Annotated in this window: 54 protein-coding genes and 1 tRNA gene (2 of these 55 running past the window's edge); 30 read left to right on the top strand and 25 right to left on the bottom strand. The window is 64.1% G+C overall.

The window, feature by feature from the left end:
• Positions 1 to 1220, top strand: the 3' portion of a protein-coding gene (gene tyrS / locus OSH05_RS16965; RefSeq protein WP_104219237.1) for a tyrosine--tRNA ligase. It extends 34 nt beyond the left edge of the window; 1220 of the gene's 1254 nt are visible here — the last part of the coding sequence; the start codon falls outside the window, past its left edge; the stop codon is at positions 1218 to 1220.
• Between the two features lie 8 nt (positions 1221 to 1228).
• Here the strand turns inward: tyrS and OSH05_RS16970 are convergent, their stop codons facing one another.
• Positions 1229 to 4675 carry a YhdP family protein gene (locus OSH05_RS16970; RefSeq protein ID WP_104219238.1) on the bottom strand — a complete coding sequence of 1149 codons (3447 nt, stop codon included), beginning with the start codon at positions 4673 to 4675 and terminating at the stop codon, positions 1229 to 1231.
• Positions 4676 to 4875: 200 nt separating this feature from the next.
• Here OSH05_RS16970 and OSH05_RS16975 point away from each other — a divergent pair, with 200 nt between their 5' ends.
• The 3 genes from OSH05_RS16975 (at position 4876) to OSH05_RS16985 (ending at position 7527) form a co-directional block, all read left to right on the top strand.
• Positions 4876 to 5343 carry a peroxiredoxin gene (locus OSH05_RS16975; RefSeq protein WP_104219239.1) on the top strand — a complete coding sequence of 156 codons (468 nt, stop codon included), beginning with the start codon at positions 4876 to 4878 and terminating at the stop codon, positions 5341 to 5343.
• Between the two features lie 4 nt (positions 5344 to 5347).
• Positions 5348 to 6190, top strand: a complete 843-nt coding sequence (locus OSH05_RS16980) for a ferritin-like domain-containing protein (protein WP_104219240.1) — start codon at positions 5348 to 5350, stop codon at positions 6188 to 6190.
• 110 nt (positions 6191 to 6300) lie between these two features.
• Positions 6301 to 7527 (top strand): peptidoglycan DD-metalloendopeptidase family protein, encoded by a 1227-nt coding sequence (locus OSH05_RS16985; RefSeq protein ID WP_165801589.1) that lies wholly within the window; start codon positions 6301 to 6303, stop codon positions 7525 to 7527.
• A 6-nt stretch (positions 7528 to 7533) separates the two neighbouring features.
• On the opposite strand, the gene prfB is transcribed toward OSH05_RS16985, so the two are convergent.
• Positions 7534 to 8665 (bottom strand): peptide chain release factor 2 gene (gene prfB, locus OSH05_RS16990; RefSeq protein ID WP_104219242.1). Its coding sequence is split into 2 segments (ribosomal slippage): positions 7534 to 8595 and positions 8597 to 8665, totalling 1131 coding nucleotides; the frame shifts between segments, so codons are not numbered across the junction.
• A 108-nt stretch (positions 8666 to 8773) separates the two neighbouring features.
• Here prfB and OSH05_RS16995 point away from each other — a divergent pair.
• Positions 8774 to 9370: a DUF4893 domain-containing protein gene (locus OSH05_RS16995; RefSeq protein WP_165801590.1), complete on the top strand. Its 597-nt coding sequence runs from the start codon at positions 8774 to 8776 to the stop codon at positions 9368 to 9370.
• 27 nt (positions 9371 to 9397) lie between these two features.
• Here OSH05_RS16995 and mgtE (OSH05_RS17000) read toward each other — a convergent pair whose 3' ends face one another.
• From mgtE (OSH05_RS17000) to OSH05_RS17015, 4 genes are all read right to left on the bottom strand, one after another.
• A complete protein-coding gene (gene mgtE / locus OSH05_RS17000; protein ID WP_104219244.1) occupies positions 9398 to 10762 on the bottom strand; it encodes a magnesium transporter in 1365 nt (454 codons plus the stop codon).
• Positions 10763 to 11034: 272 nt separating this feature from the next.
• Positions 11035 to 11478, bottom strand: a complete 444-nt coding sequence (locus OSH05_RS17005; protein WP_407660404.1) for an EamA family transporter — start codon at positions 11476 to 11478, stop codon at positions 11035 to 11037.
• Between the two features lie 28 nt (positions 11479 to 11506).
• Positions 11507 to 13942: a penicillin-binding protein 1A gene (locus tag OSH05_RS17010; RefSeq protein WP_104219245.1), complete on the bottom strand. Its 2436-nt coding sequence runs from the start codon at positions 13940 to 13942 to the stop codon at positions 11507 to 11509.
• Positions 13943 to 14262: 320 nt separating this feature from the next.
• Positions 14263 to 15507 carry an N-acetylmuramoyl-L-alanine amidase gene (locus OSH05_RS17015; protein WP_266352642.1) on the bottom strand — a complete coding sequence of 415 codons (1245 nt, stop codon included), beginning with the start codon at positions 15505 to 15507 and terminating at the stop codon, positions 14263 to 14265.
• Between the two features lie 726 nt (positions 15508 to 16233).
• Between OSH05_RS17015 and OSH05_RS17020 the strand changes: the two genes are divergently transcribed.
• The 8 genes from OSH05_RS17020 (at position 16234) to OSH05_RS17055 (ending at position 27189) form a co-directional block, all read left to right on the top strand.
• On the top strand, positions 16234 to 18984 hold the full coding sequence (locus OSH05_RS17020) for an Rne/Rng family ribonuclease (protein WP_104219247.1): 2751 nt from the start codon (positions 16234 to 16236) through the stop codon (positions 18982 to 18984).
• Between the two features lie 330 nt (positions 18985 to 19314).
• On the top strand, positions 19315 to 19719 hold the full coding sequence (locus OSH05_RS17025; RefSeq protein WP_104219248.1) for an NADH:ubiquinone oxidoreductase subunit NDUFA12: 405 nt from the start codon (positions 19315 to 19317) through the stop codon (positions 19717 to 19719).
• 59 nt (positions 19720 to 19778) lie between these two features.
• The gene (locus OSH05_RS17030; protein WP_104219249.1) at positions 19779 to 20183 is read left to right on the top strand and encodes an Imm50 family immunity protein; all 405 of its coding nucleotides are present in this window, start codon (positions 19779 to 19781) and stop codon (positions 20181 to 20183) included.
• Positions 20184 to 20371: 188 nt separating this feature from the next.
• A complete protein-coding gene (locus OSH05_RS17035; RefSeq protein ID WP_104219250.1) occupies positions 20372 to 20899 on the top strand; it encodes a hypothetical protein in 528 nt (175 codons plus the stop codon).
• Positions 20900 to 21483: 584 nt separating this feature from the next.
• Positions 21484 to 25191: a vitamin B12-dependent ribonucleotide reductase gene (locus OSH05_RS17040; RefSeq protein WP_104219251.1), complete on the top strand. Its 3708-nt coding sequence runs from the start codon at positions 21484 to 21486 to the stop codon at positions 25189 to 25191.
• Positions 25192 to 25243: 52 nt separating this feature from the next.
• On the top strand, positions 25244 to 26092 hold the full coding sequence (locus tag OSH05_RS17045) for a DUF7946 domain-containing protein (RefSeq protein ID WP_104219252.1): 849 nt from the start codon (positions 25244 to 25246) through the stop codon (positions 26090 to 26092).
• Between the two features lie 211 nt (positions 26093 to 26303).
• Positions 26304 to 26732, top strand: coding sequence for a type II RES/Xre toxin-antitoxin system antitoxin (gene parS, locus OSH05_RS17050; protein WP_104219253.1), 429 nt, complete (start codon positions 26304 to 26306; stop codon positions 26730 to 26732).
• Positions 26733 to 26742: 10 nt separating this feature from the next.
• A complete protein-coding gene (locus tag OSH05_RS17055; RefSeq protein ID WP_266352647.1) occupies positions 26743 to 27189 on the top strand; it encodes an RES family NAD+ phosphorylase in 447 nt (148 codons plus the stop codon).
• A gap of 788 nt (positions 27190 to 27977) precedes the next feature.
• On the opposite strand, the gene OSH05_RS17060 is transcribed toward OSH05_RS17055, so the two are convergent.
• A complete protein-coding gene (locus tag OSH05_RS17060) occupies positions 27978 to 28310 on the bottom strand; it encodes a phasin family protein (RefSeq protein WP_104219254.1) in 333 nt (110 codons plus the stop codon).
• A 457-nt stretch (positions 28311 to 28767) separates the two neighbouring features.
• Here OSH05_RS17060 and OSH05_RS17065 point away from each other — a divergent pair, with 457 nt between their 5' ends.
• The gene (locus OSH05_RS17065) at positions 28768 to 30306 is read left to right on the top strand and encodes a D-alanyl-D-alanine carboxypeptidase (protein WP_207778750.1); all 1539 of its coding nucleotides are present in this window, start codon (positions 28768 to 28770) and stop codon (positions 30304 to 30306) included.
• A 57-nt stretch (positions 30307 to 30363) separates the two neighbouring features.
• Here the strand turns inward: OSH05_RS17065 and OSH05_RS17070 are convergent, their stop codons facing one another.
• On the bottom strand, positions 30364 to 30993 hold the full coding sequence (locus OSH05_RS17070; protein WP_104219255.1) for a DnaJ domain-containing protein: 630 nt from the start codon (positions 30991 to 30993) through the stop codon (positions 30364 to 30366).
• A 112-nt stretch (positions 30994 to 31105) separates the two neighbouring features.
• On the opposite strand from OSH05_RS17070, the gene panC reads away from it, so the two are divergent.
• Positions 31106 to 31954 carry a pantoate--beta-alanine ligase gene (panC, locus tag OSH05_RS17075; protein WP_104219256.1) on the top strand — a complete coding sequence of 283 codons (849 nt, stop codon included), beginning with the start codon at positions 31106 to 31108 and terminating at the stop codon, positions 31952 to 31954.
• Between the two features lie 4 nt (positions 31955 to 31958).
• Here the strand turns inward: panC and OSH05_RS17080 are convergent, their stop codons facing one another.
• Complete coding sequence (locus OSH05_RS17080) at positions 31959 to 32399, bottom strand: DUF1489 family protein (RefSeq protein WP_104219257.1); 441 nt, start codon at positions 32397 to 32399, stop codon at positions 31959 to 31961.
• A 101-nt stretch (positions 32400 to 32500) separates the two neighbouring features.
• On the opposite strand from OSH05_RS17080, the gene OSH05_RS17085 reads away from it, so the two are divergent.
• From OSH05_RS17085 to OSH05_RS17095, 3 genes are read left to right on the top strand one after another with little or no spacing between them, the layout of a single operon-like run.
• A complete protein-coding gene (locus OSH05_RS17085; protein ID WP_104219258.1) occupies positions 32501 to 32695 on the top strand; it encodes a hypothetical protein in 195 nt (64 codons plus the stop codon).
• 46 nt (positions 32696 to 32741) lie between these two features.
• On the top strand, positions 32742 to 33443 hold the full coding sequence (locus OSH05_RS17090) for a DUF599 domain-containing protein (protein ID WP_104219259.1): 702 nt from the start codon (positions 32742 to 32744) through the stop codon (positions 33441 to 33443).
• Entirely contained in the window at positions 33440 to 33703 is a 264-nt protein-coding gene (locus OSH05_RS17095) for a DUF3253 domain-containing protein (protein WP_104219260.1), read from the top strand. Before OSH05_RS17090 ends, OSH05_RS17095 begins: the two co-directional genes overlap by 4 nt.
• Positions 33704 to 33747: 44 nt before the next feature.
• Here the strand turns inward: OSH05_RS17095 and OSH05_RS17100 are convergent, their stop codons facing one another.
• The 10 genes from OSH05_RS17100 to OSH05_RS17145 all read right to left on the bottom strand — a co-directional run bounded on the left by OSH05_RS17100 (position 33748) and on the right by OSH05_RS17145 (position 41668).
• Complete coding sequence (locus tag OSH05_RS17100; RefSeq protein ID WP_104219261.1) at positions 33748 to 34149, bottom strand: polyketide cyclase; 402 nt, start codon at positions 34147 to 34149, stop codon at positions 33748 to 33750.
• Positions 34150 to 34260: 111 nt separating this feature from the next.
• Complete coding sequence (locus OSH05_RS17105; RefSeq protein WP_104219262.1) at positions 34261 to 34581, bottom strand: HigA family addiction module antitoxin; 321 nt, start codon at positions 34579 to 34581, stop codon at positions 34261 to 34263.
• An 88-nt stretch (positions 34582 to 34669) separates the two neighbouring features.
• Positions 34670 to 34948: a type II toxin-antitoxin system RelE/ParE family toxin gene (locus OSH05_RS17110; RefSeq protein WP_104219263.1), complete on the bottom strand. Its 279-nt coding sequence runs from the start codon at positions 34946 to 34948 to the stop codon at positions 34670 to 34672.
• Positions 34949 to 35139: 191 nt separating this feature from the next.
• Positions 35140 to 35931, bottom strand: a complete 792-nt coding sequence (locus tag OSH05_RS17115) for a YdcF family protein (RefSeq protein WP_104219264.1) — start codon at positions 35929 to 35931, stop codon at positions 35140 to 35142.
• 23 nt (positions 35932 to 35954) lie between these two features.
• Entirely contained in the window at positions 35955 to 36782 is an 828-nt protein-coding gene (locus OSH05_RS17120; RefSeq protein ID WP_104219265.1) for an aldo/keto reductase, read from the bottom strand.
• Positions 36783 to 36880: 98 nt separating this feature from the next.
• Positions 36881 to 38038 (bottom strand): DegT/DnrJ/EryC1/StrS family aminotransferase, encoded by a 1158-nt coding sequence (locus OSH05_RS17125; protein WP_104219266.1) that lies wholly within the window; start codon positions 38036 to 38038, stop codon positions 36881 to 36883.
• The gene (locus tag OSH05_RS17130; protein WP_165801591.1) at positions 38038 to 39006 is read right to left on the bottom strand and encodes a Gfo/Idh/MocA family protein; all 969 of its coding nucleotides are present in this window, start codon (positions 39004 to 39006) and stop codon (positions 38038 to 38040) included. The genes OSH05_RS17125 and OSH05_RS17130 overlap by 1 nt, the downstream gene beginning before the upstream one ends.
• A gap of 148 nt (positions 39007 to 39154) precedes the next feature.
• Complete coding sequence (gene mgtE / locus OSH05_RS17135; protein WP_266352651.1) at positions 39155 to 40570, bottom strand: magnesium transporter; 1416 nt, start codon at positions 40568 to 40570, stop codon at positions 39155 to 39157.
• Between the two features lie 213 nt (positions 40571 to 40783).
• Positions 40784 to 40868, bottom strand: a tRNA-Leu gene (locus OSH05_RS17140).
• 86 nt (positions 40869 to 40954) lie between these two features.
• The gene (locus OSH05_RS17145) at positions 40955 to 41668 is read right to left on the bottom strand and encodes an LbetaH domain-containing protein (protein WP_133163165.1); all 714 of its coding nucleotides are present in this window, start codon (positions 41666 to 41668) and stop codon (positions 40955 to 40957) included.
• A 331-nt stretch (positions 41669 to 41999) separates the two neighbouring features.
• On the opposite strand from OSH05_RS17145, the gene lipB reads away from it, so the two are divergent.
• Positions 42000 to 42713 (top strand): lipoyl(octanoyl) transferase LipB, encoded by a 714-nt coding sequence (lipB, locus tag OSH05_RS17150; RefSeq protein WP_407660405.1) that lies wholly within the window; start codon positions 42000 to 42002, stop codon positions 42711 to 42713.
• Between the two features lie 7 nt (positions 42714 to 42720).
• Here the strand turns inward: lipB and OSH05_RS17155 are convergent, their stop codons facing one another.
• Entirely contained in the window at positions 42721 to 43005 is a 285-nt protein-coding gene (locus tag OSH05_RS17155) for an acylphosphatase (RefSeq protein WP_104221168.1), read from the bottom strand.
• Entirely contained in the window at positions 43002 to 43664 is a 663-nt protein-coding gene (locus OSH05_RS17160) for an HAD family hydrolase (RefSeq protein WP_266352654.1), read from the bottom strand. Before OSH05_RS17160 ends, OSH05_RS17155 begins: the two co-directional genes overlap by 4 nt.
• 228 nt (positions 43665 to 43892) lie before the next feature.
• On the opposite strand from OSH05_RS17160, the gene OSH05_RS17165 reads away from it, so the two are divergent.
• On the top strand, positions 43893 to 45047 hold the full coding sequence (locus tag OSH05_RS17165) for a ceramide glucosyltransferase (protein ID WP_104221166.1): 1155 nt from the start codon (positions 43893 to 43895) through the stop codon (positions 45045 to 45047).
• A gap of 18 nt (positions 45048 to 45065) precedes the next feature.
• On the opposite strand, the gene OSH05_RS17170 is transcribed toward OSH05_RS17165, so the two are convergent.
• Positions 45066 to 47078: an acetyl-CoA carboxylase biotin carboxylase subunit gene (locus OSH05_RS17170; protein ID WP_104221165.1), complete on the bottom strand. Its 2013-nt coding sequence runs from the start codon at positions 47076 to 47078 to the stop codon at positions 45066 to 45068.
• Positions 47079 to 47243: 165 nt separating this feature from the next.
• Here OSH05_RS17170 and OSH05_RS17175 point away from each other — a divergent pair, with 165 nt between their 5' ends.
• Positions 47244 to 48173, top strand: coding sequence for an alpha/beta fold hydrolase (locus OSH05_RS17175; RefSeq protein WP_104221164.1), 930 nt, complete (start codon positions 47244 to 47246; stop codon positions 48171 to 48173).
• Here OSH05_RS17175 and OSH05_RS17180 read toward each other — a convergent pair.
• Complete coding sequence (locus tag OSH05_RS17180) at positions 48139 to 48474, bottom strand: YARHG domain-containing protein (protein ID WP_104221163.1); 336 nt, start codon at positions 48472 to 48474, stop codon at positions 48139 to 48141. The genes OSH05_RS17175 and OSH05_RS17180 overlap by 35 nt on opposite strands.
• 135 nt (positions 48475 to 48609) lie before the next feature.
• On the opposite strand from OSH05_RS17180, the gene OSH05_RS17185 reads away from it, so the two are divergent.
• The 8 genes from OSH05_RS17185 to OSH05_RS17220 all read left to right on the top strand — a co-directional run bounded on the left by OSH05_RS17185 (position 48610) and on the right by OSH05_RS17220 (position 54075).
• Positions 48610 to 49206, top strand: a complete 597-nt coding sequence (locus OSH05_RS17185; protein ID WP_104221162.1) for a short chain dehydrogenase — start codon at positions 48610 to 48612, stop codon at positions 49204 to 49206.
• Between the two features lie 9 nt (positions 49207 to 49215).
• Positions 49216 to 50076 (top strand): dihydropteroate synthase, encoded by an 861-nt coding sequence (folP, locus tag OSH05_RS17190; protein ID WP_407660412.1) that lies wholly within the window; start codon positions 49216 to 49218, stop codon positions 50074 to 50076.
• 14 nt (positions 50077 to 50090) lie between these two features.
• Positions 50091 to 50456, top strand: coding sequence for a dihydroneopterin aldolase (folB, locus tag OSH05_RS17195; RefSeq protein ID WP_104221161.1), 366 nt, complete (start codon positions 50091 to 50093; stop codon positions 50454 to 50456).
• Positions 50453 to 50953: a 2-amino-4-hydroxy-6-hydroxymethyldihydropteridine diphosphokinase gene (folK, locus tag OSH05_RS17200; RefSeq protein WP_104221160.1), complete on the top strand. Its 501-nt coding sequence runs from the start codon at positions 50453 to 50455 to the stop codon at positions 50951 to 50953. The genes folB and folK overlap by 4 nt, the downstream gene beginning before the upstream one ends.
• Positions 50954 to 51099: 146 nt before the next feature.
• Entirely contained in the window at positions 51100 to 51990 is an 891-nt protein-coding gene (locus tag OSH05_RS17205; protein WP_266352660.1) for an alpha/beta fold hydrolase, read from the top strand.
• A 265-nt stretch (positions 51991 to 52255) separates the two neighbouring features.
• Positions 52256 to 52459 carry a hypothetical protein gene (locus tag OSH05_RS17210; protein WP_104221159.1) on the top strand — a complete coding sequence of 68 codons (204 nt, stop codon included), beginning with the start codon at positions 52256 to 52258 and terminating at the stop codon, positions 52457 to 52459.
• Positions 52459 to 53256, top strand: a complete 798-nt coding sequence (locus OSH05_RS17215) for a TIGR02391 family protein (protein ID WP_104221158.1) — start codon at positions 52459 to 52461, stop codon at positions 53254 to 53256. The genes OSH05_RS17210 and OSH05_RS17215 overlap by 1 nt, the downstream gene beginning before the upstream one ends.
• Positions 53257 to 53418: 162 nt before the next feature.
• On the top strand, positions 53419 to 54075 hold the full coding sequence (locus OSH05_RS17220) for a glutathione S-transferase family protein (RefSeq protein WP_104221172.1): 657 nt from the start codon (positions 53419 to 53421) through the stop codon (positions 54073 to 54075).
• A gap of 18 nt (positions 54076 to 54093) precedes the next feature.
• On the opposite strand, the gene OSH05_RS17225 is transcribed toward OSH05_RS17220, so the two are convergent.
• Positions 54094 to 55626 carry an acyl-CoA carboxylase subunit beta gene (locus OSH05_RS17225; protein WP_104221157.1) on the bottom strand — a complete coding sequence of 511 codons (1533 nt, stop codon included), beginning with the start codon at positions 55624 to 55626 and terminating at the stop codon, positions 54094 to 54096.
• Between the two features lie 186 nt (positions 55627 to 55812).
• Between OSH05_RS17225 and OSH05_RS17230 the strand changes: the two genes are divergently transcribed.
• Complete coding sequence (locus tag OSH05_RS17230; protein WP_104221156.1) at positions 55813 to 56337, top strand: hypothetical protein; 525 nt, start codon at positions 55813 to 55815, stop codon at positions 56335 to 56337.
• 4 nt (positions 56338 to 56341) lie between these two features.
• On the opposite strand, the gene OSH05_RS17235 is transcribed toward OSH05_RS17230, so the two are convergent.
• Positions 56342 to 56729: the 3' portion of an ATP12 family chaperone protein gene (locus OSH05_RS17235; protein WP_104221155.1), read on the bottom strand. Its footprint extends 377 nt past the window's final position; 388 of the gene's 765 nt are visible here — the last part of the coding sequence; its start codon lies beyond the right edge, outside the window — the gene reads right to left on this strand; its stop codon occupies positions 56342 to 56344.

Here is a 56729-nt window from a genome sequence, read left to right on the forward strand (position 1 = left end):
TGACGGAGCGCGGGTTCATCCACCAGTGCTCCGACACCGAAGCGCTCGACCAGCGCTTCGCCAGCGAAACGGTCACCGGATATATCGGCTTCGACGCGACGGCGAAGAGCCTGCATGTCGGCTCGCTGATGCAGATCATGATGCTGCGCTGGATGCAGAAGACCGGTCACCGGCCAATCGCGCTGATGGGCGGCGGCACGACCCGGATCGGCGACCCCTCCTTCAAGGACGAGGCGCGCAAGCTCCTCACCGACGAGGCGATCGCCGAGAACCTCGTCGGCATCCGGGAGATCTTCGCCAACTACCTCGACTTCGAGGGAGGTGAACCGCCGGCCATCATGGCCAACAATGCCGACTGGCTGAACGACCTCAAATATATCGACTTCCTGCGCGATGTCGGCCGACACTTCTCGATCAACCGCATGCTGTCCTTCGACAGCGTGAAGCTACGGCTCGACCGAGAGCAGTCGCTGTCGTTCCTCGAATTCAACTACATGATCCTGCAGGGCTACGACTTCGTCGAGCTCTACCAGCGCCATGGTTGCGTCCTGCAGATGGGCGGCTCCGACCAGTGGGGCAACATCGTCAACGGCATCGAACTCGGCCACCGGATGCTCGGCCAGCAATTCTTCGCGCTGACGACGCCGCTGCTGACGACCTCGTCCGGAGCTAAGATGGGCAAGACCGCCTCAGGCGCCGTCTGGCTAAACGAGGAAATGCTGTCGTCGTTCGAGTTCTGGCAATTCTGGCGCAACACCGAGGACGGCGACGTCGAGCGCTTCCTGAAGCTCTATACCGAGCTTCCGCTGACGGAGATCGCGCGCCTGTCGGCATTGCAGGGCTCCGAGATCAACGAGGCGAAGAAGGTGCTGGCGACCGAGGTCACGGCGCTAGCTCGCGGCCGCGCGGCCGCCGAAGCAGCGGCAGAGACTGCGCGGCGCACCTTCGAGGAAGGCGCGCTCGCCGAGGACCTGCCGACCATCGACATCCCTGCCGGCGAGTTCGAAGCCGGCATCGGCGTGCTCTCGCTCTTCGTCCGCGCCGGTCTCGTCGCCTCGAACGGCGAGGCGCGGCGCCAGGTGAAGGGCGGCGGCCTCCGGATCAACGACAGCGCCGTCAGCGACGAGAAGGCCATCATCAGCCCGGCGAGCCTGACGCCCGAGGGCGTCGTCAAGCTTTCGCTCGGCCGCAAGAAGCACGTTCTGGTGCGGCCGGCCTGAGCGCGGGCTCAGTTCACCGGAAACTCGAAGATCTTCCGGAATATGCCGGGCGTGATCAGCGACAGCGGATTGACGGTCAGGCTCGGTCCGTCGATGGGCCCTTCGATCTTGAAGGTCACGCCGAAGAGCCCACCCTGGCTGCCGCCGCCCAGTGCTATGCCGAGCAACGGCACGCGGCCGAAGAGGTTATTGAAGGCATAGGCCGGCAGATAGGTGCCGACGAGCGATACGCGCTGCTTGCCGAGATCGAGGACACCGTTCATCGTCGCGCCGACAGAGGCACCGCGAAGCACCGCGTCGTCGATGACGATCATCGAGCCGCGCTTGGTATATTCGAGCCGCATGCGTCCGAACGGCACATTGTTGGGGTCGAGCCCGGATGGCGTCGCTTCGGAACCGGATCCGTTGGTCGCGGAGACCAGCTTCTGCATCGAAGTCTCGCCGACGATAGAGAAATTGGTGACGTCGAAGACGCCGGCAAACGGCCCCGAGGCGCCGTTCCTCTGCCCAGTCAGCGTCAGCCGCCCCCCGCTCATCCGGCGATAGAGATCGACGAAACCGATCAGGCTGCCAGCGTCGGCCGATTCCAGATCGAGTTCCGCGCTCGTACCCTTGTCGGAATAGGTCATAGACACAGCGCCGCCGGGAAAATCGCCGTCCAGCGCCATCTTCTGCACGACACCGTTGGATGAGCGCACGGAGATGTCGGCATTGCTCAGAACCGCCTGATCGAAGCCGACCAGCTTGTCGATTTTGGCGTCGACGCTCAAGTCGGCGTCGCTCTCGCCCTTGCCGCCGCTCCGGGATTTATACTCGGCGATCAAGCCGCGCACATCGAAGGCGCTGCCGCGCGCAACGATCGAATAGCCATTTCCCTTGCGCTGGAGGTTCACCGAGATCTGGTCACCCTTGCGTAGGGCGAGTCGCTCCAGATCCGCCGAGACGAGGCCGTATTTCTGGTCGAGCCGCGCCTTGCCTTTCAGGCCGAAGCCATCGCCGGTGGCGACCATGTTGTCGACCAGGAAGCCGTCATCCGTCGGGATCATGTCGAAAGAGAGCTTGGCCGGCACGCCAACTCCCTTGGACCAGCCCACAGCCTGCAGGACGAGGCGCGCCTGCTTCAGGTCGAGTTCGTAGTGCTGGCCTTTGCGCCCATCGGAGAGGTCGCTCATCGTCGCGCCGATCGTGCCGCCGAGCACGTTGTCGAGACCGATGCCTAGGCGCTTCCGCGCATCGGCATCGAGCAGCAGCCGAACCTGCCGACGTCCGCCATCGCCATCGCCATCGGCGTCGCCGACTGGCTCTGCCAGATCGATCGATGCGGGGACGCCGTTGATCGATGCCTTGCCCTTGATCGTGACTTCCCTGGCATCGGCAGTAACGGCAAAATTCCCGTTCTTGATCGTCTTGCCCTCGATCGGCTTGGCGCTCGCGAAATTCGTCGTCTGCAGCGCCACGCGCCAGTCGACATCGCTCGGCAGCAGCCCCGGCTTTAGCGGTACCTTGATCGAAAGATTGAAGCGGCCCTCGCCTGACTGCGCCAAGGGATCGATGTTCTTGCGGTCCATCGCCCGGATCGGGACTGAATTGGCAATTTCCGCCATGGCTCCGACGTCGCCCTCGCCCTGAACCTCGATCTGGCTCATCGGCGTAGGCAGGGAGGTGTTGGGCACGATGAAGGCGCCGGCGGTGAGATCGACCGTCCGGCCCGAGGGAGCCGTGATCAGCCCCTTCTCCATGTCGATGCTGAAGGTCGAGCCGGCGATGGTCCCGCTGCCGCTCGCGTTCGTTATCGCAGGTATGTCGCCGACCGTGGTGAAGGATACATCCTCAAGCCGAGCCTCAAGGCGCATGTCCTCCTCCGGCAACGTCACGCGCTCGCCGGTCCACATCACGCCGGGCGGTATGGCGGCGACGAACTTGCCGGACACGACCTGCCCGGAGATGACATGTTCCATCACCCATTTGCGGGCCGGGCCGGCCAGGATCGGCGGCCAGATCTGCTTGAGCGTCGCAATCGACATCGGCGTGAAGGAAGCCGAGAGGGAAAGCGACGGCGTCGGACCCTCAAGACCGATCGATCCGGCTGCAGCCACCGAGCCGACCGGCGTCGCGATCGCGGCCTCGTCGATGTCGATCCGCCTTCCCGGAAAATCGGCGATACCAGATAGGGTTATCCGATCCGCGATGATCGGCCGGGCCTTGGCGTCACGCGCATCGAGCATCGCGCCGCGGCTCTCCAACGCATAGGAATAACGGCCGTCCGACGGGTCCGCGAGCGGGCGGATCTCGCCGGTGAAAACCGCCTGGGTGTCGCCGAAGGCGAAGGTCGACGGATTGAGCATGAGTACCCGGCGCGCGACGTCCCAATGGAGCCGGACCGTCGCCTCGTCTAGCAGGATCGTGTCCTTGCCGAAGCCGGAGATCACGGTTCCTGCGCCGAGGTCGAAGCGCGCCTGCGCATCCCGCACCGTGCCGTACTGCGACAGAACGACGGTGGCACGGCCAAAAAGCGGGATGTCCGACGTCAGGAGGCTTTCCGGACGACCGAAATTCGGCTCGATATCGGCGAGGGTCAGCTGGGAGAAGGAAAGTGAAAGCGTCCGGTCCTTCGTCGTGGGATCGACCGAGCGTTCGCCGATGATGCCCCATCGACCGGCATAGCCAGACGTCGCGAACGTGGCCTTGATGTCGCGTGTGGCCGCGTCGACATTGAGCGACAGATCCGTGTGGGGGAAGGTGCGCTGCTGCAGCTTGCGCGCATCCCAGATCCGGATCGTCGCGGCGTCGATCGATAGCTTCTCGAAATTGCGCTCGAATGCCGCGTCAATCGCCGGTTCGAGTGCGCCATTCAGGATGCGCAGCGCCGTGACGAGATCGGGGAACCCGCCATCGGCGCTGTCGAACGCAACCTGATCGGCTGGCGGCCGATCGGCTGCGCTCGGAGTGGCCTTGGGTCCGACATGGGGAACGGTATCGGCATTGCCGAGAAAGACGCGCCCGCCCTTGCCGCGTACCAGCGACACTTCCGGATTAGATAATTCGACCGTGCGGATATCAACCCGCAGCCTCAAAAACGAGGCGGGATCGATGGCGAGCCGCGCGGCTGGGATGCGCGCCACAACGCTGTTGGCATCGTCGCGCACCGTGACTTCGTCGATCTCGGCGACAAGGCCCAGCACGGGATCAACATTGATCGAGGCGCCGGCGACCTTCACCTTGTAGCCGGGCCCGAGGCGCTGTTCCGCCGTAGCCACCACGCGATCGCGGATGACGTTGAGTTCAACAGGACCGGAAGCGAGGAGCGCTGCACCTGCCCCGATCAACACGACGACCAGCAGCAACGTGAGCGCCAGGAAGCGCAAGACGAACCGGTACCACCGCCGCGGCTTTCCGCGCTCACGCCCGTAGAGCGGCCGGTGAGCTCGGGCAGAAGGGAACTCTTCCAGTCGCATCGCCAGCCGCGTAGACCTTTTCACAATTGTCCGGCTGTCCGGACGGCACAAACAACCGCGGTCGCAGTGCAGAGACGCGTTCTCGGCGTCGCACTGCCGACGGATTGGAGCGCGGAAAAGCGTTCTCCGCCAGCCCCTCTTGCAATTTCCCTCTAGATTTCCCTTCTGACACCCGACAAAGGCGACGAAAGGAAGGCGTCATGGCATATCCGGCGATCGGCGAAGCCGCTCCCGATTTCGAGCTCTCGACGGACGATGGCGGTTCAGTTTCGCTTGCCGACCTCCGCGGAAGCAAGGTTGTGCTCTATTTCTACCCGAAGGACGACACGTCGGGCTGCACGACCGAAGCGCTAGACTTCTCCTCGCGCGCCGCGGACTTCGACGCGGCTCGCGCGATCGTGATCGGCGTTTCGCCCGATTCGCTCGTCCAGCACGGCAAGTTTCGCAAGAAGCACGGCCTGACCATTCGCCTCGCTGCGGACCCCGAACGCGCTGCGATCGAGGCCTATGGCGTGTGGCAGGAGAAGTCGATGTATGGGAAAAAATATATGGGCGTGGTCCGCTCGACCTTCCTGATCGATGCCGAGGGCCGCATCGCAGACGCATGGACCAAGGTGAAAGTTGCCGGCCATGCCGAGGCCGTGCTCGCGGCCGTGAAGGCGCTGTAGCGCCATGGCGGCGGCGAAACCCTTCTCCCTGGCCGCAGCCGCGGCACGGATCGTCGCGACAGCCGATCTGGACGAGAAGGTCGAACTCGCCTTCGCCGCGGCCAAGGGGTGGTTCGGGCGAAGCCTTTCGCTTTCGAGCGGCCCGTCCGACGGGGTCATGGCCGATCGCCCCGGACGTCCGCCCTTGCCCGAACTGGTGCCGCCGCGCGAGTTGCCGAAACGCTCGACCGGCTCGCTGCAGGGCCGAACTTCGCTCGTGCACTCGCTCTGCCACATCGAATTGAACGCCGTCGACCTGACTTGGGATCTCGTCGGCCGTTTCCACGGCACGGCGATGCCACGCTCATTCTATGACAATTGGGTCCAGGTCGGGTTGGAAGAGGCGAAGCACTTTTCGCTGCTGTCGCGTCGCCTCACGGACATGGGCTCTTTCTATGGCGCCCTTCCCGCCCATGACGGGCTCTGGCAGGCGACGCAGGAGACCGGCCATGATTTGCTCGCCCGCCTCGCCATCCTGCCGCTCGTCCTTGAAGCCCGCGGTCTCGACGTGACGCCGCCTCTCATCGAGAAGATGCGAGAGGTCGGCGACGGCGAGAGCGCGGCCATCCTGGATGTCATCTACCGCGACGAGCGCCGCCACGTCGCTTTCGGCTGTAAATGGTTCCGCTTCCTCTGCGACCGTCGCGGCCTGGCGCCGGAGCCGACCTTCCGCCGCCTCGTCATCCAGCATTTTCGGGGGCCGCTGAAGCCTCCCTTCAACGATTTCGCCCGCGCGGAAGCGGGCCTTACACCGGGCTTCTATCGTCCGCTGGTGCGGCCGCTGCCCGCAACGTCAACCGTTGATTAACCTTAACAACCTCTAATCCAGCGTGATCCGGCCTGCCGCCGGAGCCATCCACTGTTTGAGGTTGCGCGATGCCGAGTCCCCGTCCCGCGGCGGCCCAACGCCAGGAGCCAATGCGGGAGCCGACGAGACGAACCGCCCACAAGCCGACGCGGATCCTGCTTGCCCGTGGGGATCACGTTCAGGCGATCCATATCCACCCCCGCACGCTCGCGCTGGCCGGCGGCGCGCTCGTCCTGTTCTCGGTGCTCTATTTCGGTGCGACCGCCTATCTGTTCCTTCGGGACGATCTGCTCCGCAGCTCGGGCGGGCAACAGGAGCGGTTGCTGGAAGGCTATGAGGATCGCATCTCGGCGCTCCGGAACGAGATCGACCGCCTGACCTCACGCCGCGCCGTCGACCACGCCACGGTGGCGGAAAAAGTCGACCGGCTGATCGACATGCAGCAGACGCTCGAGGAGCGCCAGCAGATGCTGGCACGCCTTGCCGATGCCGCCCGCAAGGCCGGCTTCGATCTGCCGCCGCCGATGCCGGCAGCAAAGCCGGCCGGAGGCCCACAAGCTTCCGTGGTCCCGGTTGCGGCGCCTGTTGCTATCCTTGCTTCTGCGGTGCCGCCCTTGTCCGGCAATGCCGCCCCTCCCCCGGCGGTCCTGGACCAGATGGCCGATACGATCGGCACCATGGAGTCGGATCAGCAGCAGTTGGTCGATGCGCTGGGCCAGCGCGTCGCGGGCCGAACCGAGCGGATCGCCAGCATTCTCAAGCGCCTCGGACACAAGCTGCCCCGCGCCAAGGCCGAAGATGTCGGCGGCCCGTTCGTGCCGATACCGGCCGGCGGCAACAGCCTTGGGCGCTTCGATGCCGGCGTGGAGACGCTTTCGGACGAGCTTGGCCGGCTTGCGCGGGCCAGGAACTTCATCCGTTCGCTTCCTCTAACGAGGCCGATCGCCAACGCCTACATCACCAGCGGTTTCGGCCAAAGAGCGGATCCGTTCCTCGGGCGGCCAGCGATGCATACCGGCATCGACTTTCGCGCGGAGCGCGGCACACCCGCACGCGCCGTCGCGGCTGGCAAGGTCATCGCCGCAGGATGGGACGGCGGTTACGGCAATATGGTCGATATCGATGCCGGCAACGGCATTGTTACCCGCTACGGCCATCTCTCCTCGATCGACGTCAAGATCGGCGATCGCGTGTCCGTCGGCGCCAAGGTTGGACGTGTCGGATCCACGGGTCGCTCGACCGGGCCGCACCTCCACTACGAGATCCGGGTCGACGGCGAGCCGATCGATCCGATGCGCTATCTGAACGCCGCCGACGAGCTGGCGGCGCTGCAATAGGCCGGGTCAGTCGAGGTCCGAAACCTCGACCCCCTCGCCGCCACCGAGGCGCTGGGCGAGCGCCGCTTCCATGAATTCATTCAGATCGCCATTCAGCACGTCCTGCGGACTGGTGCTCTCCGTGCCGGTCCGAAGATCCTTCACAAGCTGGTAGGGCTGCAGGACATAGGAACGGATCTGGTGACCCCAGCCGATGTCCTTCTTGGTCGATTCCGTCGCCATCGCCGCCGCTTCACGCCGTTCCAGCTCGGCCTCATAGAGGCGCGAGCGCAGCATGTCCCAAGCCGCGGCGCGGTTCTTGTGCTGCGAGCGCTCGTTCTGGCACTGCACGACGATGCCGGATGGGATGTGCGTGATGCGCACGGCGGAATCGGTCGTGTTGATGTGCTGGCCTCCGGCGCCCTGGGCTCGGTAGGTGTCGATGCGGCAATCGCTCTCGTTGATCTCGATGTCGATGGAGTCGTCGACGACCGGGTAGACCCAGACGCTGGCGAAGCTCGTATGGCGCCGGGCGCTCGAATCATAAGGCGAGATGCGGACGAGGCGGTGCACGCCCGACTCGGTCTTCAGCCAGCCATATGACTGCTCACCCTTGATCAGCAGGGTCGCGGATTTGATGCCTGCCTCTTCGCCGTCGTGCAATTCCATGATCTCGACCTTGCGGCCCGATTGCTCCGACCAGCGCGTATACATGCGCATTAGCATGTTGGCCCAATCCTGGCTCTCCGTCCCGCCGGCACCGGCATGGACTTCGAGATAGGTGTCGTTGCCGTCGGCCTCGCCGGACAGCATGGACTGGACCTGGCGCTTGCGGACGCCCTGCTTCAGTTCAAAAATTGCAGCTTCCGCGTCGGCGACGATCGAGGGGTCGCCCTCGGCCTCACCCATCTCGATCAGTTCGAGATTGTCGGCCAGATCACGCTCGCTGGCCTCGACCGCCTTGATCCCGTCTTCGAGGTTCTGACGCTCGCGCATCAGCTTCTGGGCCTTCTGCGGATCGTCCCAGAAATTGGGCGTCTCCGAGAGCGCGTTCAGTTCGAGCAGGCGCCGGTTTGCACGGTCCCAGTCAAAGATGCCTCCTCAGCAGGGTTATGCCCTGCTTGATCTCGTCGACGATCGTTTCGATCTCGGCCCGCATAAGTCCATATCCAATCGCGTCGGCGTGCACTCATTGCCCACCGGGAGGCGCGAACATAGTGTCGTGATCCCGCTCTGTAAACCGAGGCCAACGGAGGAACGACACCCCATGCAGCCCCCATTTTTGACCTCACGCCTCCTCGCCATCGCCTTCCTGTTCGCCGCGTCGGCGGCGTTGGCGAGCGGAACTTTGACTGAGCAAACGCTGACCGCCGCCGACAAGGCACGGCTTGCGGCGTTCGAAACGACCCGAAAAGATGCGATCGCTGAAGCGAAGTCCGGCGGCAGTCCGGCCGACGTCAAAACGCTATCCGCGATCCTCGCCGGCGCGCCGCAGCCGATCCTTGGTGTGGACATACGGGGGAACTATCGCTGCCGGACCGTGAAGCTCGGCGGCCTGCCGCCGCCTCTCACCGTGTATGGCTGGTTCAACTGCCGGATCGACGAGGACGATATCGGCTACCGCCTCGTCAAGACGACCGGGTCGCAGCGCCTGTCGGGCCATTTTATCGACGACAGTAGGACACGACTCCTATATTACGGCGCCTCCCACTATTCGGACGAGAAGCCGAAGGCCTATGGCGCCGACCCGGCCCGCGACCAGGTCGGCTATTTCTTCAAGGTCGGGTCCGGCCGCTATCGGCTCGAAATGCCGCTGCCGCAATATGAATCGAAGTTCGACATCATCGAACTGGTGAAGCGGTAGGATGCTGGGGCCAATCGGCCCCGGCGCCTAGAGCAGCGTCCCATGCAGGATCACCGAGGCGATCGTGAAATAGATCACAAGGCCGGTCACATCGACGAGTGTCGCCACGAAGGGCGCCGAGGCGCTCGCCGGGTCGAAGCCGAGCCGCTTCATGACGAAGGGCAACATCGAGCCCGCCATGGAGCCGAAGAGCACGATACCAACAAGGCCACAGCCGACCGTAAGGGCGACCAGGAACCAGAATTGGCCGTAATCATGCAGGCCGAACAGCTGCCAGGCCGTGATGCGGATAAAGCCGAGAGAACCCAGGATCAGGCCGAGCGAAAAGCCGCTCGGCAATTCGCGCAGCGCGACACGCCACCAATCCTTCAGACGGATTTCGCCAAGCGCAAGGGCCCGAATGATCAGCGATGTCGCCTGTGACCCGGAATTGCCGCCGGAGCTCATGATGAGCGGGATGAACAGCGTCAGAACGATGGCCTTTTCGAGCTCGGTCTCGAAATGCTGCATGGCTGTCGCGGTCAGCATCTCGCCGATGAATAGCGCGGAAAGCCAGCCGGCCCGCTTGCGCATCATCCTCAGAAAGCTGATCTCCATATAGGGCTCGTCCAGCGCCTCCATACCGCCGAATTTCTGAACATCCTCTGTGCTTTCCTCGAGGATGGTGTCGATGATGTCGTCGACGGTGACGATGCCTATGACATGATGGCGCTCATCCACGACCGGGACGGCGATGAGATCATATTTCGAGAACAGGCGCGCCGCGTCCTCGCGGTCTGTGGTTGGCTTGACCGTCACCGGCTTGCTGTGGCGGGCAGCCGCGAGCACAGGCTCCGACGGGTTGGTGGTGATCAGCCTGCGGAGCGTCACGGTCTGCAGCAGAGCCCCCGTCTCGGGATGCAGCACGCAGATCGTGTAGATCGTCTCGCGGCTCTTCTCTACCTGGCGGATATGATCGAGCGTCTGGGCTACGGTCCAGTTGGCCGGAACGCTGACGACCTCGGTGGTCATGATCGCGCCGGCGCTGCCCTCGGGATAGCCGGCAAGGTGGGAGACGGCCGTGCGGGTCTCACTATCGAGGCGCTCGATCAGTTGCGAGCGCTGCGGCTCCTCGATCTCGCCTAGCAGATCGGTAGCGCGGTCGGCCGACATGCCGGAGAGCAGCGTTGCCGCCCGCTCTAGCGGCATGTTGGCGACGACTTCGGCAGCATCCTCGAATTCTGGCTGGTCGAGAAGCTCGACCGCTCGATCATCCGACAGACTCGCGACGACATCCGCCGCGTCCTCCGGTTCCTGTTCGTTCAGATGCTCGACGATATCCGCGACATGGCCGCGCTCAAGATCGAGTTCTGCCACGTCGGCAGAACGCTCATCCAGGAGGTTCTTTTCCATAGCTCACCTGTTCACGATCGGCCGCCGTGCCGATCCTGGTGAGCCGATCGAAACCGGTCAGACCACTATCGCCACGGGCGGCAACCACATTCGACTGCTACTGTCGCTGGGCATGAGGTTGGGGGTTCCGGTTGTTGATGCTTCGCTTTCGCGGAGCGGCTCATGAGGTGCGCCAGGCACCGCGCGGCGTCAAGTGAATTCCATGCGACAGAATGCACGAGGCGATACGTGCAACCGCCTGTCCTGCCGTGGCTTTCGGGCGCCTGCGACCCTTAGCTGCGCATCGCCACCAGAATCGCGCCGAGCGCGATAAAGCCGACGCCGAGCCAGTTTTTGAAGGACAGTCTTTCACCGAGCAAGGCTACGCCGAAGACGGCAACCATCACGACGCTGAGCTTATCGATCGGGGCCACGCGAGCGGCATCGCCCAGTTTCAGCGCCCGGAAATGGCAAAGCCAGGATGCGCCGGTCGCAAGGCCCGACAGGACCAGAAAGACATAGGCGCGGGGCTGCACGGAGCCCAACGGCTGCCACTCGCCCAGCGCCGTCAGGATGAAGACGATCGTCAGCAGAATGACGATGGTGCGGATGAAGGTTGCAAAATCGGAATTGATGCCGCCGACGCCAATCTTGGCGAAGATCGCCGTCAGGGCGGCGAAGACGGCGGAGAGCGCTGCCCAAAAGAGCCACGAAGACTGGATCGACGATATCGGCATCCAGTCCTCGCGGTCGTAAAGCGGCGGATCAGTAGAGCCCGCCGGTTCCGGAGATCACGGCGCGATCGGCTTCCGGCGCGACGGTCAAGGGCTGACCATTGGCGTCTGTCTGGCCGATGATCGAATAGGTATCGGGCGGCCCCGTTCCGGGCTTGAACGCTTCGAGGATCGTCCCCGGAGAATCGGGATTGGCTCGCATGCCGGTCTTGCGATCGATCGGGATCAGCGTCAGCCCTTCGGGCATGCGGAACGGGATCGCGGGCTTGTCGGCCAGCGCCAGCTTGAAGAACTCGGTCGCGATCGGTGCCGCGGCCTGGCCGCCGGTTTCGCCGCGGCCCATCGGGCGTGGATTGTCATAGCCAAGGAACACACCGACGACGAGGTCAGGCGAATAGCCGATGAACCACGCGTCCTTGTAGTCGTTGGAGGTGCCGGTCTTGCCGGCGATCGGCTTGCCGACTTGCTTGACCACCGTCGCCGTACCGCGCTGGACGACGCCTTCCATCATCGACGTGATCTGGAAGGCCGTCATGGGATCGAGCACCTGCTCGCGATTATCCGTGATCGCCGGCTCATCCTGGTTCTTCCAGGAATCGGCGTCGCACCCCTCGCAGATGCGATCCTCATGCTTGTAGATCGTCTTGCCGAAACGATCCTGGATGCGATCGATCAGCGTCGGACGAACCTGGCGCCCGCCATTGGCGAACACAGAATATCCCGACACCATCTTGAGTACCGTCGTCTCCGAAGCGCCCAGCGCATTCGGTAGGAACGGCCCGAGATTATCGTAGACGCCGAAGCGCTTCGCATATTCGGCGACGAGCGGCATTCCCATGTCCTGGGCGAGGCGCACGGTCATGACGTTACGCGACTGCTCGATGCCGGTCCGGAGCGTCGATGGGCCGTAGAATTTCTGCGCATAGTTCTCCGGCCGCCAGATCGGCTGGCCGAAGCCCGGATCGATCTCGATCGGGGCGTCCATCACCACCGAAGACGGCGTGTAGCCATTGTCGAGCGCCGCGGCATAGACGAACGGCTTAAACGACGAGCCCGGCTGACGCATCGCCTGCGTTGCCCGATTGAACTCGCTTTCCGCATAGGAGAAGCCGCCATCCATGGCCAGGACGCGGCCGGTATGGGGATCCATGACGACCATCGCGCCTTCGATCTCCGGCACCTGGTGCAGGCGGAACGCGCCGGGCTTGCCATCGGCCGCCTCGACGTAAACGACGTCGCCGACCTTCAGCACACTCTCGACCGATTTGCGTCCACGCAGCGCCCAGCCCATCTCGGAAGCCGGGATCGTGCCGGTCTCGCGGTCGGCGAGCAACTTACCCGCACCGTCGCGGCCCGGCTGCAGTCCGATCTCGGCGCCGTCCTTACTGACTTCGGTGACGATCGCAAGACGCCACTCATAGATGTCGGAAAGCGCCGTCACGGAGCCGACCGCCTCACCCCAGTCGCCTGAGATCGGCACGTTCTTGACCGGCCCGCGCCAGCCCCGCTCCTCATCGAAGGAGACGAGACCGTTCATCAAGGCCTGGCGGGCGATGACTTGAAGGCCGGGGTCCAGCGAGGTCCGCACCGACAAGCCGCCCTCGTAGAGAGCCTTTTCGCCGTAGATCTGCATGAGCTGGCGACGCACTTCCTCGACGTAATAATCCGCGGCGAAGAGGTGCGGCTGAGAGGTGCGCTGCTTGACGCCGAGCGGCTGCGCCTTGGCGGCCGCGCCCTCGTCCGGCGTCGCGTAGCCGTTCTCGACCATGCGGTCGATGACCCAGTTGCGCCGCTCGATGGCGCGGTCGGGATAGCGGAAGGGGTTGTAGTTGTTCGGGCCCTTGGGCAAGGCGGCCAGATAGGCCGCCTCGGCGAGCGTCAGTTCATGCACGGACTTATCGAAATAGGACAGCGAAGCGGCGGCGACGCCGTAGGAGCCGAGACCGAGGAAAATCTCGTTCAGATAGAGTTCGAGGATCTTGTCCTTCGAATTCGCCTGCTCGATTCGAAGCGAGAGAATCGCTTCCTTGATCTTGCGGTCGATCGTGCGCTCGTTGGTGAGCAGGAAGTTCTTGGCGACCTGCTGGGTGATCGTCGAGGCGCCGATCATGCGGCCGTTCGAGGAGAGCGCCGAGATATTCTGCAGGCCGGCGCGTAAGATGCCGTAATAGTCGAGGCCGGAATGCTCGTAGAAATTCTTGTCTTCAGCCGAGATGAACGCTGCCTTGACGCGGTCGGGAACGGCCTGGATCGGCAGATAGAGCCGCCGCTCGCGGGCATATTCGGCCACGAGCTGGCCGTCGGCCGCGTGGATCCGCGTGGTTACCGGCGGCTCATACTTCGCCAGAACCTCAACCGATGGCAGGCCGCCCGTCAGACTCGAGACGTACCAGGCCACACCCGCTGCAACCACCAGAAAAAACACGGCGCCTATCCCAAATAAATAGCCGATCAGTCGCAGAAACATGTCGCTCGCGTTCCCCGTCGATCCGCCATCCTCGGCAAACCGGCCTGCCGAAAGGACGAATCCCGGTCAGAATTCCATTCCGGCCCGAAAGCAACGCCTCCCGGCAGCTGACTCGTGTCAGACGGAGCGCGCGACCCATTCCAGGTGCCGACTATCGTCGAGTAGCTTCCGCAAAGGTTCGGCACTTCCAGGCTCCAACCCAATCGTCCGGTTTCGATAGACCCGATATGGTCTCTCTTCCAGCCGATTTGTGGAGATTGTGGGGCGCACTCGCCTCCAGCCGGCCGCGGCCGCCCGCCGTGTCCTCGCGGCAACAGCCCTCATGGCGTCGACGCCGCCGGCGTGATGCTGCCCGTCGACTGAGCCACCCGCATGCGGAAATAGCTGTCGATCGCCTGCTTCATCGCCGTGGCGGTGCTCTGCTGCCATTCGGTGGATTTCAGCAACTTCTCGTCATCCGGGTTCGACAAATAACCAAGCTCGACCAGCGCAGAGGGCACGTCCGGGGCCTTCAGGACAACGAACCCGGCCTGCTGGTGCGCGTGCTTGAAGAAGTGCACCTTGGGACCGAGTTCCTTGATCATATTGCGCGCGAAGACGACTGCGAAATTCTTCGTCTCCCGGCGCGCGAGATCGATCAGAATGTCCGAGACCTCGTTGGTATCCTCGGTGATGGCAACGCCGGCAAGAATATCGGACTTGTTTTCCGATTCGGCGATCTGCGCCGCCATGCGGTCCGAGGCCTTTTCCGACAGCGTGTAGATCGTTGCGCCCCGCACGTCGCCGCCCCAGAACGAATCGGCGTGGATGGAGACAAAGAGGTCGGCACGGCGGGCGCGGGCGAAGGCGACGCGGCCGCCGAGCGAGACGAAGGTATCGTCGCTCCGCGTCATCGACACATCATAGCGCCCGTCCGCCGCCAGCTTGGCCTCAAGAATTTCGGCGAAAGAGAGGACGATGTCCTTCTCCATCGTGCCCGACTTGGCGATCGCACCGGAATCGATGCCGCCATGACCCGGATCGATGACAATCCGCAGCCGGCCGTCAGAAGCCTGCGCGGGCGCCGCCGGAGCCGTCGCCTCCTGGGCCGCAACGGCAGCCTTCTCGGCGCTTCGATAGGTGCGGACGGCGTCGGCGAACGCCTCACGGGTCGTCGGCACCATGTCGACGACGAGTTTCGCCGGCTGGTCGCCGGCCGGCGGCAGAACGAAGGATTTGTCGACGGAGACCGGAGCTGTCAGGTCGAGGACGATGCGGGACTTGCCGGCCGATATCATGCCGTAGCGGAACGCCGAGGCGAGACCCTTGCCCGAGGCTCCCGCCCCGTCCGGCAGCGCGAACCGAACCCGCGGCAGATCGATGACCACCCGATCCGGCTCGTCGAGAACGAACACTGAAACGTCCGTTGCCTCGCTCAAATCCATAACAAAGCGCGTGCGCTGGTCGTCGCCAACGATCCGCGCGTCGTGAGCCACCACTTCGGAAGCCGCCGGATCGGCCGTAATCGCAGGCGCACTATTGGCCGGCGCGGCCGACAGCAGCGCGACCGCGCAAGCCGTAGCCACGATCCGTCCGACCCACCGGAACAAGGATCCGGCCGATGTTATGCGTCGCTTCTGCATGCGTTCCGCTGGTTCGATCTGTCCGCCGTGGCGGACCACCGCTATGTAGACGATTAGGCGTGAATGGTTAACCCAAACTTCACGCGAGCGCTTCCGATCGCCCGTCTTCCCAGCTGCCGGCCCCGATTTCAAGAACCTTGCCAAGAATCGTCCTGTTGCCTAAAAGGAACGACGGAATTCATCCTCCAACCGGTACGCCGCATAAGTGGCAAATCCGGTGCGATGCGGTGGGGCTACGAGGGACAGTCAGGCCAGAGGCTAGGCCTTGGTTGTCTTGCGAATGTCTTGCGCTCAAACTGGTGCTCGGTCGGAGGATGGGACAGGCATCCTCGCCGCGCATGGCGTTCCTATTTTCCACGCGCATTTTGAGGGTCGCCTGCGGTCAAGACAGCGGGCTTGCTAGGCTCGCCTGTCTCCCCTTGGAGGCGCCGTCCCCGCGCCCCCGCGAAGTACAGGTTTCAAGCGCGTATTCATGGTTCTGCCGATATTTCCCCTCTCCGCCAGCAAGGTACCGGACCGTTCCGGCGCCGGGGCGTCGATGGGTCCGGCGGGGGAACGCGCGCTCCTATCCTTCTTCTTCCCCCATAATCGTCTCCGCGCGACCAGCGCGGCATCGGCGCACTGCGCCGGCCGCAGCCTCGCGCGCGGAGGCCCCGGAGAGTTTTCAATATGGCGAACAAGATGCTCATCGATTCCACCCATCCCGAGGAGACTCGGGTGGTGGTGGTGCGCGGCAACCGGGTCGAGGAATTCGACTTCGAGTCCGCGAGCCGCAAGCAGCTGCGTGGCAATATCTATCTAGCCAAGGTCACGCGCGTCGAGCCGTCGCTGCAGGCCGCCTTTGTCGAATATGGCGGCAATCGCCACGGCTTCCTGGCTTTTTCCGAAATCCACCCGGACTATTACCAGATTCCCGTCGCCGACCGTCAGGCGCTGATCGACGCCGAAGAGGCTGAAGAGCGCGAGGCGGAAGAGCGGGCGACGCGCCAGAGCGCTCGCCGCCAGCCCCGTTCGTCGAGCCGCCAGGCCGCAGCCGGATCCGACCAGGTTTCCGAATCACCGTCCGAAAGTGGCGAGCCAGCGGAGGGCACTGCCTCCGATGAAGCGCGTTCGTCCGACGAAGCGTCGGCCGCTTCCGAGGGGACCGAGACCAACGACGCGGAAGGCACGGACAACGATCATCCCGAACTCGACGCGCCCGCTTCCGACAGCCATGTCGAAGAGGTCGGCGCCGAGGAAGAGCATCCCGAGGACCAGGTCGAATCGGTCGGTGCCGAGGACGCGCTCGAGGAGCTTCCGGAGCGGCGGCGCGCCCGTGCCCGCCAATACAAGATTCAGGAAGTGATCAAGCGCCGCCAGGTGCTGCTCGTCCAGGTCGTGAAGGAAGAGCGCGGCAACAAGGGCGCGGCGCTCACCACCTATCTCTCGCTCGCCGGTCGTTATTCCGTGCTGATGCCGAACACGGCCCGCGGCGGCGGCATTTCGCGCAAGATCACCAACACGGCCGACCGCAAGCGGCTTAAGGAAGTCGCGCAGGATCTCGAAGTGCCGGAAGGCATGGGCGTCATCCTCCGGACGGCCGGCGCCTCGCGCACCAAGGCCGAGGTCAAGCGCGACTTTGAATATCTGCTGCGCCTTTGGGAGAATGTCCGTGAGCTGACGCTGCGTTCGGCGGCGCCGACCCTCGTCTATGAGGAAGGCAGCCTGATCAAGCGGTCGATCCGTGATCTCTACAACAAGGACATCGACGAGGTTCTCGTCGCCGGCGATGACGGCTATCGCGAGGCCAAGGACTTCATGCGCATGCTCATGCCGAGTCATGCCAAGAATGTTCAGCCCTATCGCGAGACGCAGCCGATCTTCGCGCGCTACGCCGTCGAGGCGCAGCTCGACGCGATGTTCTCACCCCAGGTAACGCTGAAGTCCGGCGGCTATCTGGTGATCAACCAGACCGAGGCGCTCGTCGCCATCGATGTGAATTCGGGCCGCTCGACGCGCGAGCACAATATCGAAGACACCGCCTACCAGACCAATCTGGAAGCGGCCGAGGAAGTGGCGCGCCAGTTGCGCCTGCGCGATCTCGCCGGCCTTATCGTCATCGACTTCATCGACATGGAGGAGAAGCGCAACAACCGGGCGGTCGAGAACAAGCTCAAGACGGCGCTGAAGAACGATCGCGCGCGCATCCAGGTCGGCCGGATCTCGCATTTCGGCCTGATGGAAATGTCGCGCCAGCGCATTCGCACCGGCGTCGTCGAAAGCTCGATGGAGGTCTGCCCGCACTGCCATGGCACCGGCCATGTCCGTGCGCCGGCATCGGTCGCGCTGCATGTGTTGCGTTCGATCGAGGACGGCCTGCTCAAGGGTGCGACCCACAATCTGATCATCCGCACGCGCACCGTCGTCGCGCTTTATATCCTCAACCAGAAGCGCACCCATCTCGCGGAGATCGAGCAGAGCTTCGGCATCTCGATCACCATTCTGGCGGACGAGACCGTTGCCTCCGCAGCGCATTACACGCTGGAGCGCGGCGAGCCCGTCGTGCCGCGTGAGTTGCCCGCGCCGCCGCCTGTGATCGTGCAGCCCGATTCGATCGAGCCGGAAGAGGAAGCCGCCGAGGCGGAAGAGGAAGCCGAGGTCGAGGTCGAAGCCGAGGCGACCGAGACTGAGCCCTCGACGGCCAGCGCCGAGCGCGAAGACGGAGCGCGCCGCAAGCGCCGCCGTCGTCGGCGTCGTCGGGGTGCCGACGGCGCTGTCGTGCCGGGTGATGCCGCCGCAGGCGAAGCCGGCGACGCAGAGACCGCCGACGACGAGACTGGCGAAGATGCCGGCGAAGACAGTGCCGACGCTGAACCGGTCGAGGCCCGCGAGGGTGAAGCCGGCGATGCGAACGACACCGAGGAAGGCCGCCGCCGCCGCCGCCGCGGACGTCGGGGCGGCCGTCGCGGCCGCCGGGCACCCGGCGATGTCGAGGGCAGCGAGGACGAGGCAGCCGGCGAATCGGGACAGGCGGCACTCGAACTCGACGAAACCGGCGAAGTGCAGTCCGAGGGCTTCATCGAAGTCGAGCCGGAAGGCATTCGCGACATCGACCCCGAGGATGCCGGCGACCGCCTGATCGCGGACGATATCCCCGTCGCCGATGTCGGGGAGATGGAGGTTCCGCTGTTCGACCCAATCGACGACCAGCCGGAACTCGACATGCCAGAGGTCGGCGATACGGAAGACGATGAGCCCGAAGACGAGGCCCAGGGACTTCATATCACCACCGAGGATGTGATCTCGCGTCAGAGCGCCGATCCGGAAGGCCTAGACGACGAATCCATGGTCGACGGGCCCAATACCCAGCCTCCGGCCGAGCCCGAGGCGCCAGTCGAGGACAGCCGGCCCAAGCGGGGCGGCTGGTGGCAGCGTCGCTAGACGCTTCGAGCGGCTAGAGCATCGGACCGAAAAGTGGAATCCGGTTTTCGGGTCCATCCGATGCGAAGACAAAGAGATAGATTGCCTCTTCGCGTCCGGTAGGACGCACGGCGATCTAGGCCGTCGTGCAAAAGGCCCGCGCGGTTCGCGCGGGCCTTTTGCATTTCAAAGATCGAGGACGAGGCACGTCGCGGCCGCCGGTCTCTTGGGGCGCACCGCGACGGATGAGCGCAAGAGAGCGTCGATCGGGGACTCGCCGGCCGAGGGCTTTGACTTGGCCAGCGCGTGGCGCCATAAGGCTGTCAGGACCTTGAACGGAGACTGCCGCGGATGGGCTGGTTCCTGACCGAACTCTTTACCTGGTGGAACGGCCAGACCATGGGCACGCGCTTCTTTACGTGGCGCAAGGGCGAAAAGGTCGGCACCGACGAATTCGGCAACACCTATTACCGCACGCCCGACAAGTACCACACGGCCGGCGGATCGGCTGAACGGCGCTGGGTCATCTATAATGGCTATGCCGAGGCGTCGAAGATTCCGACCGGCTGGCACGGCTGGATGCACCACCGCATCGACACGCCGCCCTCCTCCCAGGACTACAAGCCGCTCGATTGGCAGAAGCCGCACAAGGCGAACCCTACCGGTACGCCCCTCGCCTATCGGCCCAAGGGCTCAATCGTCGGCGCCGACCAGCGCCCCCGCGTCGCCGCCGACTACGACGCCTGGACGCCCTAGTTCGGATTTTTGGGGACGCTCCGTTCCAGTCAAGCTGTCTTGTGCCTTTCGGGCGTTCGATGAGTGAAACAGTCGATGTCCCTGGATGGTCAAACCTAGTCGCTTGGTTTGGCGGGAGGCCAACGTTTCACGATGCCGAGGTCATCAGCCTCGATTTGAGACGGGACCCAGAAGAATCGGTGTTGCGCGTTCACACGTGGCAAATGACCTCCGATCTCGATGAGCGAGGCTACTTCATCCTCGATCGGCACGTCATCGTTCGCTTCATCCTCGCAGGCATTTCTGCTTTGGAACTGAGTGAGTGGAGCGCTCAAAACGTCATCTTTGGGCTGGCGCTATCGCGCGACGAGCGTGGCTATCGCATCGAACTTCATTCGATCTTTGGGATAGGCGGCGTAATCATCGCCAACAGCCTCCGGGTAGACCACGAAGCTATAGACGGGGCACAAGCTGTTGGCGGTTGATCACAATTCGGCCGCGAGAAGGGCCGCAGCGCGACGTTCGGGTTCGATCCGGACGGCAATCTGACAACGCTAGCCGAGCCGATCGGCGCACGCCCCTGTCCCTGTGACGCCGATCATATCGCCATCCCGACGGCTCGAATAGCAACGCCCCGTTCGCGGCCGGAATCGCCGCCGAGCTGGAGGTTGTCATGGTTCGTTCCGCCCTCGCCGTGCTCGCGGCGGTTCTGGCGCTCGCTCCGCCCGCCGAAGGGCGGACTTTTGACAGCCGCTATTCCCGCTTCGATTATGCGAGTTGCCCGGAGGGCAAGACGCCCGAGCCCGGCATCATCGAGGTCCGGATCTGCCGCGGGCTGGGGCCGATCGACGTGGTCTGGACGGCCGAGCCGGATAGTTCCGAGGTCAGGTTCGGCACCGATACCCCCGACGAGGTCCTCGGACTCGGCGACTTCCACGAGGCAGGCGATACGGTCGAATGGCGCCTGCGCAGTCGCAACGGACGGGCCACCGCCATTGCCGCCATCATCCGTTATTGGACCGGAACCAATATCGGCCGCCTTGATCGCAGCCGTCTCGTCGTCTACCGGATCGAGCCTTCGGGCCGCTCCTGCGTCATTGGCCTCGTCGATAGCAGCCGCCCCAATGCCAATGCCGAGGCGCGGCAGATCGCCGATCGCTGGAGTGCCGACTTCGTCTGCGGCGTCTCGGCCCGTCGTTGATTCGGGATCCATCCACCGCTCGACACAGTCCAAACTATTCCGCCTGCCTGTGGAAATAGAGGATAGTCTGAAGCCCGTCGCGTGGCTGTCGTGAAGGCGTCGCAGAGCGCCCGCGGGGGCGGAACGTCGGAAATCCCGGCTCTTCGCCATGCCCTGCCCGCCCCGACGGGCCGCCGCCCACAGATGCACCTTCCTGTCCAGATGTAGGCGGAAAAGTTTTGTCGGCTACCATTCCTTGACGCTCTTGTCGGACTCGGCATAGCTTCTGGCTCGTTAGCGTTGGAATGCGCGCCGGAGCGTTTCAGTCCGGATTTTCCAGGTCTTCACGCGTAATCACGAGGCAGGCGGCGATTGGTGACGATCGCGGCAACGGTGCCTCTTTGTCGTGGATTTCCAGCCTGACGGCTGGTCTGACCGGGACAGAAACACTATATTTAGAGTTCCTGCGTAAGCTGACCCACAAGATGATGGTTCGGATGAACCAGAGTCGTCAGGTCGCGTTGGACAAGGGCAATGGTCGGCCTATGATGAGGTCGGCCCGTGGCGGGTTGCTCCCGCTATTGAAGAAAGAGGCTTGGACGAGGATGCGGATCGAACGTCGCTACACCACCGAGGGGCAGTCTGCCTATGCCGGTATCGAGTTCCGGACGACCAAGAGCGAGATCCGCAATCCGGATGGCTCGGTCGTTTTCCGTCTCGAGGGCATTGCCGTGCCGTCGAGCTGGAGCCAGGTGGCGGCGGATATCATCGCGCAGAAATACTACCGTAAGGCCGGCGTCCCGGCGCGGTTGAAGCGTGTCGAGGAGAACGACGTCCCCTCCTTCCTGTGGCGCTCGGTCGCCGACGAGAAGGCCTTGGCCGCCCTCCCTGAGAGCGAGCGCTATGTCGGCGAAGTCGATTCCCGCCAGGTCTTCGACAGGCTCGCCGGCACCTGGACCTATTGGGGCTGGAAGGGCGGCTATTTCGATAGCGAGACCGACGCGCAGGCCTTCTTCGACGAATTGCGCTTCATGCTGGCGACGCAGAAGGTGGCGCCGAACAGCCCGCAATGGTTCAACACCGGCCTGCACTGGGCCTATGGCATCGACGGGCCGAGCCAAGGCCATTTCTATGTCGACTACAAGACCGGCAAGCTCACCAAGTCGAAGTCGTCCTACGAGCATCCGCAGCCGCATGCCTGCTTCATCCAGGGGGTGAATGACGACCTCGTGAATGAGGGCGGCATCATGGACCTCTGGGTGCGTGAGGCGCGCCTGTTCAAATATGGCTCCGGCACCGGCTCCAATTTTTCGGCGCTGCGCGGCGAGGGCGAGCGGCTTTCGGGCGGCGGCAAGTCGTCGGGCCTGATGAGCTTCCTGAAGATCGGCGACCGCGCGGCGGGCGCGATCAAGTCGGGCGGCACGACGCGCCGGGCGGCCAAGATGGTCGTGGTCAATGCCGACCATCCCGATATCGAGAACTACATCAACTGGAAGGTGCGCGAGGAGCAGAAGGTCGCGGCGCTGGTCACCGGCTCCAAGATCAATGCGCAACACCTCAAGGCGGTCCTGAAGGCCTGCGTCAATTGTGAGGGCTCGGGCGATGATTGCTTCGACCCAGCCAAGAACCCGGCGCTGAAGCGCGAGATCCGGGCTGCCAAGAAGGCGATGGTGCCGCAGAACTATATCCTGCGCGTCATCCAGTTCGCCAAGCAGGGCTACACCGACATCGACTTCCCGATCTACGACACCGATTGGGACTCGGAAGCCTATCTGACGGTCTCGGGCCAGAATTCGAACAATTCCGTCTCGATCTCGGACGAGTTCCTGCGCGCCGTCGAGACCGATGGCGACTGGAAGCTGATCCGCCGCACCGACGGCAAGGTCGCCAAGACGCTCAAGGCGCGCGAACTTTGGGAACAGATTGGCTATGCCGCCTGGGCCTCCGCGGATCCGGGACTGCATTTCAACACCACGATGAACGAGTGGCACACCAGCCCGGCCTCGGGGCGCATCAACGCGTCCAATCCGTGCTCGGAATATATGTTCCTCGACGATACGGCCTGCAACCTGGCGTCGCTGAATCTTCTTCAGTTTCGCGCGCCGGATGGCTCCTTCGACGTCGATCATTATGAGCATGCCTGCCGGCTCTGGACCGTCGTGCTCGAAATCTCGGTGCTGATGGCGCAGTTCCCGTCGAAGGAGATCGCCGAACGCTCGTTCGAGTTCCGCACGCTCGGCCTCGGCTACGCCAATATTGGCGGCCTCTTGATGACCAACGGCATCCCTTATGACTCGGCTGAAGGCCGCGCCATCTGCGGCGCGCTGACCGCGATCATGACCGGCATCGCCTATGCGACCTCGGCCGAGATGGCCAAGGAACTCGGGCCGTTCCCGGGCTTCGCCAAGAACCGCGAGCCCATGCTCAAGGTCATCCGCAATCACCGCCGCGCCGCTCATGCCGAGACGCAGGGCTATGAAGGCCTCTCCGTCTTCCCGGTTCCGCTTGACCATGGCTCGCTCAAGGATGCTCGCCTGGGTGCGCATGCCAAGGCGGCCTGGGACAAGGCGCTGGCGCTTGGCGAGGCCCATGGCTATCGCAATGCGCAGGCGACCGTCGTCGCGCCGACCGGCACGATCGGCCTCGTCATGGATTGCGACACGACCGGCATCGAGCCAGATTTCGCGCTGGTCAAGTTCAAGAAGCTGGCCGGTGGCGGCTATTTCAAGATCATCAACCGCGCCGTGCCCGAGGCACTCAGGACGCTTGGCTATGCCGAGCACCAGATCGCCGAGATCGAGGCCTATGCCGTTGGCCATGGCTCGCTGAAGCAGGCGCCCGGCGTCAACCACACGAGCCTCAAGGCCAAGGGGTTCACCGACGCGGTGCTCGAGAAGCTGGAAGGCACCCTCGCCTCGGCCTTCGATATCAAGTTCGTCTTCAACAAATGGGCGCTCGGTGAGGAATTCCTCACCTCGATCGGCTTCACCGAAGCGCAGCTGAACGACCCGGCCTTCGAGATCTTAGCCGCGCTCGGCTTCTCGAAGAAGGAGATCGAGGCGGCGAACATCCATGTCTGCGGCGCGATGACGCTCGAAGGAGCGCCGTTCCTGAAACTGGAGCACTATGCGGTGTTCGACTGCGCCAATCCGTGCGGCAAGCTCGGCAAGCGCTATCTCTCGGTCGAGAGCCACATCCGCATGATGGCGGCGGCGCAGCCCTTCATTTCGGGCGCCATCTCCAAGACCATCAACATGCCCAACGACGCCACGGTGGAAGAGGCGAAGAACGCCTATATGCTGTCGTGGAAGCTGGCGCTGAAGGCCAACGCGCTCTATCGCGACGGCTCGAAGCTGTCGCAGCCGCTGAATTCGCAGATCCTCGCCGATGACGAGGACGACGCGGAGGAAGCCGCTGAGGCGCTGATGGCGAAGCCCGCCGCGGCGCGCGCCGAGCAGATCGCGGAGCGGATCGTCGAGCGGATCATCGAGCGCGAGGTGCGCAAGCGCGAGAAGATGCCGGATCGCCGTACGGGTTACACCCAGAAGGCCAATGTTGGTGGCCACAAGGTCTACCTCCATACCGGCGAATATCGCGACGGCCGCATCGGCGAGATCTTCATCGATATGCACAAGGAGGGCGCCGCCTTCCGCGCGATGATGAACAATTTCGCCATCGCCATCTCGCTTGGCCTGCAATACGGCGTCCCGCTGGAAGAATATGTCGAGGCCTTCGTGTTCACGCGCTTCGAGCCGGCCGGCATGGTCACCGGCAATGAGGCGATCAAGAACGCGACGTCGATCCTCGATTATGTGTTCCGTGAACTCGCCGTGTCCTATCTCGGACGCAACGATCTGGCCCACGTCATCCCGGACGATAACCACGCGACGTCGATCGGCGGCGGCGACGTCCCGACCAGCAAGCCGGCACAGGTCAGCCACGGCCTCGTCCGCGGCAAGACCGAGCGCTTCAAGCTCGTCGACAGCGCCGGTGAATCGAAGGGCGCCGCGGCTACCCCTGCGACCACGTCCTCGACGGTAACGGCGTTGCGCACGACCAGCCAGGTCGGCAGCACCGCAACGGCGTTCAAGCGCGATCTCGATATCGGGGCAGCGCCTGAGATGATTGTCGGCACGGTCGAACCCGTTGCGCCTTCCATCGCCCCCAAGATGAAAGCCGCCGAACAGGCCGCCATCGCCCGGATGAAGGGCTATGAGGGCGAAAGCTGCACCGAATGCGCGAACTTCACGATGGTGCGGAACGGCACCTGTCTGAAGTGCGATACGTGCGGGAATACGAGCGGGTGTAGTTGACATCGACGAGACAATCTCTGAGCGTACCAACGGATAGTTGGGACGCTCAGAGATGGCCCTTGTCGAAGAAAATATCGTAGTGAAATTCGATGGTCAGCTAGCATCAAGCCATCGACTGCCTGCCTACGAAGCAGCACAAAGCTTGTATGGCATCACGCGGTCCATACTCATTCTCACGAACTACCTGCATGAAGGTCGAGTGCGGAGGCGAGACTTCGATGCTCCGCCATTCCGTTTCGAACTGATAGCGCAGCAACCCGGCAGCTTCGACGCGATACTGCAAATAATAACCGACCCGCAAAATTTAACTGCAGTCGGCGGAGCAATAACTACTGGAATTGCAGCAAATTTCATCGGGGACTTTATAAAAAGCCTGCTGAATCGCGGCGTCGGTGGAAAAGCGTCAAGTCAAATTGAGGAAATGGAATCCAGAGAGGTTCTTTCTCCGGGCGATCTCAGTGCGCTGGTGGACGCTATCGAGCCGTCCCTGAAGGCGGCGCATACGGTAGTCAATCGAGGGGCCGGAAGTATTATTATAATAAATGGTGATGGCAATAGCGTAAAATTCGACAGCGCGACCAAGCGGTACTTGCAGACGACAATTGCGGACAATGATCTCAAGACTAAGTTATTTAGTATAGCGAGCTTCAACGCAAATTCTCGTCAGGGACGAATGTTTGACTTCGAAGTTGGTAAGACGCTCCCCTTCGAGATTGCGAAAGACGCCGATCGAGACACCTACCAGAATATCATAGACAGCATATCCTCTTATACCTTTCGACGGCTTGGCGATAACCTGAGGTCGTCCATAGCCGTTCAATATAGGACCCTGAATTCGATCGAAGGAGATATCAAGAAAGTCATCATCCTTCGGGCTCGCCCGCATATGGGTGACCTTTAATGCGACATCCAAGGGGCCATGGCTTCACTGCACGGGCGAGTTACTCCACGCGGAACGCTTCGTACCCTCCAACTTCCTGCACCAGGGTGAACCGAGAGGTTGCGCGGGGCGGCCGGCAGCGGGGCACGCAAACAACGCGTCGGCCCGCATCCCCTCCTTGCCACCCCGGCCATATGCCCCTATCTTACCGGCATATAGCCGGAGCGCATTCATGACCATCCAGCATGCCATCGAGATCGTCGGCGGTAGTGTCGCCCTTGGGCATTCCGTTCGGAGCGGTAGGGAGCTCGTGGCCGCGATGCGGGACGGACTGCCTGTCGGCGCCGTCGAGCATGTTATCGCCAGCGGGCGGCTGAGCCTCGCCGAACTCGACCAGGTCGTCCTTCCCCGCAAGACGCTCTCCCATCGCCGGAAGATCGGCACGCTGACGCCGGACCAGTCCGACCGGCTGATGCGGACCGCACGGGTGATCGCGGCGGCGGAGGAGACCTTCGGCTCGCAGGAGAAGGCGGCGACATGGCTGCGCCGCCCGACGACGGCACTTGGCGGCGACACGCCGCTTTCGCTGCTCGACACATCCGAAGGCGCGCTCATCGTCGAAGATCTGCTCGCTCGCATCGATCACGGCCTCGCGGCCTGAGGATCGTTTCTTGGCGATCGTCTGGCGCATCTGCCGCACGCCCTATGCCGATCTGACCGGCGAGGGAGCCCGCCGCCTTGGCGGACGCTGGAATTCGCCGGGCGTCCCGATGGTCTACGCGGCGGAAGCGGCAGCGCTGGCCGTTCTCGAAGTGCGCGTTCATCTCGACCTGACGCCAGACCTCTTGCCAGACGATTTTGAACTGATCGGCATCGATGTCGGCGACGCGGCGACGGAAACGGTATCGGCCTTGCCGGAAGATCCGCAGGCCGTCGGCGATCGTTGGGCTCGGAACGAGGCAACGGCCGTTCTTCGCGTACCCTCTGCGATCGTGCCGGAAAGCGCCAATTGGCTCCTCAATCCGCGTCATCCAAGCGCCTCGTCCTTCCGCATCGCCCATCGGCGGCACTTTCAGTTCGATACGAGGCTCTGGCGACCCTTTGCCCCAACGCGCTGAAGCTGCCCAGCACCACCCTCCCCGCCGACTGCCGCCGCCAGGTTTCTCCGAAGAGGTCGCGCGGGGCGGCCGGGTGCCGGTGCGCGGGCGGCGCGCCGACGGTGAATTCGATAGGTTAGCCCGATCCGCCCGTGACCGGGCAGCCGGCGCCCCGCGCCGGTGAGTTTTACAGCCGGTGCCGATGGACCGTGGGTGTTTCGTTGCTGGGTCACCCGGCGGCAATTCCCACGCATGAGCCCTCCCTCGCGGAAGAGGCCTCAGCGCCCGCCGCTGGCCCGCGTACACGGAGCCCGGCGCATCGGATTCCCGGCCGCCGTGACGATCAGGCTCGTTACGCCCGCCCCTCACAGCCCGCCGAACCCCACCCGCAAACGGAACGACCGGTTCGCCCTCTTCGGTGGGCAGGGGTGACGACGAGTATACTTCCGGTTGTGGCGGGCGGGGATAGATTTATTTGATTGTGCTGCGAAGCCAGGGCGTTACGCCCCCTGAGCCACGGTCACAGCCTTAACCCGCCCCTGGAGCACGGGTCGAAAACGCGTCTATGGCGTTTTCGGGGCGGGGGCACCGACGGATAGGCCAGTCTCAGGCCCCGATAGCCATCCTCGCACCTTTCCGACGTCCGAAGCTACCCCCGCCCCGAAAGGGCTTTTCACTTTCGACCCGCCCTCAAGGGGCGGTTGAGGCGCCGTGCCCGCCGGTGCAGAGGTCTCAACCTCCAAGATGGCGTCCCATGAATCAAAAAGCCCGGCACGAGCCGGGCTTCGGTAGCTGCGAGCGCGGAGCTCTTACTTCGGGAACTTGCCGAAGACGCCTTCATACGGCTTGTAGGCTTCCTTGGCGAACTCGGTCCACATCGAGGTGAGCTTCGTCATCTCTCCGACATAGCCCTCATAGGCCGATTTGGCGTATTCGCTCTGCACTTCAACGGCCTTCTCGATGCTCTTGGCTGCCATGAGCTTTTCGAGCGCGGCGGTGCCGGATTCGAAGCTCTTCTTCGAGTAGTCGGCCGCCTCGACCGCGATCGCCTGGACGCCCTTGCCGAAGGAATCGAAGCTCTTCATCGTGAGGTCGATATTGTCTTTCGAGGCCTTCTGAACGCTATCGAAACCGTTGATCATGTACCAACCTCCACAACAGCGCCGGCCCAATCGCCTGTCCGCCCACGCATTCTATTTAGGCGCCGCAACATAAAAGTCAAGCAAAATTGCTGCGCTGCACCATGGCCCAAATTGCCGCCGCCGCGCTTTGCCGTGACGAAGCGCCCCAAATCGGGAATGATGAAATTTGTCGACCTTTACCGATTCGTAACGGCGTTTCCTTAGCCTTTGTTGGTGATCGGCGGACGGTGACGCGTCAGCGTCGCGAGAGTCCAGAAAGCCGAGCGGAAGCCAGGACGTCCTGCCGCCCCTCCCCGGCCAAGCAGGGTTTTCGTCGCGGCGTCGGCTCTGCCCAAAAAATGCTCCGGTCATGGTATTGTTTTGATGCGGGCACCTTGGCCGGATGCAGCCGGCCAAGCGAGGCGTGGAGATATTGTTCGACATGTTGAAGGCTTTGAGCCCGATAGGTCGCCTTTTTGTGCGGTCGTCCCGAGGTGCTTGCGCGGCACTGGTTGTCGCCGGCGCGATCTCGGCAGGCGCGGCGACAGCCGCGCAGGCGGCGCCGCAATCGGCGATCGTCGTCGATGCCAAGACCGGCAAGGTTCTCTACTCCAGCGACCCGGACGGGTTGCGCCACCCCGCCTCGCTGACGAAGATGATGACCCTGTTCATGCTCTTCGGGGCGCTGGACAGCGGCAAGCTGACCCTCGATTCCCAGTTGCGCGTTTCCGTCTTCGCCTCGCGCCAGTCGCCGACGAAGCTCGGCTTGAAGCCGGGCTCCACGGTCTCGGTTCGCGATGCGATGCTCGGCCTGATCACGCGCTCGGCCAATGATGCGGCCGTCGTCATCGCTGAGAACCTCGCTGGCTCCGAAGCCGCCTTCGCCAACCGCATGACGGTGACCGCACGCGCCATCGGCATGAGCCGCACGACGTTCCGCAATGCCTCGGGCCTTCCCAACCCGAACCAGTGGACGACGGCGCGCGACATGGCGACGCTCGGACGGGCGCTCCAGGCGCGCTACCCGACCTATTATCGCTATTTCTCGACCAAGGCCTTCGTCTATCGCGGCCAGACCATCGGCAACCATAACAAGTTGCTCGGCCGCGTCGAAGGCGTCGACGGCATCAAGACGGGCTACACCCGCGCCTCGGGCTTTAACCTCGTCTCCTCGGTCAAGCGCGACAATCGCTATATCGTCGCCTCCGTCATGGGCGGCGCGTCCGGCGCCTCGCGTGACCGCCAGATGATGGGCCTGATCGCCAAATACATGCCCGTCGCCTATGCCGGACCGGCGAAGGGCGACTCGCTGATCGCCAAGCTCATGCAGAAGAAGAGCGCGCCGGAGCCGGAAATCGCGGCGGCGCCCGCCCCCGCCCCTGCCCCCGCCCCGGCGGCGGTCGAGGCCCCCGACGTCATCGAAACGGCGTCGCTCGCTCCGGCTCCACGTACTCGTCCCGTGCCTCAGGCTCGCGCCGTGCAAACGCAGAACGCCATTCCCAGCGACGACATGGCCGAGATCTCCGAGCCCGCGCCGGAAGCACTGGCACTCGCCTCTGCCGCGCCGGCCGCCAGCGACGGCCCGCGCATGGTGTTCCAGCAGGGTCCGAGCGGCAAGCAGGTGGCCCAGCCCGTCACCATGACCGCCTCGGTCGCCGGCATCGATAACGCCGCGCAGAACGATGCGACCGAAGAGGGTGAAGAGGGCAAGACCATCGCCCAAGGCGATACCGAGGATCCGGCCCCGGCTTCCGCCGCGCGGGTCAGCGCTCCGGGCTGGAAGGTCCAGATCGCCGCCGCGCCGACCGAGGATGGAGCCCGCTCCCTGCTCGACAAGGCGCGGTCGAAGGGCGGCAAGATGCTCGCTTCCGCCAGCCCGGCCGTCGAGTCGGTAGCCAAGGGCGGCGATACGTTCTACCGCGCCCGCTTTACCGGCTTTGCTAGCAAGGACAAGGCACGCGCAGCTTGCGACTACCTGAAGAAGCGCGACGTCAGCTGTTTGGCGATCGCCGACTAGAAGGCGTTCTTCGTATCAATCGACCGACCATCTCCCTTTTTGTATTGCGTATGGGAGCTACCGATGTCTGCCGAGGAGTCTTTCCTTAGCCTCGTTGATCTGGGCGGCCAGGAACGTCGATCCCCCCTGATCGGGATGGACGCGCATCATAAGCCGCCGATAGGCCGCCTGGATCTCGGCCTCGGCAGCGCCGGGCGCAAGGCCAAGGATCTGGTAGGCCTGCTCATCTGTCATGGCGCCCGAGCCAGGCGCGCGGCGCGCCCCGCCTGCCGCATCACGCTGGAAGTGTTCTCGCCAGCCGGGTATCCGGCGATCGAGATGAGCTTCGAGGATGGCGCGATCGCGCGGCCTTGAGGCGAGGCCCAGATAGAGCTGGACGAGTTCGTCGCGGCTCAGGCTGTCGAGGCTCCGGCCGGCAAAACGTCCGGCCTTGACGGCGCCATCGGCGATGACCGGGCCCGGCTCCAGGATCGCCGGACGCCACAGATAAAGCCCGAAGGCGATCAACGGGACGCCGGCGACCATCTTTCCGGTCAACGTCAAGACCGCGCCGATCGCCAGCAGCGTGCCTGCGGCGGCACGCTTGAGGAGGCGCCGGCCTGCATCCGGTCCCTTCGGGCGGGCAAAGAGATAGACGAGGATCACGGCGAGGGCGAAGGCGCCGAGAAGCGGAAGGAAGAGGCCCATGCGGTCTCCAATGCCGCCGCTGAGCCGGCGTCCGACCTCTAATGGGGTCTGGCGAAGCTGGCCGCAATAGGCCAAAAGGGTCTCCCTGCCCCTGCCGCCACGAGACCTGACCATGACGACCTTGCCGGCCATCCTGCGCACCGTCGGGGAATTGCGCGCCGCCACCGCCTCCTGGCACCTCCAGGGCCTCACGGTCGGCATGATCCCGACCATGGGCGCGCTGCATGCGGGGCATCTGGCGCTCGTCGAGGAAGCGCGGCGCCGCACTGACCGCATCGTCGTCACGATCTTCGTCAATCCGGCCCAGTTCGCGCCCAGCGAGGATTTCGGCGCCTATCCGCGCACCGAGAGTTCCGACGTCGATAAGCTCGCGGGGCTCGGTGTCGAGGCGGTGTTCGCGCCGAACGCGGCCGAGATGTATCCGGCGGGCTACGCCACCACGATCTCGCTCGCCGGACCGGCTCTCGGGCTCGAAACGGAGTTCCGGCCGCATTTCTTCGCCGGTGTCGCCACCGTGGTCGCCAAGCTGCTGATCGCCGGCTTTCCCGACATCGCGATGTTCGGCGAGAAGGACTACCAGCAGCTGCTCGTTGTTCGCCGGATGGTCGCCGACCTGCGCCTGCCGACGGAGATCGTCGGCCTGCCGACGATCCGAGAGGTCGACGGCTTGGCCCTCTCCTCGCGCAACGCCTATCTGTCGGCAGAGGAACGGCGTAACGCCGTGACGCTGTCGGCAACGATGCGAAGCGTGGCGGACGAGATCCGGGCCGGCGCTCCCGCCACCGAGGCGACGATGCGCGGCCTTGAGATGTTGCGCGCCGCCGGTTTCAAGCCGGACTATCTGGCCCTTCGCAATGCCGAAACGCTGGCCGAACCGCAGATCGTCGCAAGCGAACCGCTGCGCCTGCTGGCCGCCGCCTGGCTCGGCACGACGCGTCTGATCGACAATATCGCCGTCTGAAGCGTCAGAGCAGCCCAAGTTCGGCGAGTTCGGCCTTGAGTGCCGCCGGCAATTCGTCACCACTGCTACCGCCGATCGCGGCGAGGTCGCGCGGCGCGTCCTTGGCTTCGAGATAGCGCCAGCCCTGAAATGGCCGCTTCGGCTGCCATTCGGTCAGCACGACCTCCGGTTCGAACACGATCTGGCAGCGCTCTATGCCGTCCTCGCCGGTCACGGGGCGAAGATCGCGAATGCGCTGCCGGCACTGGACCTGGCCCTTGACGACCCAATAGAGCGAGCCGCCATCGAGGATTTCGGCTGCGCGCTTCGGCATCATCCGCGTCGTGTGCGTGTCTTCCGCGTCGAGGCCGAGCTGGCGCTGGCGCGCCAGGAACTCGGCGATCCAGTCGACGATTTCGTCGACCGTCTCGACCCCGACGCAAAGCTTGATCATGTGCAGCGACATGGGCCGACCATTCGCCTTGCGAACAGCGCCGTCAAAGCCGCGACGCGATTTTTCCACAGGGACGATTGTGGAGCAGGGACCACCTGCCCTATCACAGCCTTATGAGCAACGAAATCACGCCCTCGATCGCCCTGACCGCAAGCCGAATCGCAATGGTCGGCATCATCGCAGCCCTCCTGCTGACGATCGGCGGCATGGTGCTGCACTCGCCGGTTCTGGGTGGGCTGGCGCTGGTCGTCGTGATGATCGCCGTGATCGGGCGCATGCCGCTCGCCCGACTTTTCGCCCGGCGATGAGCGCGCGCCGGCGTCCGAGGCGCGGTTGGCAGCCAGGATACCGGCCATGATCGACATGTCGACGCTCGATATCGTCGCCGTTCTCTTTTTCCTCGCGGCCTGGATCGGCTATGCGACGCTGATCGGACGGCTCGCCGGCACCGGCCGTTCGCTGTCCTCGGCAATGGACGTGCAGCGGAAGCGCTGGATGCAGGTGATGGCGCGCCGCGACCTGCGCATGATCGACACAGCGATCATGAGCGGGCTGCAGAACGGCACCGCCTTCTTTGCCTCGACCTCGCTGCTCGCGATCGGCTCGGCGTTCGCGCTCCTGAACGCCACGGACCGGATTTTCGGCGTCCTCAACGATCTGTCGATGCAATCGTCCGTACCGCGCGGGCTGTTCGAACTGAAGGCGATCGGCCTTATCCTGATCTTCGGCTATGCGTTCTTCCAGTTCGGCTGGTCCTACCGCCTCTTCAACTATGCCTCGATCCTCGTCGGCGCGACGCCGAGCGCCGTCCATGCCGGCGAGGAGGAGGCCGTCGCCGCGGCCGACCGGGCGGCGCAATTCATCATCATCGCCGGTCGTCACTTCAACCACGGCCTGCGCGCCTTCTTCTTCGCGATCGGCTATCTCGGCTGGTTCATCAATGGCTGGGTCTTCATGCTGGCAACCGCAACCATCTTCTCGGTTCAGGCCTATCGCCAGTTCCTGTCGCCAGCGGCGAGAGCGGTGATCAAGGCGGCGCGAGAGGTCAAATCATGATCGCCGATGATGCGGCCATCGAGACGGCGATCACGGAAAGGCTTGCGACGCTGCCGGAAAAAAAGAGCCTCGACCCGACCGAAATCGCACGGCAGATCGCCGGCAATGACGAGAAGGTCTGGCGCCTCCTGATGATTCCGATCCGCCGCGTCGCCGTGCGGCTGGCGAAAGACGGCCGGGCCGCGATCCTGCGGAAGGGCAAGATTGTCGATCCGGGAGATTTCAAAGGCGTCTACAGGATCGGGCCGAAACAGGATTGAGGCGCAATAAGCCGTTCCGATCGATAGTCAGGCCATCTTCGCTCTCATTCTGATTCAAGCAACGCCTTCAACGTCTTGAGATCCTTGGCGACCCATGCCGCGTCGCGCTCGAAATCCTCGTTCGACATGCCCGGGCGCTGGAACAGCGTGAAGACAACCTCGCTGCCGGTATCGTTCGGCATGGCGCGCAGCGGGTTCAAGATCGGCTCGGCTTCACTGATGAACACGGTGTGGTCGGCAATGCCATAGGGGTTCGGCGGCGAAAAGCGGACGCGCGCGCTGCCCGTCGGCGTCTCCAGACGATAGTCGAGACCGCCGGCAGGCTCGAAGGATCCGCCAAGCCCTTCCGCCCATTTCGGAAAATTCTCCGGCACGGCAAGGAAGTCGCTGACCGCCTCAAAAGGCCGTTCAATGCCGATGCCGATATGCCGTGACCGCCAGATCATGGTTCCGTCCCTCTCGCTGAAGAACCAGAACAAATCCGGAACAACGTCCGTTCGTCAAGCCCAGAGGTCCATTCTGGCCGGCCTCCGATAGCCTTTCTGTTGAGACACTTGCTACGCGACGGCCATGGTCGGGATCGCATCGACTTCTTTGCCGATCCGCTCCCTCGCCTGCCAGAGGTCGTAATTCCTCTGCATATTGAGCCAAAGCTCGGGACCGTTGCCGCAAAACTTGCCCAGCCGCAGGGCCATCTCCGGCGAAATGCCGGCCTCGGCGGCGAGGACGCGGTGAAGCTGCTGGCGCGATACCCGCAGCGTATCGGCCATCTGGGTAATCGACATATTGTTGAGCGCCGGCAGCACGGTATCGCGCAGCAAGACGCCGGGGTGGGTGGGAGCCCGATGGGGGCGGCGAGCGAGGCTTTCCGCGCTCATTGTCAAATGTCTCCGGTTTCCTGATCGGCCACGATTGGCCTGAGTAGAGGGTCCTCCCTGCTCCATGAGGAACAATGGAGGGATTCAATCAATGGTACTGTTCGAAGTCGACATCGAAAGCATTTCCATCGATGAACCCGAAGGTCACGCACCAAGGCCCATTCACATGGACAGTGTAGCGTCCCGCTGATCTCGGACTCAGCATATGAAAATTGAAACCAGGGATGTTCACATCCTCCGGTTTGGTTGCCGCATCCAACGCGTCGAGCCTTACGATGATCCTCTCATGAAATTTCGACGAAATCTTCGCCGTCTTTCCTTCGAGGAACAGCTCTTCAAGCCCCTTATTCTTGAAAGAAACAATCAAAATAACGAATTCCTTCTTATGCTCCCATTTCTCGTGCGACAGGCGATCGACCTCGCAGCGTCGCCTCAAAATGTCACTTGTAACGTGACACGATACAGATATAGACGCTCCTCGCCGGTCGTTCAAGAGCTTGCAGTCTGGCGACGATGCGATCCCTGCTCTGACGTGCTCGAGTGACGGAACGCGCCTCTTCACGGCCCCGGAAACAGCGCGTCCGTCCGTCCGGCGATCCGATAGGCCACAAGGCCGATCCATTCCTTGGCGGCGAGGTCGACCATGGCGAGACCTGAGGATGGTCGCGACATCGGCGACCACAGGTCGGCTGGTCCCGACGTGCGGTAGTCGGTCGGCCAGGCGGTCACGTCCCAGCCGACGGCGCGGAAGCAGCCGATGGAGCGCGGCATGTGCCAGGCGGACGTGACGAGCAGCCAGGTCTCGCCCGGCTTCGGCTGCACGAGTTCCTTCGTGAAACGAGCGTTCTCGGCGGTATCGCGGCTGCGGCCCTCGATGATCAGGCGATCCGCCGGTAGGCCCATGGCGAGGAGGAAGGCCCGGGCCGGATCGGATTCCGTCGATCCATCGGGAATGACATCGGCAGAGCCGCCGGTAAAGACGATCTTCGCCTCGGGATAGAGCCGCGCGAGACGAACGGCCTCGGTCATGCGCTCGGCGGCGTCGGCAAGCGCATAGTCGCCGCGCGACTCGCTGATCCGCGTATCGATCGCGCCGCCGAGCACGACGATGCCGGCAACGGGACCTTTCGGATCCGTGCGCGGAAAGCGGTCTTCGAGCGGCAGCATCATCGCCGGGCCGAGCGGCAGGAAGCCGGCGATCAGCAGTCCGGCGGTGGAGACAAGCACGAGTGATCCGCCCGAGCGCACACAGCCCAACCCGATCGCCACGAGGCCAACGAAGAGCAGCACCAGCAGCAGGGCCGAGGGCTGCGCGAAATACCAGCCAAGCTTGGCGAGATAGAAGAACATCGATCGTCTCCCGCCGCCCGGGCTCATTCGTCCCAGTCGGGTGCGATCGAGGGGAAGTTGCAGATGCGCGTTCCGGCCGAACTCAGGCTGTCGATCGACGCCATATCCTCATCGGAAATCTCAAAGCCGAAAATGTCGAGATTCTGACGGATGCGGGCGGGATGCGAACTCTTCGGGATGGAGACGCAGCCCTTCTGGAACTGCCAGCGCAGAACCGTCTGCGCCGGGCTGCGGCCGAGGCGGCCGGCAATGTCCTGGATGACCGGCTCGTCCAGCACGTCCGCCTGTCCGAGCGGGCAATAGGCGACGAAGGCGGTTCCATGGGCGGCGGTGGCGGCGCGCAGCCGGGCCTGGTCGAGATAGGGATGATGCTCGCACTGATTGACGACGATCGGCGCATCCGTAGCGCTCCAGGCCTCGTCCAGCAGGGCGATCGTATAATTCGAGACGCCGATATGGCGCGTCAGGCCACGTGCCTTGACCGCGTTCAGCGATCGGATCGTCTCGCTGGCCGAAAGCGTGCGGCTCGGCCAATGGATCAGGAGCAGGTCGACCTGATCGACGCCGAGGCGCTCGAGGCTGCCTTCCGCGGCACGCAGCATGTCGTCGGACGCGAGCTGCTCCGGCGGAATCTTGGTGGTGAGAAACAGCTTGTCGCGATCGAGGCCGGCACGGCGGATGCCTTCGCCGACCTCTCTCTCATTGCCGTAGCCGATGGCAGTGTCGATGTGGCGATAGCCGATGCCGATCGCCGCCTCGACGGCGTCGGTGCAAGCCTCCCCTGTCAGCATCCAGGTGCCGAGGCCTATGGCAGGAATGGCCGCACCGTGCGCCCGGATGAACGTAGGCATGAAGGAAGCTCCGCAATAGGCTGGACGGAAAATGTCAGACCCGGCGCTCCATCCGTCAAGATGGGGCGCCGGGTCTGATGAAACAAAGCCGGAGCCGATCAGGCCGAGACGAATTCCCGCACGACCGCGATGACGCGCGCGACTTCCTCGTCGGTCAAGTCCGGGTTCATCGGCAGGCTCAGCACGGTGTCGGCGAGGCGCTCGGAGACCGGCAGCGGCCGCTTCGGCACCTCGGCGAAGGCCGGATGCTGATGCAGGGCGAGGCGGTAGAACAGCGCATTGCCGATGCCGTTCGCGTCGAGCTCGGCCTTCAGGCGGTCGCGCTCATCGGAACGGATCGTGTAGAGCGCATGGGCGCTCTTGTAGCCGGCGGGGCGCTTCTGCAAGCCCACCACGCCGGCAAGAGCTGCGTCATAGAGCGCGGCGATCTCGTCGCGGCGCACCAGTTCGTCGTCGAAGATGGTCATCTTGGCGAGCAGGATCGCTGCCTGCACCGTGTCGAGGCGCCCCGTGATGCCGTTGCGCACGGCGACGTCGCCCGTGCCCTGGCGCCCATGTGAGCGCAGCGTGCGAACGGCGTCGGCGATCGCGTCGTCGTCGGTCAGGATCGCGCCGCCGTCGCCATAGCAGCCGAGCGGCTTGGTCGGATAGAAGCTGGTCGCCGAGATCGGGGCCATGCCGCCAACACGGCGATTGCCCGCCGTGCCGCCGAAGCTCTGCGCCGCGTCGGAGAAGACAATCATCTCGTGGCGAAGCGCGATCTTGCCGATCGCCTCGTAATCGGCCGGGAGGCCATAGAGATCCACCGGCATGACGACGCGCGGGGTTAGTTCGCCGGCCGCGATCACCTCGGCCACGGCCCGTTCCAGATCGGCGGGATCCATGTTGAAGGTGTCAGGATCGACATCGACGAAGATCGGCGTTGCCTGAACGGAGCAGACGGCGCCGGCTGTCGCCGCGAAGGTGAAGGCCGGCACGAAAACGGCGTCGCCGGGACCGATGCCGAGCGCCATCAGGCCGATCATCAGCGCGTCGCGGCCGCTGGAGACGCCGATCGCGTGCGGCACGCCGGCATAGGCGGCCAGCTTCTGCTCGAGCTGCTCGACTTCCGGCCCGAGGATGAACTGGCCGTGGTTGAGCACGGCATCCATACGGGCGCGGACATCGTCATGGATCCGCCGCTGCTGGCGCTGCAGGTCGAAAAAGGCCACGCGGCCCGGCGCAACGCTGACGGCCGGACGAGACTGGGACACCATCAGAAGGAACCTCCGATTGCGAGAGCGGCAGGGGCGGGAGCGGTCGCGGCGATGCTGCGAAGGATCGCCTCGGCGACCATCAGGGCATCAAGCCCCGCCTTCCCGTCGACGAGCGGACGAGATGTCGTCGCGACAGCGTCGAGGAACGAATCAATTTCAAGCGCGAGATTGTCGCTTGGCGGCACGGAAAAAGCCTCGCGCGAATCAAGGCCGGCGGTGCGGCTGAACGACGACACGGTGCGCTCGGCCATGTCCGCCGTCCAGTAACGGTCCGGCTCGACGAGGCGAATGGCGCGCTCGGTGCGTTCCGCGACGCGGCTGGCCGAAAGATGGGCGGTCGTGCCGTTGGCGAAGCGAAGCTGCGCGTGGGCGAAATCATTGGTCGGCGACAGTACCGGCGAGCCGACGGCGTCGACCGATTCGACCGGCGAAGCCACCAGCGACAGGACGAGATCGATATCGTGGATCATCAAATCGAGCACGACGTCGACATCGACCGCCCTGCCCCGCCACGGTCCGATCCGGACGCATTCGATATGGCGCGGCTGGACGACGCGCTGCTTCAGCAGGCCGAAAACCGGCGAAAAGCGCTCGATATGGCCGATCTGCAGCACCGCGCCGCTGGCTTTCGCGCGGGCAATGAGATCGCGCGCCGCCTCGGGAGAATGAGCGATCGGCTTTTCGATCAGCACATGCACGCCCGCATCGAGGAAATCGCCAGCGACACCATGGTGCAGCGAGGTCGGCACCGTGATGGACACGGCATCGACGCGGCCGATCAGGTCGCGGTGGTCGGAAAAGGCCTGGGCGCCATGGGTAGCAGCCGCGGCGTCGGCGCGGGCGCTATCCGCATCCACGACGCCGACGAGACGCGACTTCGCATTGGCGGCATGGTGCCGGGCATGGAAGGAGCCGAAATAGCCGAGGCCGACGACGCCCGTCCTGATGCCTCCGGTCGATAGATCCAATTCGCCCTTCCAATCGCCCCTGCCGGCGCGTGCGCCGCAAAATATCCGCTCTCCGTCTAACGCTTTTGGCGGAGAAGTCGATTGTGGAGCATCAAAACACGGTCACATTTTGTCCGGCCGGGAAACATGGCGCGAAGCTAGGCAGCGCTCAGGCGAAGCCAAACCAGAGGGCGGCGAAGCCCAGAAACGAGAAGAAGCCGACCAGATCCGTGACCGTCGTGACGAAGGCTCCAGAGGCGATCGCCGGGTCCGCTTTCAACTTGTGCAGCGTTAGCGGGATCAGGATGCCCCCCAGCGCCGCGGCGACGAGGTTGATCATCATGGCGGCGGCGATAACAAAGCCAAGATCGGGCACGCCGAAGCGGAAGACGGCGAATCCGCCGACGATGGCCGCGAAAAGAAGGCCGTTGAGGAGGCCGACCACCAGTTCACGGCCGATGACACGCAGCGCGTTGTGCGGACCGAGCGCGCGAGTCGCGAGCGCGCGCACGGCGACGGTCATGGTCTGGGTGCCGGCATTGCCGCCCTGGCTCGCGACGATCGGCATCAGCACGGCCAGCGCCACCATTCGCTGCAACTCGTCCTGGAACAGGCCGATGACGCTGGAAGCCAGCAGCGCTGTCCCGAGATTGATCAGCAGCCAGGGAAAGCGGCTCTTCGCAATGTACCAGACGCGGTCGGAGACCTCTTCGTCGCCCACGCCGCCGAGACGTTTGATATCCTTGTCGGCCGCCTCTTCCAGCACGTCGACGATATCGTCGATGGTCATCAGGCCGACCAGCCGTCCAGCCTCGTCGACCACGGCGGCGGAGATCAGATTGTAGCGCTGGAACATGCGCGCGACGTCGTCGAGCTCGTCGGTCGCCTGGACGACATGCGGGTTCTCGTCGACGAGATCGGCGATCTTGCGGTTGCGGCGGGTGCGCAGCAGCCGATCGAGCGCGACGCGGCCGAGCAGGCGGAACGAGGGATCGACGACAAAGAGCTCATGAAAGGCCTCGGGCAGATCCTCGGCCTCGCGCATGTAGTCGATCGTCTGCCCGACGGTCCAGAACGAGGCGACGGCAATGAACTCCGTCTGCATACGCCGGCCGGCGCTCTCTTCAGGATAATCGAGACTGCGCGTCAGGGCGACGCGCTCGACCGAGGGGAGCTGCGCCAGGATCTCGTCGCGCTCGGCTTGGTCGAGGTCCTCGAGGATGTAGACCGCGTCGTCCGAATCGAGATCGCGCACGCCCTCGGCGACCGTCTCCGGCGGCAGATCCTCGAGAATCTCGACGCGGGTATTCTCGTCCAGTTCGGTCAGCGCCGTGAAATCGAAGGCGTCGCCCAGAAGCTGGATGAGCTCGGGGCGCTGCTCCGACGTCAGTTGCTCCAGAATGTCGCCGAGATCGGCCTCGTGCAGATCCTCGGTCAGCTCTCGGGCGCGCGCAGCGTCGCGGGCCTCGATCGCCTCGACCAACGCATCGAGGAAGCTGGCGGACAGATTGTCGTCGGCGTCGCGGAGCGCGATCGGCGGCGCTTCGGTGCGGAGTTCGGGCTCTATCGTCGTCGGATCCGACATGAGACCTCCGCGGCGAGGGCCGGGCGAATGGCGGGAAAAGCGGCTGGCCGAGCTTTAGACGTCGCGGCTCGGCGCCGTAAAGCGAAAACGGGCCGGAGACGATGCTGTTCCGCGGCTTCTGTGCCCGCATGGCGATGGCGCCACATCGATAACTGTACGCCAGAAACGAGAACGGCGGCCCGAGGGCCGCCGTCGTCGTAAGTTCACCGGGATTGGTGCGGTCGAGAAGACTCGAACTTCCACGCCTTGCGGCACAGCGACCTCAACGCTGCGCGTCTACCAATTCCGCCACGACCGCTTGTTCCGATCCGGCGAACCGGCGCGGATGTAGCAAATGGATTCCCCGGTGGCAAGCGCAAGCTGTGGATGAGTTCGGCCCGGCGCCTATTCCTCATCCTCCTCCGGGACGACGTCGCGCAGATAACGGCGCGTCCGGCTGAATTCGTCCAGCGTGATCGCCGGGTTGCCGATCATCGTTTCGCCGTCGGGAACCGACTTGGTGACCACGGCACCGGCCGAGATGTTGCAGCCCTCGCCGATGATCAGTGGCTTGTCGGCCTTGCCGTTGACGACCACGGAACCTGCGCCGAGGAAGACGCCTTCCTTCACGACGACATTGCCCGAGATCGTCACACTGGGCGCCAGCGAGCAATAATCGCCGATGGTGACGTCATGGCCGATCGAGCACATCGGGCTAACAAGAACATGCGCACCGATTCGCGAGTTCTGGCCGATGAAGACGGGGAGCGCGATGCCCGATCCCTCGCCGACCTTCACCTTCCGGAATGCCACTTCCGGTCGGTCATAGAACGGGATGAAGAAGCCGCCCGCATCGACGACCTTCTGCACAAGGCGCTTGCGCGGTGTGGGCGCGGCGATGCTGACGATGCAGGGAATTTCGCGCGCATAGCGCGCCTGCCAATCCTCAAAGGAAATGAGCGGCAGCCCGTCAACACTGGCGCCTTCCTCGGCGCCATCCTTCATATAGGCGATGACTTCACAGACGCGGTGCGGAGCAAAACCATTCTCCAGCATGTCACGGCAAGCAAGCGCATGGCCCGACGCGCCATAGACCACTACTCGCGGAAAGGACGACACCGGCTCTCCTCCATGATCCGTTCCGCCAAAGAAGGTCGTGGCGGACCTGATATTGCGCACCGAGATGCGGCGTCGGTTTTACCGAAAGCCGAATCCCCACGCGAGACGCTGCTCGTCAACCCGGATCCTCGGATGAGAAATGCTGCCCCTTTTGCAGGCATGGCTAAGAACCTCGCGATGCTTGCAAGAGGGTATTAGCATGCCAATATTCGTTCGCGAAATAGCTCATTCCCTGCCTAAGGTGCCTTGAACGAAATCCTTGGCGGGAACCAGCAAATACGGCCGTATCGCCGGTACGGTGTATGGGCAGGCTGATTATCGGACGACCGAAATGGACACCACGATGCTTTCCCGGGCAGCCCTCGACCACACCATGTTGCTACCGAGTGGCAACGTTGCCGTGGAGTGGATGGTGGCCGATCATCCAGTAGACTATCCGAATGCCGTTGCCGAGATGGAAGAGCGAGTCGCGGCCATAGCCGCTGGCAACGCCCCGGAACGCATCTGGCTTGTCGAGCATCCGCCGCTCTACACCGCCGGCACCAGCGCGAAGGAAGAGGACCTGCTGGAGCCCGCCCGCTTCCCCGTGTTCGCGACCGGGCGCGGCGGCCAGTACACCTATCATGGGCCCGGGCAGCGGGTGGCCTATGTCATGCTCGACCTCGGCAAGCGCGGCCGCGACGTGCGCCATTTCGTGGCGACGCTGGAAGCCTGGGTGATCGAAACGCTCGGCGCGTTCAATCTGCGCGGCGAAAGGCGGGAGGATCGCGTCGGAGTCTGGCTACGCCGGCCCGACAAGGGCCCAGAGGCAGAAGACAAGGTCGCGGCGATTGGCATTCGCGTGCGCCGCTGGGTCAGCTTTCACGGCATCGCCATCAATATCGATCCCGACCTGACCCATTTCGACGGCATCGTGCCCTGCGGCGTGCGCGGCCATGGCGTCACCAGCCTCGTCGACATGGGGCAGATCATCTCCATGCCGGAATTTGATTCGGTGCTGCGCGCCAGATTTGAGCAGCATTTCGGCCCCACGATCTCTGCCTGACGGGCCTCTAGTGGCTCGGAGCGACGAGGAAAGGTCCGTCGATGGGTTCGACTTCGGCGATGCGTTCGACTTTAGCGACGCGGGCGAGCCGCGGGCCGGACAGGAAGGCGGCGAGCACGGCTTCCACGGCCTCGGCATCGCCGGACAGTACCGCCTCGACGCTCCCATCGCGCCGGTTGCGCACCCAGCCTGAAAGGCCGCGACCGACGGCCTCTCGTTCGACGAAGGCACGATAGCCGACGCCCTGCACCGCACCCGTGACACGGACATGCAAGCCGATTCGCGCTGTCATGGAATGATCGCCAGCTGACGCAGGATCTCGGTGCGGAGGTCTTCGACGCTCGCCACCATCGCATCGGGCGGCGAAGCCGCGAATTCCTCGGCGCTGCCATAGCCCCAGGCGACGCCGATCACCCGCATGCCATTGGCCCTGGCGCCATCGATATCGTGGCGTCGATCGCCAACCATTACGGAACGCCCCGCCTCGATGCCCTCTTCAGCCAGGAGATGGGCGATGAGGTCCGCCTTGCCGACGCGGCTGCCATCGAGTTCGGAACCATAGATTCGCTCGAAGTAAGAGGCGAATCCGAAATGGTCGGCGATCGCCTCGCAGAACACGCGCGGCTTGGAACTCGCAATGAAAAGGCGAAGACCGTCGGCCCGCAATTGTCCCAGAAGCTCCGGAATGCCGTCGAAGACCCGGTTCTCATAGATGCCGACCGGGGCATAACGCTCGCGGTAAAGACGCAATGCCTCCTTCGCCATGACCGCATCGCCGTCCAGCATCGCGGCGAAGGCAGCCTCCAGCGGCGGGCCAACGGCCGCGCGCAAGGTCGCCTCATCGACCGCCGGCCGGCCGAGCTTTTCCAGGGCATGCAGGATCGAAGCACTGATTCCCGGATAGGGGTCCGTCAGCGTACCATCCAGGTCGAGCAGCACCGTCTGCGCCATCGGCAACACTCCCGCCGTTTCGAATATGGGTTCACCGGAAGGGCTTGCGCGTCGACGATCGCCGCGTCAAGCTTCCGTCCCGCGTCATCAAATCGACACGGACCTCGGCCACGAGGATAGGAAGCAAAATATTATTTTGATCGACTCGTTGGCCCGTTCGAACCATAAGCGACCGATGAACAACAATTCGCAGCGGCACTCCATCTCCCTCTTCGGAGGGTCGTCGCGATGATCGAGCAAGCCGGACTCTTCGCCGCCTGGGCAGGGATTGCCTTCTGCGTCGTCACCGCTGTGGTCCAGTTCGCCAGCATCGGCCTCGTTATCCTGCGGGGCCGTATCGCTGTCGGAAGGCTTTACGTGAAGCCGGCCGAGACGCCACCTGTATCGATCCTGCGTCCGGTCTGCGGCCTCGAAAACTCGATCGAGCGAACGCTGCGCTCCGGTTTCGATCTTGATTATCCCGAATATGAGCTGATCTTCTGCGTCGCGAGCGACAAGGATCCGATTATTCCGGTCGTGAACAAGCTCATCGCCGAGCGTCCGGACGTTCCGGCGCGCCTGCTGATCGGCGACGATCGCATCAGCATCAATCCGAAGCTCAATAATCTCGTGAAGGGCTGGAAGGCCGCACGGCATGACTGGATCGTCATGGCCGACAGCAATGTCCTGATGCCGCACGATTATCTGACGCGCATGCTGAGCCGCTGGTCCTCGACCACCGGCCTCGTCTGTTCCCCTCCCCTCGGTAGCGAGCCGAACGGCACGGCGGCCGAGGTCGAGTGTGCCTTCCTCAATACCTTCCAGGCCCGCTGGCAGCTCGCCGCCGATGCGGTCGGCAACGGCTTCGCGCAGGGGAAGTCGATGTTGTGGCGGCGCGAATATCTCGACGACAATGGCGGCATTGATGCGCTGGCCGCCGAACCCGCCGAGGACGCCGCCTCGACCAAGGTGATCCGCGGAGCCGGACGCGATGTCCGCCTCGTCGAGTTGCCATTCCCTCAGCCGCTCGGCCATCGCACTGTGCGCGCCGTCTGGTCGCGTCAGCTCCGCTGGGCTCGGTTGCGCCGCGTGACCTTCCCGGTTTTCTTCTCGATGGAGCTGATCGTCGGCGGGTTCTTCCCGATCCTCGTCGCCTTCATCCTCGGGTTCACCGACGTCATTCCGCTCTGGTCGGCCGCGCTGCTGGCCGTCGCTTGGTATGTGGCGGAAGGGCTGATGGCGATCAGCCTCGGCTGGCATTGCACGCCGAAGCAGGCGCTGGCCTGGATCCTGCGAGATCTCGCCTTACCGGTACTTTGGGTCGCCGCCGTCTCAGGCAGTGGTTTCGAATGGCGCGGCAATCTGATGAACGTCAAGACGGATAGCTTGGTCGAGGCCGATTGAGGCGCTCTGCTTCGCCACTCAGGCGAAGCGCATGATCACAGCGTCGACCGCGAGGCTGTCGCCGGGCTTGGCTTCGATCTTCGCCACTGTCAGGTCACGCTCGGCTCTGAGGACGTTCTCCATCTTCATTGCCTCGACGATCGCCAGCGTCTCGCCGGCCTTCACCCGCTGATCCTCCGCCACCGCGATCGAAACGACAAGACCGGGCATCGGGCAGAGCAACACCTTCGACGTATCGGCGACACGCTTCTCCGGCATCCAGCGATCGAGTTCGGCGACGCGCTGGCTCATCGCGCGGGCGATGACATCAATACCGCGATGGAGCAGCCTGTCGGCCATTCCGCTGCGCCGGACCTGAACGGCGAAGGCTTCGCCGCCAAAGGCGCCGGACCAGACTGGTTCGCCCGGACTCCAGATCGACCGCACCTCGACGGGCGCCTCGCCTTCCGCGAAACCGATCCGGATCGCCAGCGGCGCGAGGCTGTCGACATCGACCTGAAGCGGCAATTCCTCAGATCCCAGCTTCACCACCCAGTTGCGGCGCCACCCCTTCGGATGCGGTCCGAGCCGGTCCGGGAGACGATCCAGCCGGTCCTTGCGCACGATTTCCATGGCGAGGGCGACCGCGGCGAGCCGGCGCTTTTCCTCGGCTGTCGGCACAGCCCCCTTGAAGCCTTCCGGAAATTCCTCGGCGATAAAGGCGGTCGACAACCGCCCCTCGGCCCAGCGCGGATGCGCCATCAGGGCGGAAAGAAACGGGATGTTGTGCTGGATGCCGTCTATGACGAAGGCGTCGAGGGCATCGTTCATCGCTGCGGTCGCCGCCTCGCGCGTCGGCGCGTGGGTGCAGAGCTTGGCGATCATCGGATCGTAGAAGATGGAAATCTCCGAACCCTCGACCACGCCGGTATCGTTGCGCAGCGTCACGCCGCTCTCCTTGCGCTCGGCTGGCGGGCGATAGCGCGTCAGGCGGCCGATCGAGGGCAGGAATTCACGATAGGGATCCTCAGCATAGACGCGGGCCTCGATCGCCCAGCCATCGAGGCGAACCTCTTCCTGCGTGAAGGCTAGCTTCTCGCCCGCGGCGACGCGGATCATCTGCTCGACGAGGTCGAGGCCGGTGATCAGTTCCGTCACCGGATGCTCGACCTGAAGGCGCGTGTTCATCTCGAGGAAGAAGAAGCTCTTGTCCTGCCCGGCAACGAACTCGACCGTTCCGGCGGAATCATAGCCGACTGCCTTGGCCAGCGCGACGGCCTGCTCGCCCATGGCGCGTCGCGTCGCCGCATCCAGAAGCGGCGACGGCGCCTCTTCGATCACCTTCTGGTTGCGGCGCTGGATCGAGCATTCGCGCTCGCCGAGATAGACGGCGTTGCCATGCTTGTCGCCCAGCAGCTGGATCTCGACATGGCGCGGCTCGACGATGAATTTCTCAATGAAGACCCGGTCATCGCCGAAGGAGGAGCGGGCCTCCGATCGTGACATGCGGAAGCCCTCGCGTGCGCCGGCCTCGTCATAGGCAACGCGCATCCCCTTGCCGCCGCCGCCGGCCGACGCCTTGATCATGACGGGGAAACCGACCGAACGGGCGATCGCGACCGCCTCGTCCTCGCTTTCGATGACGCCAAGATGGCCCGGCACCGTCGAGACGCCCGCCGCGGCCGCGGCCTTCTTCGATTCGATCTTGTCGCCCATCGCCGCGATCGCCGCCGCATTGGGACCGATGAACACGATGCCGGCAGCGGCGAGCGCTTCGGCAAAGGCCGTACGCTCGGAGAGGAAGCCATAGCCCGGATGGATCGCCTGCGCGCCCGTCTCCTTCGCGGCGGCAACGATCTTTTCGATCACCAGATAGGACTGCACGGCCGGCGAGGCGCCGATATGCACCGCCTCATCCGCCATCTCGACATGGAGCGCATCCCGATCAGCGTCCGAAAACACGGCAACCGTCGCTATCCCCATCCGCCTTGCCGTCTTGATGATGCGGCACGCAATCTCGCCGCGATTGGCGATGAGGATCTTCTCGAACATGGACGTCCCCGATCGATTTTCCGTTTCTTGAATCAAGGTCTACGTCGGCACGCGCAGACCCGCAACGGAGCGGTTGGCGGGCTGCGGCGTTTCGGCTCGTCCCTTGCCCTGGAGGCGCAACCGATCCAAGTTCGTCTTGTCGCTTCCTCGGGCGGATTCGACCGCATGCGCTTCTTTCAATGGACGACCCCGATCGACCGCCTCGCGACGGCGCTTGTTGCCATGGTGGCGGCGAGCCTCACCGCGGTATGGCTGGCCTATGTCGGGCCCGTGGTCCACGAGCCCGGCTTCTTCAAGAAGCCCGACCGCAGCGGCTATGCCAATCTGAACGGCATTAAGATGTGGTACGCGATCTTCAACCCGCATGGCGGATCGCCGGTCATCCTGCTGCATGGCGGGCTCGGATCGTCGCGCGACTGGCGCAACCAGATCCCCGCGCTCGTCGCCAAGCACATGGTGATCCTCGCCGACAGCCGCGGCCAGGGCCGCAGTACCCGTTCCTCGGCACCGATCGGCTACGACATCATGTCTTCGGACGTTCTGGCGCTCATGGATCATCTGAAGATCCAGAAGGCGGCCATCGTCGGCTGGAGCGATGGCGGCATCATCGGCCTCGATATCGCCATCCATCATCCCGAGCGCATCAGCAAGCTCTTCGCTTATGGCGCCAACTATGACGTCGACGGGCTGACGCCGTCCCCCCTCCCCGACATGCTGGCACCATTGCAGGCCAGCGCTGTCGAGATGATGGATGAGCACGCCGAGACGGTACGCGAGGTCAACGAGATGTGGGAGACCGAGCCGAACTTCACCCCGGCGCAGCTCCGCTCGATCCGCATCCCGACCGTGATCGCCGATGGCGAGCGCGAGGAGGCGATCAAGCCGCAGCATACGCGCGAGATGGCGAAGCTCATTCCCGGCGCGAAACTCGTTATCCTGCCGAAGGTCGGCCATGCCGGGCTGATGCAGGACCCTGTCGCCTTCAACAAGGCGATGGTCGATTTCCTCGACGGGCCGGATGCCGATATTCCGCCGAAGCCGGCGCCGAGACCGAACGATGTCAGCGGCACGCCTTCTCCCGCTCGACCTTCGTGATCGCCTGGACGTTGGCGCGCTCATAGCTGTTGAGGCGAATAGCCGCCTGATTGCTGGTCGTGCAGCCATCATTCGAGAAGTTCGCCTGGCCGCGAGCGGTGCGGAAGCAATAGCCGTTCTCGTAGTAGATCGTGTTGCGCGCGGTCCAGAGCGTGTCGCAGGACAGCGTGCGCAGGTTGGCAAGCGACATCTTCTGGCTGTCGGTGCAGCCGATCGCCTCGAAGCAGGCCGCGCGCGCCTCGCCAAAGCCCGCGAGCAGGACGGCAACGGCAAAGAAGGGCAGATAGGGCTTCATCGACATGGCTGGGTCTCCTCATGAGCGGGGGCGTCCTGGCGGCGCTCCGACCGGCTCGGCACGAACACTAGCCCCAACGCTCCGATCGGCTATGATCCCGGTCACTCGCCCTCCACGCCCCCTCCTCGCACAGGAAGTTCCATGAAGATCCTGCTTGTCGGCGCCTCCGGCGTCCTCGGCACTGCCGTTGCCGCCGAACTCGGCGCTCGCCATGACATCATCCGTGCCGGCCGCACCGGCGACGTCCAGATCGATATCCGCGACCCCGCCTCGATCCGCGCCGCCTTCGAACAGGTCGGCACCTGTGATGCCGTGATCAGCGCCGCCGGCAAGGTCAAGTTCGCGCCGCTCCCCGAGATGACCGCGGAGGACTATGCGATCGGCATCGCCGACAAGCTGATGGGCCAGGTCAATCTCGTGCTGATCGGCAAGGACTTCGTGACCGATGGCGGCTCGTTCACGCTGACCACCGGCGTGCTGGCGCATGACCCAATCCGCAAGGGTTCCTCCGCCTCCATGGTGAACGGCGCCGTCGATTCCTTCGTCAAGGCGGCGGCGATCGAGCTGCCGCGCGGACTGCGCATCAATTCGGTCAGCCCCGGCGTGCTGCTCGAATCCATGGGCGGCTATGCCCCGTTCTTCCGTGGCCACGAGCCGGTGCCGGCCGCCCGCGCGGCGCTCGCCTTCTCGAAGAGCGTCGAAGGCGCATTGACCGGTCAGGTGTTCTCGGTGCTCTAAGCGCCGTCAATCCCCCCGACCGAATCGGACGACGCCTTGGCCAATCTCGACATCGACCATCTCGCGCGCGCGGCCGGCGGCCGCACGCTGATCATGGGCATCTTGAACGTCACGCCGGACAGCTTCTCCGACGGCGGCGACCATGCGGAGGCCAACGCCGCCGTGGCGCGCGGACGTGCCATGCTGGCCGAGGGCGCCGACATCATCGACATCGGCGGCGAATCGACCCGGCCGGGTGCGGCCGAGGTCGACGCGGCGACGGAGACCGCCCGTGTGCTCGACGTCATCGCCAAGCTCGGCGCCGAGCCGGGCGCGCTGGTCTCGATCGATACTTACAAGGCGGCCGTCGCCGACGCGGCTCTTATCGCCGGCGCGCGGATCGTCAATGACGTCTGGGGCCTGCAGCGCGAGCCAGAGATCGCGCGCGTCGCGGCGGCCCATGACGCTGCGGTCATCGCCGGCCACTGGGAGAAGGATGCGCGCTACGGCACCGCGTCCATCCTCGACGCGCTGAAGCGCTTCTTCGATCGCTCGATCACCATGGCCCGCGCCGCTGGCATTCCCGATCACCGCATCCTGCTCGATCCAGGCATCGGCTTCGGCAAGGACGTGGACGAGAACCTCCTCATCCTCGACCGGCTCGACACGCTCGTCGCGCTCGGCTTCCCGATCGTGATCGGCACGTCGCGCAAACGCTTCATCGGCACGCTCACCGGCCGCGAGCCGAAGGACCGCATCTTCGGCACCATCGCAACCAACGTCATCGCCGCCGAGCGCGGGGCGGCCATCGTCCGCGTCCATGACGTCGCCGCGCATCGCGAAGCGCTCGCGCTCACCGATGCGATCCTTGCGTCCCGCGCCCTCCCCTGACCGCAAGAAACCCCATGACCGACCGAATTCTCATCAGCGATCTGCGCTTCTTCGCCCATCACGGCCTCCATCCGGAGGAAGAAGCGCTCGGCCAGCGCTTCATCGTGTCGCTGGTGCTGGAGCTCGACCTTTCAAAGGCCGGAACGAGCGACGCGATGGAGGATTCCGTCCATTATGGCGAGGTGGTCGCGACGACCGAGGCAATCGTGACGCAGCGCCGCTTCAAGCTGATCGAAGCGCTCGCCGACGCCATCGCTGGCACGATCCTCGAGCGATTCCCGCTCGTCGAACGGATCACCGTCCGCGTCGAGAAGCCGGGCGCGCCGATCCCGATCGCAACCGGCCTCGTCGCCGTCGAGATCGAGCGGGGCCGCGCGTGAGCGAAGCCTTTCTCGGGCTCGGCGGCAATCTCGGCGACCGAGCGGCGACGCTCGCCGCCGCCACCGACGATCTTCGCACCGCCGAAGGCGTCCGCGTCACGCATGTCTCCTCGCTCTACGAGACGCCGCCCTGGGGGCCCGTGCCGCAGGGTCCCTATCTCAATGCCTGCGTCGCCATCGAGACGACGCTTTCGGCCCGCGCCCTGCTCGACCTATGCCTCGCCATCGAGAAGCGCCATGGCAGGGAGCGGCTGGTGCGCTGGGGGCCGCGCACGCTCGACATCGACCTGCTGCTCTATGGGCGCGAGACGATCGACGAGCCGGGCCTGATCGTGCCGCATCCGCGCATGGCGGAGCGCGCCTTCGTCCTGGTGCCGCTGGCGGAGATCGCGCCCGGTCTCATGATCGGCGGCACCACCATCGAGACGCTGCTCGATCGCCTCCCCGACACGGAGCGGCAGGACGTGCGCCGCTGGGCCGACGACACGGCCGGCTGAACGCCCCCTCCCCGGTTGCTCCTTCGAGGAAGATTGGTCCCCGCTGGGCCAGCGCATTGGAACGGTTCACCTTGCAAGCCGCGATGGCGGTCGTAGGCTGTCCCTCGGGGCCGGATCGGCCGGACCGATGGGGATGAGGTGACACGATGAGCATGCATATCCTGACCCGAAGCTGGCGCGCGGGCCTCGCCGCGCTGGCCATCGGCATCGTCGCGAGCGTCGCGGCGGCTACCGCGCCGGCCTTCGGCGAAGAAGTGTGGAAGACCCTGCCCGATCCCAAGCCGCTGCCGAAGCCGGACCAAACCGGGACGCTCGACGTTGACGGCGCCAAGATCTGGTACGCGACTTTCGGCGAAGGCAAGGGTTCGCCCGTGCTGCTCCTGCATGGCGGCCTCGGCAATTCCGATTATTGGGGCAACCAGGTGCCGGCGCTCACCGACAAGCACGAGGTGATCGTCATCGACACGCGCGGCCATGGCCGCTCAACCAAGGGCGACAAGCCGTTCAGCTACGACCTGTTCGCGTCCGACGCGCTCGCCGTGCTCGATCATCTGAAGATCGACAAGGTGGCGCTGGTCGGCTGGAGCGACGGCGGCATCACCGGCCTCGACATCGCCATCAACCACCCCGAGCGGCTCTCGAAGCTCTGGGCCTTCGGCGCCAACTACAACGTCTCCGGCGTCAAGCCGAACGTCGACAAGGACCCGGTCTTCGGCGCCTATATCGAGAAGGCCGGCAAGGACTACGAAAAGATCTCGCCGACGCCCAAGGACTACGATGCCTTCGTCAACGCGCTGGTGGCGCTCTGGTACAGCCAGCCCGACTACAAGCCCGACCAGCTTGCCAAGATCACGACGCCGACCGTCATCGCCGACGGCCAATATGACGAAGGCATCAAGCCGGAACACACGGAAGAGCTCGCCAAGCTGGTCCCCGGCGCCAAACTGCTGATCCTGCCGAACCTCAGCCACTTCGCGCACTGGCAGGACCCGGCGACGTATAACAAGGAGCTGGTGGCGTTTATCGACGGGCCATAGATCCCCACCCCGACCAGCACCTCGAAGACAGCGAATATAGCCCGCGCCCGAACCTCCCAACCTGTCATTGCCGGGCTTGACCCGGCAATCCAGACTTGTTCTTGACATTCGACGGAAACCGGCGCGGGCGCCAGAAGAAAGACTGGATTGCCGGGTCAAGCCCGGCAATGACACCATTCCTCACGACGACGCACGTGTCCGACCGTCGGCAGCGGTCACAACTCGTGCTATGCTTATTTGAGAAATTCGCGCGGATCGAACTTCAATGGCGGAATTGCTGGTCACGGGTATCGATGATGCCCTCTGGAAACGGTTTCTGGCCTTCGCTGAAAGGCAAGGCAAGTCGGCGGAAGAGCTGTTGCACGAGCTGATTGTCGACTATGCGGTCGATTGGGATTCGCCACCCGATGTCCCCCACCAAGGCAACCGGTCACACGGTACGAAGGCCCGGCGGAGAGGACAAATTTAATGAAGAAGTCGCGAGACCCCGCGCGACAGCCTGCACAGTTGTCTCCTGTCCAAATGCAAGCCGCGCTCCCAAGACTCGAGAAGCGTCTTAGTGAATTGAAAGCGGTGAATATAGGGCAACTCGATGAAGAAACTGGCGCTCATATTCTTGATAGCTTATGTATGAAGTTCAACACTAGTCTTCGTGACATATTTGGCGATAATACGATAGAATTCTTTGAAAATTCTGTGGATACGTTTCAGCCCACCTTCGGCGGCTACTATCCAGGGATGGACACTTCCCTTCTTGGAAATTTGGACAAAGTCCGCAAAAGGATCGGCAGTGCAATCACAACACTGCAAACGCTCATTGAACTTTTCACTGAGACCTTGAGCGGTGCTAGTGACGGAGTTATGCAAGCGGGCGTCTTGCGGGCTTATGAAGGCCTCGAACTGCATCCGGAAATTGCTCGAGCGGCGTCGAGACTGTATAAAGATGGCCACTACGCCAACGCAGTCGAAGCAGCGGTCAAAGCGCTCAACGGTCTGGTCCGACTGAGAAGCCAGTTGGAGCAGGACGGCACCTCACTCATGGAGCGTGCGTTCAGTCTTTCCAACCCGGTGCTGAAATTCAACGCTCTCGTGGACCAATCGGACAAAGACGAGCAAAAAGGCTTCATGCAACTGTTCTCTGGGGCGGTCTCGGGGCTTCGCAATCCGCGAGCCCATGGCTTCATTCAAGACGAACCAGAGCGGGCGCTTGAATTTATTGCGTTCGTCAGCCTTCTCGCCAAATTGCTGGACGAAGCAACAACTTAACTATCAGCGATAGCGACCTGACGGCACCGAGGCTACGGACCTAGCCGTCACCGAGCTTTCAGATAGCTACTCCCACAATTGAATATTATCGTGCTTCTTCTGGAGGTTCGCACACCCTTGTCGGCCCGCCATCCGAACCGAGGCTTCCCTATGCCTGATCCCATGATGCCTACCATCACTGCCTTCGAACGATCGCCTGATGGCGGGCGGGGGTTGGCGCGGGATACGCGGGTTCGCTGGGCGTTCGAGGAAGTTGGCCAGCCCTATGCGGTTCGTCTGGTTTCCTTCGCCGCGATGAAGGAGCCGGCGCATCGCGCGCTACATCCTTTCGGGCAGATTCCAACCTATGAGGAAGGCGATCTCGTCCTGTTCGAGTCCGGGGCGATCGTGTTTCATATCGCGGAGCGCCATGCCGGGCTGCTGCCGGACGGCGCGGATGCGCGGGCGCGCGCGATCACCTGGATGTTCGCGGCGCTAAGCACGGTCGAGCCGCCGATCCTGGAACTCGTCACCGCCAAGATTTCGGAAAGAAACGAGGCCTGGACGGCACAGCGCCTGCCCTTGGTCGAGGATCGCATCCGCAGCCGCCTGCACGAACTCGCGGCCCGGCTCGGCAAGGCCGGCTGGCTCGACGGCGCGTTCAGTGCTGGCGATCTCCTGATGGTGTCGGTGCTGCTGCGGCTCCGGCGGTCCGGACTGCTGGACGAATTTCCAAGCATTGCCGCCTATGTCGCACGCGGCGAAGCCCGCCCCGCCTATCAGCGCGCCTTCGCCGCGCAATTGTCGGTCGCGAAGGGTCAGCCACCAGCCGGTAGGTAGATACGCCGGCTCATCCGCTCACAACGGAATATTGTCGTGCTTCTTCCAGGGGTTCTCCAGCTCCTTGTTGCGGAGCAGCCTTAGCGCCCTCGCGATGCGCTTCCTCGTCGAGTGGGGCATGATCACTTCGTCGATATAGCCGCGTTCGGCGGCGACGAAGGGGGAGAGGAAGCGGTCTTCGTATTCCTTGGTGCGGGCGGCGAGCTGGTCCTTGTCGCCGTTGGAGGCGCGGAAGATGATTTCGACCGCGCCCTTGGCGCCCATCACGGCGATCTGGGCCGAGGGCCAGGCATAGTTGACGTCGCCGCGCAAATGCTTCGAGGCCATGACGTCATAGGCGCCGCCATAGGCCTTGCGGGTGATGATGGTGACCTTCGGCACGGTCGCCTCGCCATAGGCGAAGAGCAGCTTGGCGCCGTGCTTGATGAGGCCGCCATATTCCTGCGCCGTGCCGGGAAGAAAGCCCGGAACATCGACGAAGGTGACGATCGGGATGCCGAACGCGTCGCAGAAGCGCACGAAGCGCGCCGCCTTGCGCGAGGCGTCGCTGTCGAGCACGCCGGCCAGCACCATGGGCTGGTTGGCGACGATGCCGATCGTACGGCCCTCGATGCGGCCGAAGCCGGTGACGATGTTCCTGGCGAACGCTGCCTGGATTTCGAAGAAATCGCCCTCGTCGACGGTCTTTCCGATCAGCTCCTTGATGTCGTAGGGCTTGTTGGGATTATCCGGAATGAGCGTATCGAGCGACATTTCCAGCCGATCCGCCGGGTCGCTCGTCTCGATCGCCGGGATCTCGGCGCGATTGTTCATGGGCAGGAAATCGACGAGCCGGCGCATCTCGGTCAGCGTCTCGATGTCATTGTCATAGGCGCCGTCGGCGATCGAGGAGCGCGCGGTATGGACGCTGGCGCCGCCGAGTTCCTCGGCCGTCACCGTCTCGTTGGTGACGGTCTTCACGACATCGGGGCCGGTGACGAACATGTAGCTCGAATGGCGGACCATGAAGATGAAGTCGGTCATGGCCGGCGAATAGACGTCGCCACCGGCGCAGGGGCCCATGATCACGGAGATCTGCGGGATGACGCCCGAGGCGAGCACGTTCCTCTGGAACACTTCGCCATAGCCGCCAAGCGCCGCGACGCCTTCCTGGATGCGGGCGCCGCCGGCATCGAACAGGCCGATGATCGGGGCGCGGTTCTTCAGCGCCATGTCCTGGATCTTCGTGATCTTCTCGGCATGCGCCTCGGAGAGCGAGCCACCGAACACCGTGAAATCCTTGGCGAAGACGAAGACGGTCCGGCCATTGACCGTGCCCCATCCCGTGACCACCCCGTCGCCCGCGATCTTGGACTTCTCCATGCCGAAATCGGTGGCGCGGTGCTCGACGAACATGCCGAACTCCTCGAAGGAACCCTCGTCAAGCAGGACCTCCAGGCGCTCGCGGGCGGTCAGCTTCGATTTCGCGTGCTGGGCCGCGATGCGCTTCTCGCCGCCGCCGAGGCGCGCTTCGGCCCGCCGCTCTTCGAGCTCCGCCAGAATGTGCTTCAAGGACGCTTCCTCCGCAGAACCTGAAATCGAGGCCCCGAGATTTAGCAGGCGGACCGCCGCCATAGAAGCGCCAAGCTTGCGGGCGCGAATTCGCGCCGGGGCCGAGCCACGACGGGCTCGGAGGTCCCCACGCTCTATGGTAGCAAGGCTCGCTCGCCGGGGGGCGATGCCACGAGAGGTATCGACATGAAATTCTCGCATTGGATCGGCGGCGCGCTGCTTGCGTCCGCCATCGCCGGGTACGGGTCGGCCGCGCTGGCCGAAGACGCCGCGCCTCCACCGGCCGACGCCGCGCCGGCCGCAGCCGCCGACGACGCGGCGGCAGCGCCCGCTCCAGCCAAGCCGGCGAAGAAGAAGGTGAAGATGGGCGCCGCCGACGGCATCTGGGCCGGCAGCTTCATGCAGGTCGGCCATTCCGGCGGCTACAAGATGGCGATCAAGTTCGCCGGCAAGACGATCGAGACGGATTATCCCGACCAGTCCTGCGGAGGCAAGCTGACCAAGGTCGGCACCAAGGGCGACACCAGCTTCTATGTCGAGACCATCACCCGTGGCGGGGTCGACGCTGCGACGGGCAAGGGCTGCATCGACGGCAATGTGACGCTGATCAAGGCAGGCGACGGCTATATCTGGGGCTGGGTCGGCCAGCATGACGGCAAGCCGATCGTCGCCTATGGCACGCTCGCCAAGCAGGCGGCGCCCGAGCAGTAGCCGCTCAAGACCGCAGGATCAGCGCCGCTGCCTGCATCTCCCGCCAGCGCGCTTCGCGGCGCGCGGCGGCTTCCTTATCGTCGCCCCAGAGTTCGAGTTCGAAATCCTCGTCGACATGGGCGGCGGCCCAAACTTCCTCGGCCGTCAGGCGGCCGTGGAGCAGCGCCAGCGTCAGGATGGCGGAGCCGGTCAGCGAATTGACAGTGCTCAGCGCGGCGAGCGCCAGCGGGTCGGGATCTCCCAGCGCGGCATCGACAGCTGCCAGTGTTTCCGGGAATTGCTCGACATGGACGATCCCTTCGGCGAGCAGGAAGCGCGCGCCGAAGCGCTCATGCATCCATTCGATCAGCGGCGTCCAGATCTCGTCCTGGCGCTCGACCAGCCGCACCGGT

The organism is Kaistia algarum (assembly GCF_026343945.1).
Lineage (GTDB): Bacteria > Pseudomonadota > Alphaproteobacteria > Rhizobiales > Kaistiaceae > Kaistia > Kaistia algarum.

Bases quoted from the DNA above. Each gene is read 5' to 3' on its own strand.
- OSH05_RS17125 (WP_104219266.1), bottom strand. From the start codon at position 38,038: ATGGTGTCCCAGTCTCGTCCGGCCGTCAGCGTTGCGCCGGGCCGCGTG.
- OSH05_RS16975 (WP_104219239.1), top strand. From the start codon at position 4,876: ATGGCATATCCGGCGATCGGCGAAGCCGCTCCCGATTTCGAGCTCTCG.
- OSH05_RS16995 (WP_165801590.1), top strand. From the start codon at position 8,774: ATGCAGCCCCCATTTTTGACCTCACGCCTCCTCGCCATCGCCTTCCTG.
- OSH05_RS16970 (WP_104219238.1), bottom strand. From the start codon at position 4,675: ATGCGACTGGAAGAGTTCCCTTCTGCCCGAGCTCACCGGCCGCTCTAC.
- OSH05_RS17040 (WP_104219251.1), top strand. From the start codon at position 21,484: ATGCGGATCGAACGTCGCTACACCACCGAGGGGCAGTCTGCCTATGCC.
- OSH05_RS17080 (WP_104219257.1), bottom strand. From the start codon at position 32,399: ATGTCGCTGCACATGATCAAGCTTTGCGTCGGGGTCGAGACGGTCGAC.
- OSH05_RS17025 (WP_104219248.1), top strand. From the start codon at position 19,315: ATGGGCTGGTTCCTGACCGAACTCTTTACCTGGTGGAACGGCCAGACC.
- OSH05_RS17160 (WP_266352654.1), bottom strand. From the start codon at position 43,664: ATGGCGCAGACGGTGCTGCTCGACCTGGATGGTACGCTGACGGACCCC.
- OSH05_RS17045 (WP_104219252.1), top strand. From the start codon at position 25,244: ATGGCCCTTGTCGAAGAAAATATCGTAGTGAAATTCGATGGTCAGCTA.
- OSH05_RS17165 (WP_104221166.1), top strand. From the start codon at position 43,893: ATGATCGAGCAAGCCGGACTCTTCGCCGCCTGGGCAGGGATTGCCTTC.
- OSH05_RS17220 (WP_104221172.1), top strand. From the start codon at position 53,419: ATGATGCCTACCATCACTGCCTTCGAACGATCGCCTGATGGCGGGCGG.
- lipB (WP_407660405.1), top strand. From the start codon at position 42,000: ATGGACACCACGATGCTTTCCCGGGCAGCCCTCGACCACACCATGTTG.
- mgtE (WP_266352651.1), bottom strand. From the start codon at position 40,570: ATGTCGGATCCGACGACGATAGAGCCCGAACTCCGCACCGAAGCGCCG.
- OSH05_RS17105 (WP_104219262.1), bottom strand. From the start codon at position 34,581: ATGAGCGCGGAAAGCCTCGCTCGCCGCCCCCATCGGGCTCCCACCCAC.
- OSH05_RS17035 (WP_104219250.1), top strand. From the start codon at position 20,372: ATGGTTCGTTCCGCCCTCGCCGTGCTCGCGGCGGTTCTGGCGCTCGCT.
- OSH05_RS17005 (WP_407660404.1), bottom strand. From the start codon at position 11,478: ATGCCGATATCGTCGATCCAGTCTTCGTGGCTCTTTTGGGCAGCGCTC.
- OSH05_RS17185 (WP_104221162.1), top strand. From the start codon at position 48,610: ATGAAGATCCTGCTTGTCGGCGCCTCCGGCGTCCTCGGCACTGCCGTT.
- OSH05_RS17030 (WP_104219249.1), top strand. From the start codon at position 19,779: ATGAGTGAAACAGTCGATGTCCCTGGATGGTCAAACCTAGTCGCTTGG.
- OSH05_RS16980 (WP_104219240.1), top strand. From the start codon at position 5,348: ATGGCGGCGGCGAAACCCTTCTCCCTGGCCGCAGCCGCGGCACGGATC.
- OSH05_RS17010 (WP_104219245.1), bottom strand. From the start codon at position 13,942: ATGTTTCTGCGACTGATCGGCTATTTATTTGGGATAGGCGCCGTGTTT.
- folB (WP_104221161.1), top strand. From the start codon at position 50,091: ATGACCGACCGAATTCTCATCAGCGATCTGCGCTTCTTCGCCCATCAC.
- OSH05_RS17180 (WP_104221163.1), bottom strand. From the start codon at position 48,474: ATGTCGATGAAGCCCTATCTGCCCTTCTTTGCCGTTGCCGTCCTGCTC.
- OSH05_RS17205 (WP_266352660.1), top strand. From the start codon at position 51,100: ATGAGCATGCATATCCTGACCCGAAGCTGGCGCGCGGGCCTCGCCGCG.
- OSH05_RS16985 (WP_165801589.1), top strand. From the start codon at position 6,301: ATGCGGGAGCCGACGAGACGAACCGCCCACAAGCCGACGCGGATCCTG.
- OSH05_RS17230 (WP_104221156.1), top strand. From the start codon at position 55,813: ATGAAATTCTCGCATTGGATCGGCGGCGCGCTGCTTGCGTCCGCCATC.
- parS (WP_104219253.1), top strand. From the start codon at position 26,304: ATGACCATCCAGCATGCCATCGAGATCGTCGGCGGTAGTGTCGCCCTT.
- OSH05_RS17170 (WP_104221165.1), bottom strand. From the start codon at position 47,078: ATGTTCGAGAAGATCCTCATCGCCAATCGCGGCGAGATTGCGTGCCGC.
- OSH05_RS17100 (WP_104219261.1), bottom strand. From the start codon at position 34,149: ATGATCTGGCGGTCACGGCATATCGGCATCGGCATTGAACGGCCTTTT.
- OSH05_RS17020 (WP_104219247.1), top strand. From the start codon at position 16,234: ATGGCGAACAAGATGCTCATCGATTCCACCCATCCCGAGGAGACTCGG.
- OSH05_RS17155 (WP_104221168.1), bottom strand. From the start codon at position 43,005: ATGACAGCGCGAATCGGCTTGCATGTCCGTGTCACGGGTGCGGTGCAG.
- OSH05_RS17120 (WP_104219265.1), bottom strand. From the start codon at position 36,782: ATGCCTACGTTCATCCGGGCGCACGGTGCGGCCATTCCTGCCATAGGC.
- OSH05_RS17175 (WP_104221164.1), top strand. From the start codon at position 47,244: ATGCGCTTCTTTCAATGGACGACCCCGATCGACCGCCTCGCGACGGCG.
- OSH05_RS17215 (WP_104221158.1), top strand. From the start codon at position 52,459: ATGAAGAAGTCGCGAGACCCCGCGCGACAGCCTGCACAGTTGTCTCCT.
- OSH05_RS17095 (WP_104219260.1), top strand. From the start codon at position 33,440: ATGATCGCCGATGATGCGGCCATCGAGACGGCGATCACGGAAAGGCTT.
- OSH05_RS17070 (WP_104219255.1), bottom strand. From the start codon at position 30,993: ATGGGCCTCTTCCTTCCGCTTCTCGGCGCCTTCGCCCTCGCCGTGATC.
- mgtE (WP_104219244.1), bottom strand. From the start codon at position 10,762: ATGGAAAAGAACCTCCTGGATGAGCGTTCTGCCGACGTGGCAGAACTC.
- panC (WP_104219256.1), top strand. From the start codon at position 31,106: ATGACGACCTTGCCGGCCATCCTGCGCACCGTCGGGGAATTGCGCGCC.
- OSH05_RS17210 (WP_104221159.1), top strand. From the start codon at position 52,256: ATGGCGGAATTGCTGGTCACGGGTATCGATGATGCCCTCTGGAAACGG.
- OSH05_RS17085 (WP_104219258.1), top strand. From the start codon at position 32,501: ATGAGCAACGAAATCACGCCCTCGATCGCCCTGACCGCAAGCCGAATC.
- OSH05_RS17115 (WP_104219264.1), bottom strand. From the start codon at position 35,931: ATGTTCTTCTATCTCGCCAAGCTTGGCTGGTATTTCGCGCAGCCCTCG.
- OSH05_RS17090 (WP_104219259.1), top strand. From the start codon at position 32,742: ATGATCGACATGTCGACGCTCGATATCGTCGCCGTTCTCTTTTTCCTC.
- OSH05_RS17060 (WP_104219254.1), bottom strand. From the start codon at position 28,310: ATGATCAACGGTTTCGATAGCGTTCAGAAGGCCTCGAAAGACAATATC.